42 protein-coding genes and 1 tRNA gene (1 of these 43 only partly in view) are annotated in these 57,671 nt (G+C 71.0%); 32 read left to right on the top strand and 11 right to left on the bottom strand.

The window, feature by feature from the left end; translation table 11 throughout:
• Positions 1 to 16 carry the 5' portion of a GNAT family N-acetyltransferase gene (locus IEY99_RS10185; RefSeq protein WP_229798423.1) on the bottom strand. The gene continues 866 nt to the left of window position 1, outside the view, so only the first 16 of its 882 coding nucleotides appear in the window; the start codon lies at positions 14 to 16; its stop codon lies off the left edge, out of view.
• A 127-nt stretch (positions 17 to 143) separates the two neighbouring features.
• On the opposite strand from IEY99_RS10185, the gene gltB reads away from it, so the two are divergent.
• The 4 genes from gltB (at position 144) to IEY99_RS10165 (ending at position 8,834) form a co-directional block, all read left to right on the top strand.
• On the top strand, positions 144 to 4,715 hold the full coding sequence (gene gltB / locus IEY99_RS10180; RefSeq protein ID WP_189201710.1) for a glutamate synthase large subunit: 4,572 nt from the start codon (positions 144 to 146) through the stop codon (positions 4,713 to 4,715).
• Entirely contained in the window at positions 4,708 to 6,186 is a 1,479-nt protein-coding gene (locus IEY99_RS10175; protein WP_189201708.1) for a glutamate synthase subunit beta, read from the top strand. The genes gltB and IEY99_RS10175 overlap by 8 nt, the downstream gene beginning before the upstream one ends.
• Positions 6,187 to 6,525: 339 nt before the next feature.
• Positions 6,526 to 7,962, top strand: coding sequence for a pyruvate kinase (gene pyk, locus IEY99_RS10170; RefSeq protein ID WP_189201706.1), 1,437 nt, complete (start codon positions 6,526 to 6,528; stop codon positions 7,960 to 7,962).
• On the top strand, positions 7,959 to 8,834 hold the full coding sequence (locus IEY99_RS10165) for an acyl-CoA thioesterase (protein WP_189201703.1): 876 nt from the start codon (positions 7,959 to 7,961) through the stop codon (positions 8,832 to 8,834). Before pyk ends, IEY99_RS10165 begins: the two co-directional genes overlap by 4 nt.
• A gap of 189 nt (positions 8,835 to 9,023) precedes the next feature.
• Here IEY99_RS10165 and IEY99_RS10160 read toward each other — a convergent pair whose 3' ends face one another.
• Both IEY99_RS10160 and IEY99_RS10155 read right to left on the bottom strand, forming a co-directional pair.
• Complete coding sequence (locus tag IEY99_RS10160; protein ID WP_189201701.1) at positions 9,024 to 10,409, bottom strand: HdeD family acid-resistance protein; 1,386 nt, start codon at positions 10,407 to 10,409, stop codon at positions 9,024 to 9,026.
• Positions 10,410 to 10,528: 119 nt separating this feature from the next.
• Positions 10,529 to 10,605: transfer RNA gene (locus tag IEY99_RS10155), tRNA-Leu, on the bottom strand.
• Between the two features lie 217 nt (positions 10,606 to 10,822).
• Between IEY99_RS10155 and IEY99_RS10150 the strand changes: the two genes are divergently transcribed.
• The 11 genes from IEY99_RS10150 to IEY99_RS10100 all read left to right on the top strand — a co-directional run bounded on the left by IEY99_RS10150 (position 10,823) and on the right by IEY99_RS10100 (position 23,671).
• Complete coding sequence (locus IEY99_RS10150) at positions 10,823 to 11,440, top strand: ANTAR domain-containing response regulator (protein ID WP_189201699.1); 618 nt, start codon at positions 10,823 to 10,825, stop codon at positions 11,438 to 11,440.
• A 218-nt stretch (positions 11,441 to 11,658) separates the two neighbouring features.
• On the top strand, positions 11,659 to 12,822 hold the full coding sequence (locus IEY99_RS10145; RefSeq protein WP_189201697.1) for a branched-chain amino acid ABC transporter substrate-binding protein: 1,164 nt from the start codon (positions 11,659 to 11,661) through the stop codon (positions 12,820 to 12,822).
• A 79-nt stretch (positions 12,823 to 12,901) separates the two neighbouring features.
• Positions 12,902 to 13,852 carry a branched-chain amino acid ABC transporter permease gene (locus IEY99_RS10140; protein ID WP_189201695.1) on the top strand — a complete coding sequence of 317 codons (951 nt, stop codon included), beginning with the start codon at positions 12,902 to 12,904 and terminating at the stop codon, positions 13,850 to 13,852.
• 11 nt (positions 13,853 to 13,863) lie between these two features.
• Positions 13,864 to 14,988 (top strand): branched-chain amino acid ABC transporter permease, encoded by a 1,125-nt coding sequence (locus tag IEY99_RS10135; RefSeq protein ID WP_373293328.1) that lies wholly within the window; start codon positions 13,864 to 13,866, stop codon positions 14,986 to 14,988.
• 65 nt (positions 14,989 to 15,053) lie between these two features.
• Positions 15,054 to 15,878: an ABC transporter ATP-binding protein gene (locus tag IEY99_RS10130; RefSeq protein WP_373293327.1), complete on the top strand. Its 825-nt coding sequence runs from the start codon at positions 15,054 to 15,056 to the stop codon at positions 15,876 to 15,878.
• Positions 15,868 to 16,578, top strand: coding sequence for an ABC transporter ATP-binding protein (locus tag IEY99_RS10125; RefSeq protein ID WP_189201691.1), 711 nt, complete (start codon positions 15,868 to 15,870; stop codon positions 16,576 to 16,578). The genes IEY99_RS10130 and IEY99_RS10125 overlap by 11 nt, the downstream gene beginning before the upstream one ends.
• A 27-nt stretch (positions 16,579 to 16,605) precedes the next feature.
• Positions 16,606 to 17,514: an ABC transporter substrate-binding protein gene (locus tag IEY99_RS10120; protein WP_189201689.1), complete on the top strand. Its 909-nt coding sequence runs from the start codon at positions 16,606 to 16,608 to the stop codon at positions 17,512 to 17,514.
• 7 nt (positions 17,515 to 17,521) lie between these two features.
• Entirely contained in the window at positions 17,522 to 18,550 is a 1,029-nt protein-coding gene (locus IEY99_RS10115; protein ID WP_189201687.1) for an amino acid ABC transporter permease, read from the top strand.
• Positions 18,547 to 19,311 carry an amino acid ABC transporter ATP-binding protein gene (locus IEY99_RS10110; protein WP_308427026.1) on the top strand — a complete coding sequence of 255 codons (765 nt, stop codon included), beginning with the start codon at positions 18,547 to 18,549 and terminating at the stop codon, positions 19,309 to 19,311. The genes IEY99_RS10115 and IEY99_RS10110 overlap by 4 nt, the downstream gene beginning before the upstream one ends.
• Before the next feature lie 94 nt (positions 19,312 to 19,405).
• A complete protein-coding gene (gene polA, locus IEY99_RS10105; protein ID WP_189201685.1) occupies positions 19,406 to 22,096 on the top strand; it encodes a DNA polymerase I in 2,691 nt (896 codons plus the stop codon).
• A 1,227-nt stretch (positions 22,097 to 23,323) separates the two neighbouring features.
• Positions 23,324 to 23,671, top strand: coding sequence for an ArsR/SmtB family transcription factor (locus IEY99_RS10100; RefSeq protein WP_189202188.1), 348 nt, complete (start codon positions 23,324 to 23,326; stop codon positions 23,669 to 23,671).
• Between the two features lie 623 nt (positions 23,672 to 24,294).
• Here IEY99_RS10100 and IEY99_RS10095 read toward each other — a convergent pair.
• Genes IEY99_RS10095 through IEY99_RS10085 form a run of 3 tightly spaced genes read right to left on the bottom strand, consistent with a single transcriptional unit; the run spans position 24,295 to position 25,654 of the window.
• A complete protein-coding gene (locus tag IEY99_RS10095) occupies positions 24,295 to 24,621 on the bottom strand; it encodes a DUF3140 domain-containing protein (protein ID WP_189201683.1) in 327 nt (108 codons plus the stop codon).
• Positions 24,611 to 24,817, bottom strand: a complete 207-nt coding sequence (locus IEY99_RS10090; protein ID WP_189201681.1) for a hypervirulence associated TUDOR domain-containing protein — start codon at positions 24,815 to 24,817, stop codon at positions 24,611 to 24,613. Before IEY99_RS10090 ends, IEY99_RS10095 begins: the two co-directional genes overlap by 11 nt.
• 21 nt (positions 24,818 to 24,838) lie before the next feature.
• On the bottom strand, positions 24,839 to 25,654 hold the full coding sequence (locus tag IEY99_RS10085; protein ID WP_189201679.1) for a class I SAM-dependent methyltransferase: 816 nt from the start codon (positions 25,652 to 25,654) through the stop codon (positions 24,839 to 24,841).
• Positions 25,655 to 26,223: 569 nt separating this feature from the next.
• On the opposite strand from IEY99_RS10085, the gene rpsA reads away from it, so the two are divergent.
• From rpsA to IEY99_RS10060, 5 genes are all read left to right on the top strand, one after another.
• Entirely contained in the window at positions 26,224 to 27,729 is a 1,506-nt protein-coding gene (gene rpsA, locus IEY99_RS10080) for a 30S ribosomal protein S1 (protein ID WP_189201677.1), read from the top strand.
• A gap of 231 nt (positions 27,730 to 27,960) precedes the next feature.
• The gene (gene coaE, locus IEY99_RS10075; protein ID WP_189201676.1) at positions 27,961 to 29,163 is read left to right on the top strand and encodes a dephospho-CoA kinase; all 1,203 of its coding nucleotides are present in this window, start codon (positions 27,961 to 27,963) and stop codon (positions 29,161 to 29,163) included.
• 765 nt (positions 29,164 to 29,928) lie between these two features.
• A complete protein-coding gene (gene uvrB, locus IEY99_RS10070; RefSeq protein ID WP_189201674.1) occupies positions 29,929 to 32,061 on the top strand; it encodes an excinuclease ABC subunit UvrB in 2,133 nt (710 codons plus the stop codon).
• Positions 32,062 to 32,769: 708 nt separating this feature from the next.
• A complete protein-coding gene (locus IEY99_RS10065) occupies positions 32,770 to 33,342 on the top strand; it encodes a GNAT family N-acetyltransferase (RefSeq protein WP_189201672.1) in 573 nt (190 codons plus the stop codon).
• Between the two features lie 610 nt (positions 33,343 to 33,952).
• A complete protein-coding gene (locus IEY99_RS10060) occupies positions 33,953 to 34,951 on the top strand; it encodes a TerC family protein (RefSeq protein WP_189201670.1) in 999 nt (332 codons plus the stop codon).
• Between the two features lie 300 nt (positions 34,952 to 35,251).
• On the opposite strand, the gene typA is transcribed toward IEY99_RS10060, so the two are convergent.
• Positions 35,252 to 37,117 (bottom strand): translational GTPase TypA, encoded by a 1,866-nt coding sequence (gene typA / locus IEY99_RS10055; protein WP_189201668.1) that lies wholly within the window; start codon positions 37,115 to 37,117, stop codon positions 35,252 to 35,254.
• Positions 37,118 to 37,453: 336 nt separating this feature from the next.
• Between typA and IEY99_RS10050 the strand changes: the two genes are divergently transcribed.
• A complete protein-coding gene (locus IEY99_RS10050) occupies positions 37,454 to 37,852 on the top strand; it encodes an uL11 family ribosomal protein (RefSeq protein WP_229798420.1) in 399 nt (132 codons plus the stop codon).
• A gap of 67 nt (positions 37,853 to 37,919) precedes the next feature.
• On the opposite strand, the gene IEY99_RS10045 is transcribed toward IEY99_RS10050, so the two are convergent.
• The 3 genes from IEY99_RS10045 to IEY99_RS10035 form a co-directional block, all read right to left on the bottom strand.
• The gene (locus IEY99_RS10045; protein ID WP_189201664.1) at positions 37,920 to 38,549 is read right to left on the bottom strand and encodes an ATP-dependent Clp protease proteolytic subunit; all 630 of its coding nucleotides are present in this window, start codon (positions 38,547 to 38,549) and stop codon (positions 37,920 to 37,922) included.
• 91 nt (positions 38,550 to 38,640) lie between these two features.
• Complete coding sequence (locus tag IEY99_RS10040) at positions 38,641 to 39,291, bottom strand: MBL fold metallo-hydrolase (protein ID WP_189201662.1); 651 nt, start codon at positions 39,289 to 39,291, stop codon at positions 38,641 to 38,643.
• 2 nt (positions 39,292 to 39,293) lie between these two features.
• The gene (locus IEY99_RS10035; protein WP_189201660.1) at positions 39,294 to 40,001 is read right to left on the bottom strand and encodes a maleylpyruvate isomerase family mycothiol-dependent enzyme; all 708 of its coding nucleotides are present in this window, start codon (positions 39,999 to 40,001) and stop codon (positions 39,294 to 39,296) included.
• Between the two features lie 207 nt (positions 40,002 to 40,208).
• On the opposite strand from IEY99_RS10035, the gene rsgA reads away from it, so the two are divergent.
• The 7 genes from rsgA (at position 40,209) to whiA (ending at position 51,568) form a co-directional block, all read left to right on the top strand.
• The gene (rsgA, locus tag IEY99_RS10030; protein ID WP_189201658.1) at positions 40,209 to 41,249 is read left to right on the top strand and encodes a ribosome small subunit-dependent GTPase A; all 1,041 of its coding nucleotides are present in this window, start codon (positions 40,209 to 40,211) and stop codon (positions 41,247 to 41,249) included.
• A gap of 157 nt (positions 41,250 to 41,406) precedes the next feature.
• Complete coding sequence (gene uvrA / locus IEY99_RS10025) at positions 41,407 to 44,388, top strand: excinuclease ABC subunit UvrA (protein ID WP_189201656.1); 2,982 nt, start codon at positions 41,407 to 41,409, stop codon at positions 44,386 to 44,388.
• A 240-nt stretch (positions 44,389 to 44,628) separates the two neighbouring features.
• The gene (locus tag IEY99_RS10020; protein ID WP_189201654.1) at positions 44,629 to 45,174 is read left to right on the top strand and encodes a Rieske (2Fe-2S) protein; all 546 of its coding nucleotides are present in this window, start codon (positions 44,629 to 44,631) and stop codon (positions 45,172 to 45,174) included.
• A gap of 183 nt (positions 45,175 to 45,357) precedes the next feature.
• Positions 45,358 to 47,805 (top strand): excinuclease ABC subunit UvrC, encoded by a 2,448-nt coding sequence (uvrC, locus tag IEY99_RS10015; RefSeq protein ID WP_189201652.1) that lies wholly within the window; start codon positions 45,358 to 45,360, stop codon positions 47,803 to 47,805.
• Positions 47,806 to 48,096: 291 nt separating this feature from the next.
• Positions 48,097 to 48,993, top strand: a complete 897-nt coding sequence (gene rapZ, locus IEY99_RS10010) for an RNase adapter RapZ (RefSeq protein WP_189202186.1) — start codon at positions 48,097 to 48,099, stop codon at positions 48,991 to 48,993.
• A 230-nt stretch (positions 48,994 to 49,223) separates the two neighbouring features.
• Positions 49,224 to 50,471 carry a gluconeogenesis factor YvcK family protein gene (locus IEY99_RS10005; protein WP_373293313.1) on the top strand — a complete coding sequence of 416 codons (1,248 nt, stop codon included), beginning with the start codon at positions 49,224 to 49,226 and terminating at the stop codon, positions 50,469 to 50,471.
• A 116-nt stretch (positions 50,472 to 50,587) separates the two neighbouring features.
• Positions 50,588 to 51,568: a DNA-binding protein WhiA gene (gene whiA, locus IEY99_RS10000; protein WP_130511592.1), complete on the top strand. Its 981-nt coding sequence runs from the start codon at positions 50,588 to 50,590 to the stop codon at positions 51,566 to 51,568.
• A gap of 12 nt (positions 51,569 to 51,580) precedes the next feature.
• Here whiA and IEY99_RS09995 read toward each other — a convergent pair whose 3' ends face one another.
• Positions 51,581 to 53,833 carry a glycoside hydrolase family 3 C-terminal domain-containing protein gene (locus tag IEY99_RS09995; protein ID WP_189201650.1) on the bottom strand — a complete coding sequence of 751 codons (2,253 nt, stop codon included), beginning with the start codon at positions 53,831 to 53,833 and terminating at the stop codon, positions 51,581 to 51,583.
• 359 nt (positions 53,834 to 54,192) lie between these two features.
• Here IEY99_RS09995 and gap point away from each other — a divergent pair, with 359 nt between their 5' ends.
• The 4 genes from gap (at position 54,193) to secG (ending at position 57,602) form a co-directional block, all read left to right on the top strand.
• Positions 54,193 to 55,188: a type I glyceraldehyde-3-phosphate dehydrogenase gene (gene gap, locus IEY99_RS09990; protein ID WP_189201648.1), complete on the top strand. Its 996-nt coding sequence runs from the start codon at positions 54,193 to 54,195 to the stop codon at positions 55,186 to 55,188.
• A gap of 5 nt (positions 55,189 to 55,193) precedes the next feature.
• A complete protein-coding gene (locus IEY99_RS09985) occupies positions 55,194 to 56,390 on the top strand; it encodes a phosphoglycerate kinase (protein ID WP_189201646.1) in 1,197 nt (398 codons plus the stop codon).
• 2 nt (positions 56,391 to 56,392) lie between these two features.
• Positions 56,393 to 57,184, top strand: a complete 792-nt coding sequence (tpiA, locus tag IEY99_RS09980) for a triose-phosphate isomerase (protein ID WP_189201644.1) — start codon at positions 56,393 to 56,395, stop codon at positions 57,182 to 57,184.
• Positions 57,185 to 57,347: 163 nt separating this feature from the next.
• Positions 57,348 to 57,602 carry a preprotein translocase subunit SecG gene (gene secG, locus IEY99_RS09975; protein WP_189201642.1) on the top strand — a complete coding sequence of 85 codons (255 nt, stop codon included), beginning with the start codon at positions 57,348 to 57,350 and terminating at the stop codon, positions 57,600 to 57,602.
• The last annotated feature ends 69 nt before the right edge of the window (positions 57,603 to 57,671 follow it).

The raw sequence follows: 57,671 nt of genomic DNA, 5'->3' as shown, positions 1-57,671 counted from the left end.
TATCCTCTAGCGCCACCGCGCGAGACTACCGAACCCGGCACCACAAAGTGTGATCCATCCGTACCTGGCGGAGATCGGTGACTACTAACGTAGTATCGAGAGACTCTGCTGGGCCGACGTCGTCCCGACCTGAAGCAAAACCCGTGACGATCGGAGGCCCGGTGGCTGTTCCGCACCCCCAGGGTTTGTACGACCCGCAGCACGAGCGCGACGCGTGCGGTGTCGCCTTCGTCGCCGATCTGCACGGCCGGCGATCCCACGATGTGGTAGCCAAGGGTCTGTCCGCGCTCATCCGCCTGGACCACCGGGGTGCGCGCGGCGCCGAGTACAACACCGGCGACGGCGCCGGCATCATGATCCAGGTCCCGGACGCGTTCCTGCGCGAGGTGGTGGACTTCGCGCTGCCCGCTCCGGGCGCGTACGCGACCGGCCTGGTCTTCCTGCCCACCGACGCCTCCGAGGCGGCCCGCGCGATCGCGGTCTTCGAGAAGTACGCCCTGGTCGAGGGCGGCGACATCCTCGGCTGGCGCGACGTGCCCGTGGACCCGTCCGGGCTGGGCGAGACCGCCGAGGCCGCCCGGCCCGCGATCAAGCAGGTCTTCCTGGCCGCGCGCCGGCTCACCGGCACCGGGAACGGCAAGGCGGGCGAGCAGCTGTCCGGCATCGAGCTGGACATCGTCGCCTACTGCATCCGTAAGCAGGCGGAGCGGGAGACCCAGCAGCGCGGCATCGGCGCCTACTTCCCGTCGCTGTCCGCCCGCACCATCACCTACAAGGGCATGCTCACGCCGGACCAGCTCCCGGAGTTCTTCCCGGACCTGACCGACGAGCGGGTGGCCAGCGCCATCGCCCTGGTCCACTCGCGGTTCTCGACGAACACGTTCCCCTCGTGGCCGCTGGCGCACCCGTACCGGTTCATCGCCCACAACGGCGAGATCAACACGATCCGCGGGAACCGGAACTGGATGGCCGCCCGCGAGGCGCTGCTCGCCTCTCCCGCCCTGCCGGGCAGCATCAAGCGGCTGTTCCCGGTGTGCACCCCGGAGGCCTCCGACTCGGCCAACTTCGACGCCGTGCTGGAGCTGCTGCACCTGGCCGGGCGCAGCCTGCCGCACGCCGTCCTGATGATGATCCCCGAGGCGTGGGAGAACGACCCGGGCATGGACCCGGCGCGGCGGGCGTTCTACCGCTTCCACGCCAGCCTGATGGAGCCGTGGGACGGCCCGGCCAGCGTGGCGTTCACCGACGGCACGGTCATCGGCGCGGTCCTCGACCGCAACGGCCTGCGCCCGGGCCGCTGGTGGCACACGAGCGACGGGCTGGTCGTGCTCGGCTCCGAGGCGGGCGTACTGGACCTCGACCCGGCCACCGTCGTCGCCAAGGGGCGGCTGCAGCCCGGCCGGATGTTCCTGGTCGACACCGCGTCCGGCCGCATCGTGCACGACGACGAGATCAAGGCCGAGCTCGCCGCCGAGAAGCCGTACGACGAGTGGCTGCACGCCGGGCTGATCGACCTGCGTGACCTGCCGCCGCGCGAGCACGTCATCTACACGCACGACTCGGTCATGCGCCGCCAGCAGGTCTTCGGCTACACCGAGGAGGAGCTGAAGATCCTGGTGGCGCCGATGGCCCGGGCCGGCGCCGAGCCGCTCGGCTCGATGGGCACCGACACCCCGATCTCCCCGCTGTCCACCCGGCCGCGGCTGCTGTTCGACTACTTCCACCAGCTCTTCGCGCAGGTCACCAACCCGCCGCTGGACGCGATCCGCGAGGAGCTGGTGACCAGCCTGTCGTCCACCCTCGGGCCGGAGGGCAACCTGCTCGACCCGGGACCGGCGAGCTGCCGCCAGGTGGTGGTGCCGTGGCCGATCCTCGACAACGACGAGCTGGCCAAGCTGCTCTCCATCGACGAGGACGGCGACCTGCCCGGCTTCAAGGCGGTCCGGGTCTCCGGTCTCTACCCGCTGCGCGACGGCGCCGAGGGGATCAAGGCGCGCCTCACCGAGATCTGCCGGCACGTCTCGGAGGCCATCGAGGACGGCGTGCGCATCCTCGTGCTGTCCGACCGCGACTCCAACGCCGACCTGGCGCCGATCCCGTCGCTGCTGCTCACCGCCGCCGTGCACCAGCACCTGGTGCGGGAGCAGACCCGCACGCAGGTCGCGCTCGTGGTGGAGAGCGGCGACTGCCGGGAGGTGCACCACGCGGCCGTGCTGATCGGGTACGGCGCCGCCGCGGTGAACCCGTACCTGGCCTTCGAGAGCGTCGAGGACCTCATCGCCACCGGCCCGCTCGCCGGCATGGAGGCGGGCAAGGCGATCGGCAACTACGTCAAGGCGCTCGGCAAGGGCGTCCTCAAGATCATGTCCAAGATGGGCATCTCCACCGTGTCGTCGTACTGCGGCGCCCAGGTGTTCGAGGCGGTCGGCCTCTCCGACGAGCTGCTGCAGCGCTACTTCGCGGGCACCTCGGGACGCATCGGCGGGTCCGGGCTCGCCGAGATCCACGCCGAGGTCGCGGCGCGGCACGCGAAGGCGTACCCCAGCAACCCGGCCGAGCGCAGCCACCGCCGCCTCGAGGTCGGCGGCGAGTACCAGTGGCGCCGCGAGGGCGAGATCCACCTGTTCAACCCGGAGACCGTGTTCCTGCTGCAGCACGCCACCCGCTCCCGGCAGTACGACGTCTTCCGCCAGTACACGGCGAAGGTCGACAGCCTGGCGGCCGAGGCGGGGTCGCTGCGCGGGCTGTTCCGGTTCCGCTCGGACCGCCCGGCGATCGACATCAGCGAGGTCGAACCGGCGAGCGAGATCGTCAAGCGGTTCGCCACCGGCGCGATGTCGTACGGCTCCATCTCCGCCGAGTCGCACGAGACGCTGGCGATCGCGATGAACCGCCTCGGCGGCAAGTCCAACACCGGCGAGGGCGGCGAGGACGTCGAGCGCCTCTACGACCCGGTCCGGCGCTCGAGTGTCAAGCAGATCGCCTCCGGCCGCTTCGGCGTGACCACGGAATACCTGGTCAACGCCGACGACCTGCAGATCAAGATGGCGCAGGGCGCGAAGCCCGGCGAGGGCGGCCAGCTGCCCGGCAACAAGGTGTGGCCGTGGATCGCCAAGACCCGGCACGCCACCCCGGGCGTCGGGCTGATCTCCCCGCCGCCGCACCACGACATCTACTCCATCGAGGACCTGGCCCAGCTCGTCCACGACCTGAAGAACGTGAACCCGGCTGCGCGCGTACACGTGAAACTGGTCTCCGAGATCGGGGTCGGCACCGTCGCGGCGGGCGTGGCCAAGCTCAAGGCCGACGTGATCCTGATCTCCGGCCACGACGGCGGGACCGGCGCGTCACCGCTGAACTCGCTCAAGCACGCCGGCTCGCCGTGGGAGCTGGGCCTCGCCGAGGCCCAGCAGACGCTGCTGCTCAACAAGCTGCGCGACCGGGTCACCGTGCAGGTCGACGGCCAGCTCAAGACCGGCCGGGACGTGGTCGTCGCGGCGCTGCTGGGCGCCGAGGAGTTCGGCTTCGCGACCGCGCCGCTGATCGTCTCCGGCTGCATCATGATGCGCGTCTGTCACCTGGACACCTGCCCGGTCGGCATCGCCACGCAGAACCCGGTGCTGCGCGAGCGGTTCACCGGCAAGCCCGAGTTCGTGGAGAACTTCTTCCTGTTCCTCGCCGAGGAGGTCCGCGGCTACCTGGCGGAGCTCGGCTTCCGCAGCATCGACGAGGCCATCGGGCACGCCGAGGTGCTCGACGTGGCCCCGGCCGTGCAGCACTGGAAGGCCCAGGGCCTCGACCTGTCCCCGCTGCTGTACGTCCCGGAGCTGCCGGAGGGCGCCGCCCGGCGCGGCGTCGTCGCGCAGGATCACGGCCTGGAGAAGGCGCTGGACAACGAGCTGGTCGCGCTCGCGCAGCCGGCGCTCACCGACGGCCGCGAGGTCCGCGCCGAGCTCACCGTGCGCAACGACCACCGCAGCGTGGGTGCGATGCTCGGCGGCGAGGTCGCCCGGCGCTACGGCGGCAACGGCCTGCCCGACGACACCATCGCCTTCACCCTGCGAGGCACCGGCGGCCAGTCCTTCGGCGCGTTCCTGCCGCGCGGCGTGACACTGCGGCTCATCGGCGACACCAACGACTACGTCGCCAAGGGCCTCTCCGGCGGCCGGGTCGTGGTGCGGCCTGCCGAGGAGGCGCCGTTCGCCGCCGAGGAGAACATCATCGCCGGCAACACCATCCTGTACGGCGCCACCGCCGGCGAGGTGTTCCTGCGCGGCCGCGCGGGGGAGCGGTTCGCGGTGCGCAACTCCGGCGCGTCGGCGGTCGTCGAGGGCGTCGGCGACCACGGCTGCGAGTACATGACCGGCGGTGTCGTGGTGGTGCTCGGCGAGATCGGGCGCAACTTCGCCGCCGGCATGAGCGGCGGCAAGGCGTTCGTGCTCGGCCTGGACCAGAGCCGGGTCAACCCCGAGCTGGTCGACCTGGCGCCGCTCACCGGCGACGAGCGGGAGCTGCTGCACGAGCTGGTGCGCAAGCACCATGCCGAGACGGGATCGGCGGTCGCGCAGCGGCTGCTGGCCGACTGGTCCACCGCGGTGGCGGAGTTCACCGCCGTGGTGCCGCGGGACTACAAGCGAGTGATGGAACTGATCAAGACCGCCGAGGCTGCCGGTCGCGACGTCGACGAGGCGGTCATGGGGGTCTCTCGTGCCTGATCCGAACGGTTTCCTGCGCTACGAGCGCCAGCTGCCGGCCCGGCGCCCGGTGCCGGTGCGCATCCGCGACTGGCGGGAGGTCTACCCGCCGGCCGGCGAGGAGCTCATCCGCGACCAGGCGACGCGGTGCATGGACTGCGGCATCCCCTTCTGCCACGAGGGCTGCCCGCTCGGCAACCGCATCCCGGACTGGAACGACCTGGTGCGCACCGGGGCCTGGGCGTCGGCGGCGGAGAGCCTGCACGCCACCAACAACTTCCCGGAGTTCACCGGCCGGCTCTGCCCCGCGCCGTGCGAGGCGGCCTGCGTGCTCGGCATCGCCGACGACCCGGTCACCATCAAGCAGGTCGAGGTCGAGATCGCCAACCACGCCTTCGACCACGGGTACGTCCGGCCGCAGCCGAGCCCGACCCGCTCCGGCAGGTCGGTCGCGGTGGTCGGCTCCGGACCCGCCGGGCTGGCCGCCGCGCAGCAGCTGGCCCGGGCCGGGCACGCGGTGACGGTCTTCGAGCGCGACGACCGCATCGGTGGCCTGCTGCGCTACGGCATCCCGGACTTCAAGCTCGAGAAGGACCGCATCGACGCCCGGCTCGCGCAGATGGCGGCCGAGGGCGTGCTGTTCCAGACCGGCGTGAACGTGGGCGTCGACGTGACCGCCGAGGATCTGCGCGAGCGCTTCGACGCGGTGCTGCTGACCTGCGGTGCCCTCGCCGGGCGGGACACCCCCGAGACGCCCGGGCGGCAGCTCGCCGGCGTACACCTGGCCATGGACCATCTCGTCCCGGCCAACCGGGTGGTCGCCGGTCTGCAGGAGTCGACCCCGATCGACGCGCGCGACAAGCACGTCGTGATCATCGGCGGCGGCGACACCGGCGCCGACTGCCTCGGCGTCGCCCACCGCCAGGGCGCGGCGAACGTCATCCAGCTCGACCAGTACCCGCTGCCGCCGCAGGTCCGCGCCGCCGACCTGCACCCGTGGCCCACCTGGCCGGTCATCCTGCGCAACTACCCGGCGCACGAGGAGGGCGGCGAGCGCGTCTTCGGCGTGGCGGTGCAGGAGTTCGTCGACGACGGGCGCGGCAACGTCTGCGCGGTCCGTGTCGCCGACGTCGTCGTGGAGCGGGTCGACGGGCGCCGTACGGTCACCGTCACCCCCGGCTCGGAGCGCGACCTGCGCGCCGACCTGGTCCTGCTCGCGATCGGCTTCGAGGGTACGGAGCAGCAGCCGCTGCTGGAGCAGTTCGGCGTGACCCGCAACGCCCGCGGCGCGGTGGACGCCGACGCGAACTGGCAGACCTCGGCGGACGGCGTGTTCGTCGCCGGCGACATGCACCGCGGCGCCTCGCTGATCGTGTGGGCGATCGCCGAGGGCCGGTCGGCGGCCGCGGCGATCCACCGCTACCTCGGCGCGCCCGGCGAGCTGCCCGCACCGGTACGCCCGTCCTCGCAGCCCCTGGCCGCCGCCCGCTGACAGCCGCGGGCGGGGAACGGCCTCGCGGCCCGGCCCGCCCGCGCCCGTCCCGGCGCCCGATCGCCCCGACCGTCCACGGTGACCCGGCGCCGGGCCGCCCCGGCCCCGCTCCAGGCGATACGGACGGGGTCTCGAGTGGGTGCGGGGACGATCCGGTGAGGATGGGAAGTGGGATGCGCGCGATCCGGCCGGCGGACGCCCGATAAGCTGGCCCTGCGGTCGATGACGCCCGCTGTGCCGGCGCAGCGTCCCCCGAGGGAGAGACCTCGCCGTCACCCGCAGTTCAGCATCCCGACCGGGTGTCGGCCTGGGGGCCGATGCGAAAGAGAGACTAGCCTGATGGCTGTGACACGCCGCGCAAAGATCGTCTGCACCATGGGCCCCGCCACCGCCTCGCCCGAGCGCATGCTCGGCCTGGTCGAGGCGGGCATGGACGTGGCCCGGATGAACTTCAGCCACGGCAGCCACGAGGACCACCAGAAGATCTACGAGCTGGTGCGGACGGCCGCGCGGCAGACCGGGCGGGCCGTGGCGGTCCTCGCCGACCTGCAGGGGCCGAAGATCCGGCTGGGCAAGTTCGCCGACGGCCCGCACGTGTGGAACACCGGCGACGTGGTGACGATCACCAGCGACGACATCCTGGGCATCCGGGAGCGGGTCTCCTGCACCTACCAGCGGCTCCCGCAAGAGGTCAAGATCGGCGACCGGCTGCTGATCGACGACGGCAAGGTGGCCGTCGAGGTCTCCGCGGTGCAGGGCCCCGACATCCGGTGCCTGGTCACCGAGGGCGGCCCGGTCTCCAACAACAAGGGTGTGTCGCTGCCCAACGTCGCCGTCAGCGTGCCGGCGCTCAGCGACAAGGACGCCGAGGACCTGCGCTTCGCGCTGCGGCTCGGCGTCGACCTGGTGGCCCTGTCGTTCGTGCGCTCGCCCGACGACATCAAGCTGGTGCACCAGATCATGGCCGAGGAGGACCGGTTCGTCCCGGTCATCGCGAAGGTCGAGAAGCCCGAGGCGGTCACCCACCTCGAGGCGATCGTGCTGGCCTTCGACGGCGTCATGGTCGCGCGCGGCGACCTCGGCGTCGAGCTGCCGCTGGACGAGGTGCCGCTCGTGCAGAAGCGTGCGGTGCAGCTCTGCCGGGAGAACGCGAAGCCGGTCATCGTGGCGACCCAGATGCTCGACTCGATGATCGAGAACTCCCGGCCGACCCGGGCCGAGGCCTCCGACGTGGCCAACGCCGTCCTGGACGGCGCCGACGCGGTCATGCTCTCCGGCGAGACCTCGGTCGGCAAGTATCCGGTGCTCACCGTCAGCACCATGGCGAAGATCGTCACCACCACCGAGAACGGCGCCCTCGGCGTGCCGGTCCTGCAGCACGACCCGCGTACCCACGGCGGCGCCCTGACCGTGGCGGCCTCGCGCATCGCCCGCAACATCGGGGCCAAGGCCCTGGTCGCGTTCTCCCAGACCGGCGACACCGTGCGCCGCCTCTCCCGGCTGCACTGCGAACTGCCACTGCTCGCGTTCACGCCGGTCGCGGCGGTCCGCGACCAGCTCGCCCTCTCGTGGGGGGTCGAGACCTTCCTGACCGACTTCGTCGAGCACACCGACGACATGTTCCGCCAGGTCGACCAGAGCATGCTGGGCCTCGGCCTGGCGAAGCCCGGCGACTACGTGGTGGTCGTCGCCGGCAGCCCGCCGAACGCGCCCGGCTCCACCAACACCCTGCGCGTGCACCAGCTGGGCTCGCTCGTCGACCCGAGGACCGTGTGAGCGCCGACCGGGGCCAGGCCGCGGTCGACCAGCTGCTCGAGGTGCTCGACCTCAAGCAGCTGGACGCGGACCGGTTCCAGGGGGAGAGCCCGCAGACCGGCGCCCAGCGCGTCTTCGGCGGCCAGGTCGCCGGCCAGGCCCTCGTCGCCGCGGGCCGGACGGTCGATCCGGAGCGTCCGGTGCACTCACTGCACGGCTACTTCGTGCGTCCGGGCGACCCCACGGTCCCGATCGACTTCTCGGTCGAGACGATCCGCGACGGCCGTTCCTTCTCGGTGCGCCGGTGCACGGCGCGGCAGCACGGCAAGGCCATCTTCCTCATGTCGGCGTCGTTCCAGGTGGTCGAGGAAGGCCTGGACCACCACGCGGCGGCGCCCGAGGGAGTGCCCGGCCCGGAGGAGGTCCCGACGACCCGCGACTGGCTCGCCAAGTACCCGGAACGCCGGGCGGCGCTGAGCTTCGGCCCCCAGGCGATCGACGTGCGCTACGTGAACACCCCCGGCTGGGTGCCGCCGGGCGACCGTGACGCTTCCAAGGAGCAGCGCGTCTGGATGCGCATCAACGGCAGGCTGCCCGACGACCCGCTGATCCACGCGTGCGCGCTGACCTACGCGTCGGACCTGTCGCTGCTGGACTCGGTGCTGTCGGTCCACGGCGAGGTGTGGGGCCCGGGCGGCGTCATCGGGGCGAGCCTGGACCACGCCTTGTGGTTCCACCGGCCGTTCCGGGCCGACGAGTGGTTCCTCTACGACTGCCGCAGCCCCTCGGCCAGCGGCAGCAGGGGACTGGCCAGCGGCCGGATGCTCACCCGCGACGGGGTCCACATCGCCAGCGCGGTCCAGGAAGGGTTGCTGCGCCGCATCGGTGCCTGACCGGCTCCCCGGCCAGCGGATCCGCAAGGGACCCGGCTTCCGCGAGGGGCCCGGCTTCTCCGAGGGACCCGGCTTCCGCGAGCGGCCCGGCTTCCCCGAGCGGCCCGGCTTCCGGGAGGGGCCCGGCCGGAGCGGGACCCGGCCCGGCGACTGGCCGTCATGCGGTCCCACCCCGGCGGGCAGGGGAGATCAGTCCACCAGCCGCCCTCGCGTGATGATCGACGTGTCGTCCATGCCGGGCATCGCGGCGCGCGTGGCCTGTGCCGTCGGGTCCAGCAGGGGCAGTGCCCCCTCCGCGCCCGGCGGCTGCTGCCGTCCGGTCGCGGTCGTCCCCAGGTTGCTCGCGGCGTTCGCCGGCGGGGCGAAGTTGCTCCCGGCGTTGCGGGGCGCGCCGGCGTTGCCGCCGGCGTTACCGGGCATGGCGAAGTTGTTCCCGGCATTGCCGGGCGGCGTCCCGGCGCCGGTCGGTGCGTGGGCCGTCGCGTCCCCGGGCCGGCCCGCGCTCTCCGGGGCGGCGGCCCGCGCCGCTCCTTCTCCATGGCCGGTCCACTCCTGGCCGTGGGCGGTCCCGGGCCGCGACCCGATCTCCGGCGGCCCCGGCCGCTCCGCGCCCGGCGAGCGGGGCGGCAGCTCCGCGCCCTCGGCCGTGTCCGGCACCTCGACCCGCTCCGCCTCGGCGGCGTGCGCCGCCGCGCCGGGGATGGCCGCGCCGGTCACGCCGGCCAGCGCCAGCATCGCGTCCAGATCCGCGGTGGTCCGCAGCACCTCGTCGTGGAAGCTGCCCGTGCGCCCGCCGGCCGGCGCCGGGCCCGCGCCGGCCTGACCCGGCCGGGAGCCGGACAGATCGTTCATCCCCGCGGCGGAGGCGCGCGGCATGGCCCGGTGCCGCGGTCGCGACCCGTGCGCGGGCGCCTCCTCGAAGTCCGTCATGCCCGCCGAGTAGCCGGCCACCCCGACCGCGCGCTCGGCGGGAAGCTCCTCCAGCAGCCGCCCGGCCCGCGCCAGCGCCGAGGCCTCGCGCAGCCGCAGCGACGCCACCAGGTCCGCGACCCCGCGGATCAGCGCCGCCCCGCCGAGGATGACGGCGACCATCTCCGCCGTGCGCGCGAACGAGCCGGCGGCGAAGAAGCCGAGCCCCAGCTCGGCGAGGCCGACGACGGTGAGCAGGCCCCAGATCCGGTCGGTCTCCCGGGTCATCATCGAGATCGCGAGGTCGGCCGCGCCCCGGACCATGAGGTACCAGCCGATGAGCGCCGCCGGCGTCGTCCAGGTGTCGCTCCCGTCGCTCATCAGGACCGCCCCGGTGGCGGCGAACAGCAGGGCCATGCCCGCGTTCAGCCACCACGTGCGCGTCCCGGCGAGGGCGCGTACCGCCTCGGTCAGCGCGGCGAACAGCACGACCGGCCCGGCCACGTCCGCGATGTCGGCGGGCTCGAGGCGCAGTACGCTCCAGGCGATCGCCAGCCACGCCACCCCGGCGAGCAGAAGGAACCCCCACATCCCGTCTCGCACGACGGTCAGGGGCGACGAGCCGGACCACAACATGAAGCCTCCTGGCAGTGCTGGTACTGCCATGACAACATCGTGGACCCCGGCGAACCGGCCTTTCCCGGAAACCCGGGACGTCCGCCGGTCGCTGGGGTAACCCTCGCCGCAGGAACACCACCGTTCCCGCGGCCCGCAGGGCCGGTGCCTGGTGTCCCCGGTGGGATTCGAACCCACACTGAATGGATTTTGAGTCCATCGACTCTGCCGATTGGTCTACGGGGACGAGTCGTGCCCGGCCGCGCCGGGCCGGAGTACACCCTACCCACTCCAGCCCCAGGGCGGACATCCGGATACCGGAGTGTCGGAACGGGACCGGATCAGGGAATTGGGGGCCCGGTCACTGCGTGGCGGGCCGCTGCCCGGCACCCTCTACGCTGTCAGGGACGATGTCCGGATACCCGGATGTCGCGAGTTCGCAGAGCGGTGGGGATAGGAGTTCCGTGGCCGACACGCAGGCGGGTGCCGAGCGCAGGCGGGTGTTGATCGCCGAGGACGAGGCTCTCATTCGGCTGGATCTGGCCGAGATGCTCGTGGAGGAGGGTTACGAGGTCGTCGGGGAGGCGGGCGACGGCGAGACCGCCGTGCGGCTGGCCGAGGAGCTGACCCCGGATCTCGTCATCCTCGACATCAAGATGCCGATCATGGACGGCCTGGCGGCCGCCGAGCGCATCGCCGGCGCCCGGATCGCGCCGGTGGTCATCCTCACCGCCTTCAGCCAGCGCGACCTGGTGGAGCGGGCGCGGGCAGCCGGCGCGATGGCGTACCTGGTGAAGCCGTTCCAGAAGTCGGACCTGGTGCCGGCGATCGAGATCGCGCTTTCCCGCTACGCGGAGATCGCCGCGCTGGAGTCCGAGGTGGCGGGGCTCACCGACCGGCTGGAGACGCGCAAGTCCGTCGAACGCGCCAAGGGCGAGCTCATGACCAAGTATTCGATGACCGAGCCGCAGGCGTTCAAGTGGATCCAGCGCACCGCGATGGATCACCGGATGACGATGCGTGAGGTCGCCGACCGCATCATCGCCGAGGGCCAGGAGCCCGCCAGCCCTACCGCTGAGTAACCGCACCTGCCCCAGGGACTGCCTGTTTGTTACACCTTTCTCGTCCCTGCATCACCGGACGTAACGGTTCGGTGAATGCCCGTGTGAACCCTTACGAGTTCACTGGAAGGTGGGATAGCGTCCGGCCCCATGACGGGCGGCGTTGTGTCGTGGAGCACTGCAAGTGCCAATCGACCTGCGGTGGCTCGGTGGGTTCGGTATGGAGGAGGGTTCCAACCTTGAGGCAGGTTCTCGCACGAGCCATCGGCGGACTGGCCGTGATCGGCCTCGTCGCCGGTGCCGCTGCCTGCAACAGCAGCAGCAGCTCCAACGGCACGGCCAGTGGTAACTGCGGCTACAAGCTCGCGTTCTTCGGCGCCCTGACGGGATCCGCTGCGAACCTCGGTGTGAACATCGAGCAGGGCTTCGAGCTCGCGATCCAGCAGTACAACACCAAGAAGGGCTCCGAGTGCATCACGGTGGCGAAGTTCGACTCGCAGGGCGAGCCGGCCGTCGCACCCGGTGTCGCTCGTAACCTGGTCGCCGACAAGAAGATCCTGGGCATCGTGGGCCCGCCGTTCTCGGGTGAGTCCGAGGCCGCGGACCCCATCTTCGAAGAGGCCGGCATCCCGACGATCACCCCGTCCGCGACGCGTACCTCGCTGTCGTCGAAGGGCTGGAAGACGTTCCACCGCGCGGTCGCCAACGACGACGCGCAGGGCCCGGCGGCCGCGAACTACATCAGCGACGTGCTGAAGGCCGAGAAGGTCTTCGTCGCCGACGACCAGTCCGCGTACGGCGCGGGTCTGGCCGAGGTCGTCAAGACCAAGCTGGGCGCCAAGGTCGTCGACACCGACAAGACCGAGGCGGACGGCAAGCAGACCGACTTCTCGGCGGTCGTGCAGAAGGTCGTGGCCTCCAAGGCGACGGCGATGTTCTACGGCGGCTACTACCAGAACGGTGGCCTCATCCGCAAGCAGCTCAGCGCTGCGGGCTGGAAGGGCACGCTGGTCGGTGGCGACGGCATGAAGGACCCGGGCCTGGCCAAGGCCGCGGGCACCCAGGCCGCCGTCGGCACGGTCGTCACCTGCCCCTGCTCCCCGCCGGAGAAGGCGGGCGGCACGTTCGTCGCCGACTACAAGGCCAAGTGGAACGTCGACGCGGGTACGTACAGTGACGTGGCCTACGACGCCGCGAACATCTTCCTGGCGGGTATCGACGCCGGCAACACCACCGTCGAGAAGATGAACACCTACCTCTCGTCGATCAACTACACCGGCATCGCGAACACGTACAAGTTCACCTCGACCGGTGAGCTGGACCCGGCGTCCATCAAGGTGTGGGCGTTCAAGTTCGACGCAGCGGGCAACACGGTCGCCGACCAAGAGGTCAAGACCGCCTGATTCTGTAGTAACTCTCTGTAGGGCCGGTGTGGCCGGATGATCTCCGGCCGCACCGACCTTCTCGTTTCAGGAGCCCCTTGTGAACTTCTCCGGTCTGATTGAAAACTTCGGGCCGTACACGATCACGGGCTTGGCCCAGGGCGCGATCATCGCTTTGTTCGCGCTCGGCTACACCCTGGTGTACGGCGTGCTTCGCCTTATCAACTTCGCGCACTCCGAGGTCTTCCTGCTCGGTTCCTACGCGTGCCTCGTCGTCTGGGGCATGTTCGGGCTGGACCAGAACTCGGCTACTCCCAACCTCATCTCGGTCATCGGCCTGCTCCTGCTGGGCCTGGTCGCCGCGATCGTCATATCCGGCCTCACCGCGCTCGGTGTCGAGCTGGTCGCGTACCGGCCGCTGCGCCGGCGCAACGCGCCGCCGCTGGCGTTCCTGATCACCGCGATCGGTGCGTCGCTCTTCATCTCCGAGACGGTCGGCGTGGTCACCCAGCGCAACATCACCGGTGTCCCGCCGCTGATCCGGCCGACCGACGTCTTCGTGATCGGCAACATGCACGTGACGAATCTGCAGATTCTGATCATCGTGCTGGCGCTCGTGATGATGTTCGTGCTCGACCGCTTCATCAACCGTTCCCGGCTCGGCCGGGGCATCCGCGCGGTGGCGCAGAACCCCGACAGCGCGGCGCTCATGGGCGTCAACAAGAGCCGGGTGATCGCGCTCGTCTTCCTCCTCGGCGGCCTGATGGCCGGCGTGGCGGCGGTGATGTACGACCTCAAGATCGGTGTCACCCGTTTCGACGCCGGCTTCCTGCTGGGCATCGAGGCGTTCACCGCCGCGGTCCTCGGCGGCATCGGCAACCTGCGCGGCGCCCTGCTGGGCGGGCTGCTGCTGGGTGTGCTGCAGAACTACGCGGCCGGTCTGTTCGGCACGGAGTGGCTGCACGCCGCGTCGTTCGTGCTGCTGGTCCTGATCCTGCTGGTCCGTCCGACGGGCCTGCTGGGCGAGTCTCTCGGGAGGGCTCGAGCATGAGCGAAGCGACCATGACTCCGGCCTCCGCGCCGGAGAAGAAGAGCTGGCGTGAGTCCGGCGGCACCCGCGGCTGGTTCGGCCGGCAGCACTGGGCGGTCCGTGCGGTCCTGTGCATCGCCTTCGCGGTGCTCGCCTACCTGCTGCCGTACGTGGGTCAGGTACCGGGCATCGGCCCGCAGATCATCACCCAGGGCATCGACTGGCCGAGCGCCCTGTTCAACATGTCGTACTACGTCCTGCTGGCTCTCGGCCTCAACGTCGTGGTCGGCTTCGCCGGCCTGCTGGACCTGGGCTACGTCGGCTTCTTCGCGGTGGGTGCCTACACCGTCGCGATGCTGACCTCGCCGGACAGCGTCCTGAAGACCGAGTGGGGCTGGCTGATGTCCATCCCGATCGCGCTGGCGGTCACGATGGTCTCCGGCCTGCTGCTGGGCTGGCCGACGCTGCGGCTGCGCGGCGACTACCTGGCGATCGTGACGCTGGGCTTCGCCGAGATCATCCGCATCTTCGCGACGAGCTCGGAGACGCTGCGCGGTGACCGGGGCTTCTCCGGCATCCCGCACCCGCCGGGCGAGTACGCCGACGGCAAGCCGTGGTTCGGCGTGGCGGACGCGACCCCGTACTACTGGCTCGGTCTCACGGTGATCATCCTGGTCATCTTCGGCGTGCGGAACCTGGACCGCAGCCGGGTCGGCCGCTCGTGGCTCGCGATCCGCGAGGACGAGGAGGCCGCCGAGATCATGGGTGTGCGGACGATCAAGTACAAGCTGTGGGCGTTCGCGATCGGCGCCTTCATCGGCGGCCTGGGCGGCGTCATGTTCGCCGGTCAGCAGGGCTTCATGAACTCGCAGACCTTCATCCTGCAGTTCTCGATCCTGGTGCTGGCGGGCGTCGTCATGGGTGGCTCCGGAAACATCTTCGGTGCGATCCTCGGCGGCGCGCTGATCTCGTACATCCCGGACCGGCTGCGCGGCATCGAGGACCCGATCTGGGGCACCGACCTGTTCGGCTTCCGGTTTGCGATCTTCGGCCTCGTGATCATCGCGATCATGGTCTTCCGGCCGCAGGGTCTGATCCCGAGCCGCCGTCGCGCGATGGAGCTCAAGGACCGTGAGAAGGAGGTGGCTCCCCAGTGAGCGAGCCACACATCGAGTCTCCGCAGGAGCTCGACGAGAGGAACGCGCGCCCGGTCGACCGGGCCATCCCGACCGGCAAGGGGTCGGGCGGCGCCCCGGCGCCGCGCGGCGGCGCCGGCGACGCGCTGCTCGAGGTCCAGAACGTCACGCTGCGCTTCGGCGGCGTCGTGGCGCTCAACGACGTCAGCTTCAGCCTGCGCAAGGGTGAGATCTTCGGTCTGATCGGCCCGAACGGTGCCGGCAAGACGACCTGCTTCAACGCGATGACCGGCGTCTACCGGCCCACCAGCGGCGCGATCCGCTTCAACGGCCAGTCGATCGTCGGCAAGAAGAAGCACGAGATCACCCGGGGCGGCATCGCCCGTACGTTCCAGAACGTACGGCTGTTCCCCGAGATGACGGCGCTGGAGAACGTGATGGTGGGCGCGGACGCCCACCACAAGACCAGCGTCATCGGCGCCCTCTTCCGCCTGCCGCGGCACTGGAAGGAAGAGCGGCTGGGCCGGGAGAAGTCCCTGGAGCTGCTGCGCTTCGTGGGCATCGCCCACCGCGCGGGCGACGTCTCGCGCAACCTGTCCTACGGCGAGCAGCGCCGCCTGGAGATCGCCCGCGCACTGGCGACCAACCCGACGCTGCTGTGCCTCGACGAGCCGGCGGCGGGCTTCAACCCGGCGGAGAAGGAAGAGCTGCTCGTCCTGATCCGCAAGATTCGTGACAGCGGTGTCACCGTGCTGCTCATCGAGCACGACATGCGCCTGGTCATGGGCGTCACGGACCGGATCGTGGTGCTGGAGTTCGGCAAGAAGATCGCCGAGGGGACCCCCGCCGAGGTGCGGGACAACCCGAAGGTGATCGCGGCGTACCTGGGGGTCCCGACCGATGCTGCTTGAGTTGCAGGACCTGACGCTGCTGTACGGCCGCATCCAGGCGCTCCACGGGATCAGCCTGACCGTCGGTCAGGGTGAGATCGTGGCCCTGATCGGCGCCAACGGCGCCGGAAAGTCGACGACGATGCGGGCGATCTCGGGATTGCGCCCGGTCGCCGAGGGACGCATCATCTTCGACGGCGAGGACATCACCAGAATGCGCGCCGACCTGCGGGTCGTCCGGGGCGTGTCGCAGTCGCCCGAGGGCCGGGGGATCTTCCCGGGCATGACGGTGCGCGAGAACCTGGAGATGGGCGCCTACACCCGCCGGAACCGGTCCGAGATCAACGAGGACATGGATCGCGCCTTCACCCTCTTCCCGCGGCTCAAGGAGCGCGAGAAGCAGGTCGGCGGCACGATGTCCGGCGGCGAGCAGCAGATGCTGGCGGTCGGCCGCGCGCTGATGAGCCGGCCCAAGCTGCTGCTGCTCGACGAGCCCTCGATGGGGCTGGCGCCGATGCTGATCCAGCAGATCTTCGACATCATCGTCGAGATCAACCAGCAGGGCACCACCATCCTGCTGGTGGAGCAGAACGCTCAGCAGGCGCTGTCGCGGGCGCACCGCGCGTACGTGCTGGAGACCGGCCGCATCGTGAAGTCGGGCACCGGCGCCGAACTGCTGCACGACCCCTCCGTTAAGGACGCGTATCTCGGCGTTGCTTAGCCACACCCCCCGAAGGAGTATTCGACGATGTTCCGCATCTCATCTGGCCGCAGGGCGGTTCTCGGTCTGGCCGTCGCGACGGCGATGACCGTGTCGCTCTCCGCCTGTGGCGAGGAGTCCACCTCCGGCACCGGCACGGGAGCCCCCGTCCCGTCGGCCGCCGCCGACGCCGCGCTGGCCGACAAGGTCCCGGCCGCCATCAAGTCCGCCGGAAAGATCATCATCGGTACGGACTCGACGTACGCGCCGAACGAGTTCCTCGACGCGGACGGCAAGACGGTCAAGGGCGTCGACGTCGACCTGTTCAACGCGGTGGCGCAGAAGCTTGGCCTCACCACGGAGTGGCAGTCCGCGACGTTCGACAGCATCATCCCGGGCGTCACCAGCAAGAAGTACAACATCGGCGTCTCCTCGTTCACCGTCAACGCCGAGCGGATGAAGGAGACCACGATGGTCTCCTACTTCTCGGCCGGCACGCAGTGGGCGGCCAAGGCCGGCACGACGATCAACATCGACGACGTGTGCGGCAAGAAGATCGCGGTCCAGACCGCCACGGTGCAGGTCGACGACATCACGGCCCGCTCCAAGAAGTGCACCGACGCCGGCAAGCCGAAGATCACCATCGACCAGTACCAGGCCCAGAGCGACGCCACCAACGCCGTCGTGACCGGCAAGGACGACGCCATGCTGGCCGACTCGCCGGTGTGCGCGTGGGCGGTGAAGCAGACCAACGGCCAGCTGGCCCTGGTCGGCGAGATCTACGACTCGGCGCCGTACGGCTACGTCCTGCCCAAGGACCAGGCCGACTTCGGCGGGGCGATCGAGAAGGCGCTCGAGGCGCTGATCGCCGACGGCACGTACAAGACGATCCTCACCAAGTGGGGCGTGGAGGCCGGCGGCATCACCGACCCGGCCGTCAACCCCGCGGTCTCCTGAGGCGCGGATGAGCGACCAGGCAACTACCGAACGGGCACGGCCGGAGGCCATCAAGGCCGTGCCCGTACGGCACCCGGGACGCTGGCTGGCAGTGGCGGTGCTCGCGGTGCTCGCCGCGATGTTCATCCACATGCTGGTTACGAACGATCAGTTCCGCTGGTCGTTCATCTTCTCCTCGTACGAGCCCGGCAAGCACGGTGTCATGTTCACCGGGCCGGTGCTCGAGGGTCTGCGCGGCACGATCCTGCTCACCATCACGGCGATGGTCATCGGCGTGGGGCTGGGCGTGGTCGTCGCCGTGATGCGGTTGTCGGAGAACCCGGTCCTGCGCGGCGTGGGCTTCGTGTACACGTGGTTCTTCCGGGCGGTGCCTCGGCTCGTCCTCGCGATTCTCTTCGGCAACCTGGGCATCTTGTGGGAGCGGATCGGCTTCGGCCTGCCGTTCGACAAGCAGATCGGCGCTCTGTTCGGCCTCGACAACTTCAACGGGCAGTTCTACAGCATCAAGGCGAGTGAGCTGCTGACCGGGTTCGTCGCCGGCATGCTGGCGCTGGGGCTGTCCGAGGCGGCGTACATGGCCGAGATCGTGCGGGCCGGCATTCAGTCGGTCGACCCCGGTCAGAGCGAGGCGGCGGTGGCCCTGGGTCTGTCCCGGGGACAGGTACTGCGCCGGATCGTGCTGCCGCAGGCTATGCGGGTGATCGTGCCGCCCACCGGCAACGAGATCATCGCCATGGTCAAGGACACCTCGCTGGTGGCGTTCGTACCCGTGAGCGCCGAGTTGTTCTTCCAGCTCAACGCCATCAAGTCCCGGACGTTCGTGGTGCTGCCGGTGCTCATCGCCGCGGTGATCTGGTATCTGATCATCTGCAGCGTGCTCATGGTGGCGCAGTACTTCGTCGAGCGGCACTTCGGCAAGGGCTACGGCGCCGCCGGCAAGGCCCAGCAGAAGCTGGCGGGCGTCGCCGCCGAGACGGGCGGAACCCCGCCGCCCTACGCCGGACCCCGAAACATCGGAGGAGGAGGAGGGATATGACGGACGAGATGGTGCGCGCCGACAACGTGCACAAGTCCTTCGGCTCCCTGGAAGTCCTCAAGGGCGTCGACCTGGTGGTCAAGAAGGGCGAGGTGTCGTGCGTGCTCGGCCCCTCGGGCTCGGGCAAGTCGACCTTCCTGCGCTGCATCAACCACCTGGAGAAGATCAACGCCGGCCGCATCTTCGTGGACGGCGACCTGATCGGCTACCGGGAGCGCGGCGGCAAGCTGCACGAGCTGAAGGAGAAGGAGGTCGCCGCGCAGCGCCGGTCCATCGGCATGGTCTTCCAGCGGTTCAACCTCTTCCCGCACATGACGGTCCTCGACAACGTCATGGAGGCGCCCTGCCGGGTCAAGAAGGAGAGCAAGGCGGAGGTACGCGACCGCGCGGTCGCCCTGCTCGAACGCGTCGGCCTCGGCGCCAAGACGGGCAACTACCCCGGCCAGCTCTCCGGCGGCCAGCAGCAGCGGGTGGCGATCGCCCGGGCCCTGGCGATGCGGCCCAAGCTGATGCTCTTCGACGAGCCGACCAGCGCGCTCGACCCGGAACTCGTCGGCGAGGTGCTGGACGTCATGAAGGACCTCGCCCGCGACGGCATGACCATGGTCGTGGTGACCCACGAGATCGGCTTCGCCCGCGAGGTGGGCGACTCGCTGATCTTCATGGACGGCGGGGTCGTCGTCGAACAGGGCCCACCGCGGGAGGTCATCGCCAATCCGCGGCAGGAACGCACCAAGGCGTTCCTCAGCAAGGTGCTGTAAGGGGCCTTTCCGCCGGTCATGATCGGCGGAAAGGCCTTCCGGCGGGCGGGGCGGTCGGCGGAGTTGTCGTACCCCGGGACTAGAGTTCTCGGACGTGAGCGACGACGCCAAGACCCCCCGCTTGCTGCTGCTCGACGGCCATTCGCTGGCCTACCGAGCCTTCTTCGCGCTGCCGGTGGAGAACTTCTCCACGCAGACGGGGCAGCCGACCAACGCCGTGTTCGGCTTCACCTCGATGCTGATCAACATGCTGCGCGACGAGAAGCCGACCCACATCGTGGTGGCGTTCGACGTCTCACGGCAGTCGTTCCGCACCGAGAAGTACGCCGACTACAAGGCCGGCCGCTCGGAGACCCCGCAGCCGTTCCAGGGTCAGGTCAGCCTGGTCAAGGAGGTGCTCGAGGCGCTGCGCATCCCGGTGGTGGAGAAGCCCGGCTACGAGGCCGACGACGTCATCGGCACCCTCGCCTGCCAGGCCCGCGACCTCGGCTTCGAGGTGGTCATCTCCACCGGCGACCGGGACGCCTTCCAGCTCGCCGGCGAGCACGTCACCATCCTCTACCCGGTGCGCGGCGTCTCCGAGGTCTGGCGGATGACCCCCGAGGCCATCGAGGCCAAATACGGCGTGCGCCCCGAGCGCTACCGCGACAAGGCCGCCCTGGTCGGCGAGACCAGCGACAACCTGCCCGGCGTCCCCGGCGTCGGCGACAAGACCGCGGCCAAGTGGATCAATCAGTACGGCGGCCTCGACGGCATCATCGCCCACGTCGACGAGATCAAGGGCAAGGCCGGCGAGAACCTGCGCGCCCACCTGGCCGACGTCATGCGCAACTACGAGATCAACGCGCTGGTCTGCGACCTCGATCTGCCGCTGGGGCCGCAGGACGTCAAGTGGCAGGGCTGGGACCGCGAGGCGGTGCACCAGGTCTTCGACGCGCTGGAGTTCCGGGTGCTGCGCGAGCGGCTCTACTCCTACCTCGAGGCCGTCGAGCCCGAGGCCGAGTCCGGCTTCGACCTCTCCGGCGCGGTGCTGCGCACGGGCGAGGTGGCGGCCTGGCTGGCCGAGCACGCCCAGGAGGCCCCGGTCGGCGTCGCCGTCACCGGCCGCTTCGGCCGCGGCACCGGCGCCCTGACCGGCATCGCGGTCGCCACCGGCGCCGGCCCGGCGGCCTGGTTCGACCCCACCACCCTCGACGAGGCCGACGAGCGCGCCGTCGCCGGATGGCTCGCCGACCCCTCCCGCCCCAAGATCATCCACGACGCGAAGCCGGCCATGCTGGCGTTCCGCGCGCACGGCTGGGCGCTGCAGGGCGTGCGCGTCGACACCGCGCTGGCCGCCTACCTCGCCAAGCCCGACCAGCGGGCCTACGACCTGACCGACCTCGCGCTGCGCTACCTCAAGCGCGAGCTGCGCGTCGACGCACCCGACGACGGCCAGCTCACCCTGGACGGCCTCGGCGACGAGGGCGCCGCGGAGCAGAACGTCATGCTGCGCGCCCGCGCCACCCTCGACCTCGCCGACACCCTCACCGAGGAGCTCTCCCGCGACGACGGCGCCTCGCAGCGCCTGCTCGCGGAGGTGGAGCAGCCGCTCGAGATCGTGCTCGGCGAGATGGAGCACGTCGGCATCGCCGCCGACACCGGCTACCTCTCCGAGCTCGAGGCCCACTTCGCCGCCGAGGTCAAGGCGGCCCAGCAGGCGGCGCACGAGGTGGTCGGGCGCGAGTTCAACCTCGGCTCGCCCAAGCAGCTTCAGGAGATCCTCTTCGTCGAGCGCAACCTGCCCAAGACCAAGCGGATCAAGTCGGGCTACACCACCGACGCCGACGCGTTGCAGAGCCTGTTCGCCCAGACCGGCGACCCGCTGCTGGAGCACCTGCTGCGGCACCGTGACGTGGCCAAGCTCAAGTCCACGGTGGACGGCCTGCTCAAGTCGGTCTCCGACGACGGCCGCATCCACACCACGTTCAACCAGACCGTGGCGGCCACCGGCCGGCTCTCGTCGACCGACCCCAACCTGCAGAACATCCCCATCCGCACCGAGGAGGGCCGCCGCATCCGGCGCGCGTTCGTGGTGGGGGAGGGCTTCGAGTCGCTGATGACCGCCGACTACAGCCAGATCGAGATGCGCATCATGGCGCACCTCTCCGGCGACGAGGCGCTCATCGCGGCCTTCAACTCGGGCGCCGACTTCCACGCGGCCACCGCCTCGTCGGTCTTCCACGTGCCGCTGGAGGAGGTCGTCCCCGACCAGCGCCGCAAGATCAAAGCCATGAACTACGGCCTGGCGTACGGTCTGAGCGCCTTCGGCCTGAGCAACCAGCTCAACATCTCCACCGAGGAAGCCCGCGGCCTCATGGCGGAGTATTTCGAACGCTTCGGCGGCGTCCGCGACTACCTCCAGGCCGTGGTCCGCCGCGCGGTCCAGGACGGCTACACGGCCACCATCCTCGGCCGCCGCCGCTACCTGCCCGACCTCAGCAGCGACAACCGCCAGCGCCGCGAGATGGCCGAACGCATGGCGCTGAACGCACCCATCCAGGGCTCGGCGGCCGACATCATCAAGGTGGCCATGCTCCACGTCGACGCGGCCATCCGCGAGGCGGGCCTGGCCTCCCGCATGCTCCTGCAGGTCCACGACGAGCTCGTCTTCGACGTGGCCCCGGGCGAACGAGAAGCCCTCGAAACCCTGGTCCGCCGCGAAATGGGCGCCGCCTACCCACTGTCCGTGCCTTTGGAAGTCTCCGTGGGCATCGGCCGGGATTGGAACGGCGCCGACCACTGACCCGACCCGGCGCTGACCGCGGCCCCGCCGAGGGGTGACCATCGATCCCGCCTTGATCCCGCCGGGGGAGCGGTGACCATCGATCCCGCCGGGGGAGGGTTGACCGTTGATGCCGCCGGGTGGTGATCGTTGATGCCGGCGGGCGGTGATCGTTGATCCCGCCGGGCGCCGACCACGAGGCACCTGGCGTGCGGCGCTTCCGACCGGGCGCCCGCTGCCAAGCGCCTCGTGCGCGACGTTTGGCACGGGGCGCGCGCTAGCTGATGCCGGCGCCCGCGCGGGACCACCCGGCACCCGGTAGCGCGCGGCATCCCACGACACCGGCCCGCGCTGCCGACCACCGGGCCACGGATGCGGTTGTCGCCTGTTATCCCATCGCCGCTCGGCACCCGGCGCCCTCCTCGACGTCTCGCTCAGATGCGGAGCCCTCCTTCACCGCCCGGCATGCGGCGCCACGTCCGGTCCTACCGATCACACCGGGCGCTACCCAGCTACCCCGACGGCGTTGTTCTCTCCCCGGGGCCACTGCCACCCGGCGCCTGCGCCACCCGCTGGCCGGGCGGCACCGGTCGGTCGGCGGGACGGTCAGCCGACCGCCACCGTCGGCCGTCGCCACTGCTGCCGTCGCCGATGTCGCCGGTCGCCACCGTCGGCCGTCGCCACCGTCGGCCGTCGCCACCGTCGGCCGTCGCCACTGCTGCCGTCGCCGATGTCGCCGGTCGCCACCGTCGGCCGTCGCCACCGTTGGCGGCCATTGCTGCCGTCGCCACCGCCGGCGCGGCACCCGCTGCGGTGGCCAAATGCCCACATCAGAAGGTTTTCTGAACGCTCGCTGAAAGAATTGCCTCCGCCTGGGCTCCAATCGCGTGCCCGACACTCTCAGCGTGACACCGAACTTCACGAGTACTCGATCGTGTAGCGGCCGTAAAATGTGATTCATGACCCAATCGGTCGCCGGCCGGAGCCATTTCGGCTACAGATCGTTGTGGCCATTCCCTCCGCCACCATCGGCTTCGCAGCGGCCGTACACCCTGCTCACCAGCGAATTTGTCATCGCGACAGTCCTACGAGGACGGCTCGCGGCACTCGGGGAGCGTTCGTCTGCGTAATGCATTCTGGCGCTGCGCGACCCCGATCTCACCAGGAAACGCAAGCTGTCGGAATTCCGGCGTCGCGAACTTGCCCGGCTCTGCAAGGGTAGTTTCCATGCCGAGCAGTTCCATCGAGATGACATCGCTGTCGGGAGCATGGGCCCCCGTGGTGCGCCGGCCCCTCGCGGCCGACCAGGCCCGCGCGTTCGCGCCGATGTTCAAGGCCCTGGGCGACCCCGTACGACTGCGGTTGCTATCCATGATCGCCTCCGCCGGCGGCGGCGAAGTGTGCGTCTGCGACCTCACCGGCGCCTTCGACCTGACCGGCCCGACGATCTCCCACCACCTCAAGGTCCTCCGCGAGGCCGGCCTCGTCGACAGCGACCGCCGGGGAACGTGGGTCTACTACCGCATGGTCCCGGAGGCCCTCACCCTCCTGGCCGGCCTCCTCGACGTCAGCGCCGCAACCACCCCGGCCGCCTAACCCCACCCGCCCGCAGCCCGGCCGCCTAACCCCACCCGCCCGCAGCCCGGCCCCGAGCCCGCACCTCTGCCGGCTCGGGGGCCGCATCTCTGCCGGCTCGGGGGTCGCATCTCTGCCGGCTTGGGGGCCGCATCTCTGCCGGCTTGGGGGCCGCATCTCTGCCGGCTTGGGGGCCGCATCTCTGCCGGCTTGGGGGCCGCATCTCTGCCGGTTCGGAGCTGCGCTCGCTCCGCAGCGGTCCAGCGTCGGCCCACGTCGGCTCGCAAGGTCGTGGCCGTGCGGCGGGCGTCCGCGGCCCGCCTGTCAGCTCGCAAAGTCTGTGGCCGTGGAGCGGGTGCTCGCGGTGTCAGCTCGCAGGGTCGGGCCCACGTGGCGGCCGTCCGCGCCGGCCTGTGTCGGCTTCCGGAGTCACGCCCCGGCGGGTGTTGACTGCGAGCGTGCAGCCGCTCGCAAGGTCGCGCCTGCGCCGCAGGTCCTCAGGTGTCGGCTGGCAGAGTCACGCTCCGGCGGGTGTTGACTGCAAGCGTGCAGCCGCTCGCAAGGTCGCGCCTGCGCCGCAGGTCCTCAGGATCCAGCCCGCGCCCGCCGGTCAGTCATGCCGATCGCCCCTGGCGACCGCCGCCTCACTTCTTCAGCGGATCATGGCCCCAGTTCATCAGCGAATACCGCCACTTCGTGTCCGCCACGTCGCCCGACGGGCGCTGGGCCAGGTGGCGGTGCACGTACCCGACCACCTTCCGCATGTGCGCCTCGTCCGCGTCGCTCAGGTCGCCCTTCTTCGTGTGCAGGAGCTGGATGATCTTCCGGCCGCTGTCGTGACCGACCGACTCGCCACCGCCCGGCGGCTTCTGGCCGACGTCCTTCGCCTCGGCCGTCGCCAGCCACTTCTCGAGCTCCGAGGCGGTCATGTTCACCGCGTCCCGGAACCCCGTGTACGTGTCACTTGCCATGCTTCAGCGCTTCCGGCTTGTGCACCGCCGTACGCCCCGTCTTGTCGCTCCTGACCTTGTACTGCGGTGCCTCCGGGGAGGCGTTCACCGTCCGTCCGGATTCCGACATCCGCGCCGTGATCTTCTTCTCCACGACACCGTGCACCAGCTGGCCGTGGCTCTTCCAGGTCACCCTGTCGCCGTTTCTCACGCTCATGACCAGGGGATACCCGGTGTCTCAGGGCAAGTAACTGACGAATATCGCCGTGCCGGGGAAGAGCCGGCCGCGCAGCGGGCTCCACTGCCCCCAGATCTGGTCGTGCCCCTCCGGCCATTCCGGCTCGATCAGGTCGGTCAGCACGAAGCCCGCCGCCACGAGCTCGCGGATGCGGTCGCCCAGGGTCCGGTGCTGTTCCACGTACGTCGGCACGCCGTCGGCGTCCTGCTCCACATATGGCCGGCGGTCGAAATAGGGGTGTATCGCCCGCAAGCCCTCCTCTCCCGGTTCGTCGAGAAAGATCCACCGCATCGGATGGGTGATGGAAAATACCCATTTGCCGCCCGGTCGCAGCACCCGGGCCACCTCGCGCATCACCGCGGCGGAGTCGGCGACGAAGGGCACCGCCCCGAACGCCGTGCAGACCACGTCGAACGCGGACGTCGCGAAGGGCAGCGCGAGGGCGTCGGCTTGCACGAGCGGCACCCGTACCCCCGCGCGGTCTGCCGCTTGTTGCGCATGGCGCAGCATCCCCCCGCTCAGGTCCATCGCGACCACGTCGGCGCCCTGGCCGTCGAGCCAGCGCGCGGCCGCGGCCGCGCCGCACCCGAGCTCGAGCACCCGCCGGCCGCGCACGTCGCCGAGCAGGCGCGCGTCGGCCTCCCGCAGACCCTCCGGGCACCAGACGAAATCCACGTCGCCGAGGAACGCGCCATGCTCCTCCTGGTAGTCGTCGGCGTCCAGGTCCCACCAGTGCCGGCTCGCGGCGCGGCTCTCGTCGTCGGTCACCGCCCGGCGCAGCGTGGCGGCCTGGTCGGTGGGTTGCGCTTCGATCACCAAGCCACCGTACGGGGGCAGTACGACACTTTCTCCCCGGCGGCTGAACGGGCCGCCGCCGTCCGGCCCGGCGATCGCCGACGGCGGCGGGGCAGCTTTGGCCGCCCCGAGCGGGGCGGAGGTCCACCGGGGGCCCTGCATGTGCCGCGCCCTCCATGGAAACCGGGCCGGTTCTGTGGTGCGGAGATCTGTGGCACACCCGACCACTGAGCTGGTGCATCGACGCCGATCTCCGGATCGCCCGGCCCAGCCGGTGTCCTAGCGTGCATAAACGCCACAAAACGGGCGTGAAGACCGGCCTCGCGAGAACAATATGCCTCGGTCATCAGGAGGGCTTGCAACCTGTGGTAATGCGCACGGTAAGCTAGTCGATGCGCTCGCGGATCGTGTGCCTCGGCAGGGAGCAGGTTCCGCAGTCGTCGGTCCCAGCATGATCCTGCTCGCATGATCGTCTTCGCTTGATCGTCACGTTCCAGCGTTGTGATCACCGGTTGTTCGTGCTGTGCCCGTCGGCAGTTCCGCGGCGCGCAGAGACACCACGAAACCATCCGTTCGGAGCAACAGTCCACATGACGAGCAGCATCGAGGCCACCTCGAGCGCCACCAAGGTCACCGTCGACGATCTCGGCTCGGAGGAAGCTTTCCTCGCAGCCATCGACGAGACCATCAAGTACTTCAACGACGGCGACATTGTCGAAGGCACCGTCGTCAAGGTCGATCGGGACGAGGTCCTGCTCGACATCGGCTACAAGACCGAGGGTGTCATCCCCTCGCGCGAGTTGTCGATCAAGCATGACGTGGACCCCGCGGAAGTGGTGTCGGTCGGTGACCACATCGAAGCCCTCGTCCTCACCAAGGAGGACAAGGAAGGCCGCCTGATCCTCTCGAAGAAGCGCGCGCAGTACGAGCGCGCCTGGGGCACCATCGAGAAGATCAAGGAGGACGACGGCGTCGTGCGCGGCTCCGTCATCGAGGTCGTCAAGGGCGGCCTCATCCTCGACATCGGCCTTCGCGGCTTCCTGCCGGCCTCGCTGGTGGAGATGCGCCGCGTGCGCGACCTCCAGCCGTACGTCGGCCGTGAGCTCGAGGCGAAGATCATCGAGCTGGACAAGAACCGCAACAACGTGGTCCTGTCCCGCCGCGCGTGGCTCGAGCAGACCCAGTCCGAGGTCCGCACCGAGTTCCTCAACAAGCTCCAGAAGGGCCAGGTCCGCAAGGGCGTCGTGTCCTCCATCGTCAACTTCGGTGCCTTCGTGGACCTGGGTGGCGTGGACGGCCTGGTGCACGTCTCCGAACTCTCCTGGAAGCACATCGACCACCCGTCCGAGGTCGTCGAGGTCGGCCAGGAGGTCGAGGTCGAGGTGCTCGACGTCGACCTGGACCGCGAGCGCGTCTCGCTGTCGCTGAAGGCGACCCAGGAAGACCCGTGGCGCCAGTTCGCCCGGACCCACGCGATCAACCAGATCGTGCCGGGCAAGGTCACCAAGCTGGTTCCGTTCGGTGCGTTCGTCCGCGTGGACGACGGCATCGAGGGCCTGGTGCACATCTCCGAGCTGGCCGAGCGTCACGTCGAGCTGCCCGAGCAGGTCGTCCAGGTGGGTTCGGACGTCATGGTCAAGGTCATCGACATCGACCTGGAGCGTCGCCGGATCTCGCTCTCGCTCAAGCAGGCGAACGAGAACTTCGTGGAGGGCGAGGAGCACTTCGACCCCACCCTCTACGGCATGGCGGCCACCTACGACGCCGAGGGCAACTACATCTACCCGGAGGGCTTCGACCCGGAGACGGGCGAGTGGCTCGAGGGCTTCGACAAGCAGCGCGAGGCGTGGGAGAAGCAGTACGCGGACGCCCGCGAGCGCTGGGAGGCCCACACCAAGCAGGTGCAGGCGTCCCGCGAGGCCGACGCCGAGGCCGCGCTCAACCCGGCTCCGGCCGGCGGCGTGACCACCTCGTCCTCCTCCACCTCCACGAGCACGTCGGCCCCGGCGCGCACCGCGGAGGAGCCGGCCGGCACCCTGGCCACCGACGAGGCCCTCGCCGCTCTGCGCGAGAAGCTCGCCGGCGGCAAGAGCTGATCACGGCACCACGGTGACCCGGCCCGCTCGCCGGCGAACCTCACACCGGCCTCCGGGCCAGTGAAACTGAGACCGGCCCTCGGGCCGGACTGACGAGGGAAACCCCGTCCATCTGGGCCTGCGGGCCGGGGTGGGCGGGGTTTCTTCGTCGCCGCCCTGCCCTTTCCTGTGTTGTCCACAGGCCGTCGAGGCGGCAATGACACCAACCGATCCACCGGCGATACTTGACGCGTGCTCAAAGTGGGATTGACCGGAGGGATCGGCGCGGGCAAGAGCGCCGTCGCGCAGCGGCTGCAGGAGCTCGGCGCCGTGATCCTCGACGCCGACAAGATCGCGCGCGACGTCGTCGCCGCCGGCACCGACGGCCACGCCGCGGTCGTCGCGGCCTTCGGGTCCGAGGTCGTGGGCGCCGACGGCGAGCTCGACCGTCCCGCCCTGGGCGCGCGCGTCTTCGGCGACGAGTCGGCCAGGCGCCGGCTGGAGAGCATCATCCATCCCCGGGTGCGCGCCCGCACCGCGGAGCTCGCGGCCGCCGCCCCGGCCGACGCGATCGTGGTCAACGACGTTCCCCTGCTGGTGGAGACCGGGCTCGCGCCCACCTTCCACCTCGTGATCGTCGTCGATGCGGCCGCGGAGGTGCGCATCGCCCGGCTGGTCGGCGCGCGGGGCATGACCGCGGAGCACGCGGCCGCCCGCATCGCCGCCCAGGCCGACGACGCCGACCGGCGCGCCGCCGCCGACGTGGTGATCGACAACAACGGCGGGCTCGACGAGCTCACCGCCCAGGTCGACGAGCTGTGGCGCGCGCGGCTCCGGCCGTACGGGAAGAACCTCCGGCTCCGCAGGCACGCGCCCGTCGACGCAACCGCGCCCGTCGTGGCGTCGGATCCGGCCTGGCCCGGGCAGGCTGCCCGGCTGATCGCCCGGATCAACCACGCCCTGCGCCCACAGCTCGGCCGCGACGCCGACATCTCGCACATCGGATCGACATCCGTGCCAGGGCTGCCCGCCAAGGACCTGATCGACCTCATGCTCGCGGTCCCGACGCTCGAGCTGGCCGACAAGCTCGCCGACGCGCTGGCCGGCGCGGGCCTGCCGCCGAGGAACGGCGAGTGGTTCGACAACGCCCGGGGCATACCGGGCAAAACCTGGCCCAAGCGGTTGCACGGCAGCGCGGATCCCGGCCGGTCCGTCAACCTCCACGTACGGGTCGCCGGCTCCCCGGGCTGGCGCTTCGCCCTGCTGATGCGCGACCACCTCCGCGCGGTCCCGCAGGCCCGCGACGAATACGCGGCGGCGAAGGCCCACTGGGCCGAGATCCACGGCGACCCGGAAGGGTACGCGGCGGCCAAGGAACCCTGGTTCGACGCCGAGGCCACGGCGGCGCACGAGTGGGCGGAGGCCACGGGCTGGCAGCCACCGCTCCGGTCCTAGCCGTCCGCTCCGCGAACCCCGCTCCCGCGCCCGCCACTCAGGGTCCGCGGTGGTCCGCGGTGGTCCGCCCCAACCGGTTCCCCCGCCCCAACGGGTTCCCGCCGTCCGCGCCGGTTGCCGCTGCCTGGGCCAGCCCGCGCCGGTTGCCGCTGCCTGGGCCAGCCCGCGCCGGTTGCCGCTGCCTGGGCCAGCCCGCGCCGGTTGCTGCCGCCTGGGCCAGCCCGCGCCGGTTGCTGCCGCCTGGGCCAGCCTGCGCCGGTTGCTGCCGCCTGGGCCAGCCCGCGCCGGTTGCTGCCGCCTGGGCCAGCCCGCGCCGGTTGCCGCCGCTCGCGCTGGCCCACGTCTCGTCCTGCCCCGACCGCTTCCTCACGTCCGGGCGCGCCTTCCACTTCCCGTGGCCGGGGTTTGGAGCGGGACGTCGTATGGACGGATTCCGGCTCGACTCGTCCGAGCAAGGGTGGATTCCGGGCCGACTCGTCCCGGCCCGGACAGGCAGGGGCGCTCGCGGCGGCCGGTCGACGCCTGTCGCGTCACCCTTCGAGATGCGCTCTCCGGCATGACCGGGGCTGCAGTCCCGTCCCGTCCGTGGCGCCGTGTGGTGGCGCCGGATCGGCCGGGCGGCCGCCGCGAGCGGCCTACCCGCCCAGGGTAGATGCGCACGGCAAGCCGGACAATGCCCGGTGACCGAGCCGAATGTGCACCCTCCGAACAGCGGCCGTCCGAGCCGGCCCAAACTTGTCACACCCCCGACGTACCGTGGTCAGCATGGCGCTCGACATCCCACGACTCGACGGCACCTTCAAGGTCGTCAGCGACTACCAGCCGGCCGGTGACCAGCCCACGGCCATCGCCGAGCTCGAGCGCCGGGTGCGCCGCGGTGATCGCCACACGGTCCTGCTCGGCGCCACCGGCACCGGCAAGAGCGCGACCACCGCCTGGCTGATCGAGAAGCTGCAGCGGCCGGCGCTGGTGCTCGCGCCCAACAAGACGCTCTGTGCCCAGCTCGCCAAGGAGTTCCGCGAGCTCATGCCGCACAACGCCGTCGAATACTTCGTCAGCTACTACGACTACTACCAGCCTGAGGCCTACATCGCGCAGACCGACACCTACATCGAGAAGGACTCGTCGGTCAACGAGGAGGTCGAGCGCCTGCGCCACTCCGCGACGATGTCCCTGCTCACCCGCCGCGACGTCATCGTCGTCGCGACGGTTTCCGCGATCTACGGTCTCGGCACGCCGCAGGAATACCTCGACCGGGCCGTCCGGGTGAAGGTCGGCGAGGAGCTCGACCGCGACAAGCTGCTGCGCCGCCTCGTCGACATCCAGTATTCCCGCAACGACATGGCGTTCCAGCGCGGCACCTTCCGGGTCCGGGGCGACACCCTCGAGATCATCCCGGCGTACGAGGAGCTTGCCGTCCGCATCGAGCTCTTCGGTGACGAGATCGAGAAGCTCTACTACCTGCACCCGCTCACCGGCGAGATCGTCCGCGAGGTGGACCAGCTGGTGATCTTCCCGGCGACGCACTACGCCGCCGGTCCGGAGCGCATGGAGCGTGCCATCCGCGACATCGAGGCGGAGCTCGCCGAGCGCCTCGCCGAGCTGGAGCGGCAGGGCAAGCTGCTCGAGGCGCAGCGGCTGCGGATGCGCACGACCTACGACATCGAGATGATGCGCCAGGTCGGCTTCTGCAACGGCATCGAGAACTACTCGATGCACATGGACGGCCGGTCGTACGGCGATCCCGCGTACACCCTGCTCGACTACTTTCCGGACGACTTCGTGACCGTCATCGACGAGTCGCACGTGACCATCCCCCAGATCGGCGGCATGTACGAGGGCGACGCCTCCCGCAAGCGCATCCTCATCGAGCACGGCTTCCGCCTGCCCAGCGCGGCCGACAACCGCCCGCTGCGCTTCGACGAGTTCCTCGAACGCGTCGGGCAGATGGTCTTCCTGTCGGCGACCCCCGGCCCGTGGGAGCTGCAGCAGTCCGGCGGCGAATACGTCGAGCAGGTCATCCGCCCCACCGGCCTGGTCGATCCCGAGGTGGTGGTCAAGCCCACCAAGGGCCAGATCGACGACCTCATGCACGAGATCAAGGAGCGTACGGAGCGGGACGAACGGGTTCTGGTCACCACCCTCACCAAGAAGATGGCCGAGGACCTCACCGACTACCTGCTCGAGAACGGCATCCGCGTCCGCTACCTGCACTCCGAGGTCGACACGCTGCGCCGGGTCGAGCTGCTCAAGGAGCTGCGCAAGGGCGACTACGACGTCCTCGTCGGCATCAACCTGCTCCGGGAAGGCCTCGACCTGCCGGAGGTGTCCCTGGTCGCGATCCTCGATGCGGACAAGGAAGGCTTCCTCCGCAGCGGCCGCTCGCTCATCCAGACGATCGGCCGCGCGGCGCGAAACGTCTCGGGCCAGGTCCACATGTACGCCGACAAGATGACCCCCTCCATGCGCGACGCCATCGAGGAGACCGACCGCCGGCGTGCCAAGCAGATAGCCCACAACAAGGCCCACGGCATCAACCCCGAGCCGTTGCGCAAGAAGATCCACGACATCCTCGACGACATCTACCGCGAGGCCGAGGACACCGACACGGCCATCGGCGGTCACGGCCCCGGCGGCCACGTCGTCGGCGGCGCCGGCCGCCAGATGTCGCGCGGCAAGGGCCCGGTGCCGGAGACCCGCTCCAAGGCCAGGACGTCGTCGGGCCCCGCCAGAGAAGGCATGGCCCGCGCGGAGCTCGCCCAGCTCATCCAGGATCTGAACGACCAGATGCTGGCGGCGGCCCGCGAACTCCAGTTCGAGCTGGCTGCCCGCATCCGAGACGAGGTGTCGGAACTGAAGAAGGAGCTCCGGGGAATGGACGTCGCCGGAGTGAAGTAGACAAGCGGAACTCGGTGGGGACGGGACCGGAATCTCACTAGGCTCGCGCCCGTGGTCTCGATTGACGAGGTGGAATGGATCGTCGGCCCCGTCGCCGTCGAGGCGGAACTCGTTCCGCTGGCTGAGCGTTGCCTCGAAGCCGACGGCGGGTTGCCCCTGTCCGTCGACCCGGGCTTCCTCCGGCGCCGGTGGGCGGGAGACTCCGTGACCACCGTGCAGGTCCGTTCGAGTGGTGCGGCCGGCGCCCCGCCGAGCCGATCCGATCATGCAGCGGAGCCGCCCCACCGAACCCTCGAGGCGGCGCCGCCCGGGCCGTCTGCGGTGGCGTCGTCTCCAGCGGCGTCGTTCCAGCCCGGGTCGACTTCGGCATCGTCGTCTTCGGCGGCGTCGTTCGAGCCGGGGTTGTCTTCGGCGGCGTCCTCTCCGGCGGGGTCGTTTCACCTCGCGCCGTCTCCGGCATCGTCGTCTTCGGCGGCGTCGTCGCCAGCCGCGTCGTCTCCGGCCGCGCCCGGTCCGCCCGCACCGGATCGGCCTGGGGGCCGCCTTCTCGCCGTGGGGGCTGTCCGGCCGACGTCCGGTGACGGTCCGGATCCTTGGGCGGGTGGTGCGACGTTCGTCGGGTTGGTCGATCCCGCGGCTCGGGCGTGCGGTCTGGGGCGCCGGCTCATCGACTGGGGGCTGGCCGAATGCCGGCGCAGTGGGGGACCGGTGACGGTCGAGACCGAGTCCCTGACCGCTGATTCCCTCCGGCTGTTCCACCAGCGGGGTCTGCGACAGGTGTTCGCCGAGGACGTCATGCGGTTCGATCTGGGTGCTCGGCGCGTACCCGATGCGGTGTGGCCGGCTGGCACCACCCTCGCCGTGTGGTCGGATGCGGAGGCCGAGCGGTTCTTCCGGGTTTATGAGGCCGCTTTCCGGGAGCGGCCGGGCTTCCCCGGGTGGAGCGCGGGGCGGTGGATCGCCGGGGTGACCGGGGACGACGAGTTCCGGCCCGGGTGGTCCGTGCTGGCGACCGTTCCCGGAGTGGGCGACGCCGGCTTCGTGACCGCTGCCGTCGGATGGATCGTGCAGGTGGGTGTCGTTCCCGCGGCTCGGGGGCGTGGGCTCGGTGCGGCTCTCGTGTCGGAGGCCCTGCGGCGGATGCGGGCAGGGGGAGCGGATGAGGCGTGGCTCGATGTCAACGTCGACAACCCCGCGAGCGGGCTGTACCGGCGGCTCGGCTTCGAGGACCGGGGGCGACGGGCTCGGTTCAGAGAACCGCGGGCGGTGGGTTCGGCTTAGGAAAGTGCGGCGCGGTGGGCTTGGGCGCGCACAACCGCGGGCGGTGGGTTCGGCTTAGGAAAGCGCGGCGCGGTGGGCTTGGGCGCGCACAACCGCGGGCGGTGCGTTCGGCTTAGGGACCGCGGCGCGGTGGGCTCGGCTCGGAGAACCGCGGGCGGTGGGCTCGGCTCAGCGAACCGCCGGAGGTGCGCTCCGCTCGGAGAACCGCAGGCAAGGGGCTCGGCTCAGCGAACCGGGGAAGGTGCGCTCGGCTCGGAGAATGGCAGGCGGCGGACTCGGTTTCGCGCCAACTGAAGACAAACTAGCCTCCTAGGATGCCTTAGGCGGTGTGGGGTCGAAATCGCTGACCTGGGGAACCGTCTGCGAGAGCCCTGACACGATTGGCCGGGGTGACGTGTCATGGGAGCCCGGGATGCGACACAATGGCTCCCGTAGGAGGGGAGTATTCCTCTGCGCCGGTCTCGTCAGCACGGTCAGCGTCCTAGCGGCGCGCCCGGGGCCGGTGGTCTTCGCTCGCCGGGCGAAGGCGGAAGAGACCTCCGACAGTCACTTCGCCGCTTCGGATCCTCTTTCCGGTGCGGCGATGAGCCGTGTCTGCCGGAGGTCCTCGTTGAACGTCTCCACCTGGGTGTGGCTGGTCACCCTCGCCGCTCTCGTCCTCATGCTCGCCGTCGATCTGCTGATCGTCGGGCGGCGTCCGCACGAGCCGTCGATGCGGGAGGCCGGTGGCTGGGTCGCCTTCTACGTCGGCCTCGCCCTGGCGTTCGGGGTCGGGTTGTGGGTCACGGCCGGCGGGGGGCCCGCGGGGGAGTTCTACACCGGGTGGCTCACCGAATACTCGCTGAGCGTCGACAACCTCTTCGTCTTCATGATCATCATGGCGCGGTTCAACGTGCCGCGGCAGTACCAGCAGAAGGTGCTGCTCATCGGGATCGTACTGGCGCTGCTCATGCGGGGTGCGTTCATCGCCGCCGGAGCCGCGTTGATCCAGCAGTTCTCATGGGTGTTCTACATCTTCGGCGTCTTCCTCGTCTACACCGCGATCACGCTGCTCAAGGGCGGTGAGAACGACGAGGAGGACTTCAAGGAGAACATCCTGATCCGCTGGGCCAAGCGGGCGCTCCCGATCTCCAGCTCCTTCGACTCCGGCAAGATGACGGCGATCACCGAGACCGGCAAGCGGGTGTTCACGCCGCTGCTCATCGTCATGATCGCCATCGGGACCACCGACCTGATCTTCGCGCTCGACTCGATTCCGGCGATCTTCGGCATCACCAAGGAGCCGTACCTCGTCTTCACCGCCAACGTCTTCGCCCTGATGGGGTTGCGCCAGCTCTACTTCCTGCTCGGCGGCTTGCTGGAGCGCCTGGTCTACCTCAACATCGGGCTGGCGTTCGTGCTCGCCTTCATCGGCGTCAAGCTGTTCCTCGAGGCGCTGCACACCAACTCGGTCGGGTTCATCAACCAGGGTCACGGGGTGTCGTGGGCGCCGGAGATCCCGATCTGGCTCTCGTTGCTGGTCATCATCGGCACCCTCGGCATCGCCACCGTCGCCAGCCTGGTCAAATCGTCGCGCGACCAGAAGCAGCCGCTCAAGACCTCGGCCTGAGCCGGCAGCGCCGCCCGACGGGAAGCGGCGGCTCAAGACCTCGGCCTGAGCCGGCAGCGCCGCCCGACGGGAAGCGGCGGCTCAAGACCTCCGCCTGACCGGAAGGCGACGCGCGGCCAGAAGCAGCCGGCTCAAGACGTCGGTCCCACCAGAAGCAGCCGCCCAAGACCTCCGGCCGACGAGAAGCAGCCGCTCAAGACCTCCGTCCCACCCGACGACAAAGGCCCCGCTGTCACGGCAGCGGGGCCTTTCGAAAACCATGCGCGGGTACGGTGCCGAGCACCGTACCCGCGACGTGTCCTACTGCTGGTGCTTGCGCCGGGCCGCAGCCCGGCCGCGGGTCTGCTGGTCGAGCACGACCTTGCGGATGCGCACCGCGGCCGGCGTCACCTCGACGCACTCGTCCTCGCGGCAGAATTCGAGGGCCTGTTCCAGCGACAGCTTGCGCGGCGGGATCAGCTTCTCGGTCTCGTCGGCGGTCGACGAGCGCATGTTGGTGAGCTTCTTCTCCTTGGTGATGTTGACGTCCATGTCGTCCTGGCGGCTGTTCTCGCCGACGATCATGCCCTCGTACACCTCGGTGGTCGGCTCGACGAAGAGCTGGCCGCGCTCCTGCAGGTTGGTCATGGCGAACGCCGTCACCACGCCGGCCCGGTCGGCGACGAGCGAGCCGTTCTGGCGGGTGCGCAGCTCGCCGAACCACGGCTCGTAGTCCTCGAAGAGGTGGTGCATGATGCCGGTGCCGCGGGTCTCGGTGAGGAACTCCGTACGGAATCCGATGAGGCCACGGGCGGGCACCAGCCACTCCATGCGCAGCCAGCCGGTGCCGTGGTTGATCAGCTCTTCCATCCGGCCCTTGCGGGTGGAGAGGAGCTGCGTGATCGCGCCCATGTACTCGTCGGGGGCGTCGATGGTGAGCCGCTCGACCGGCTCGTGCAGCTTGCCGTCGATCATCTTGGTGACCACCTGCGGCTTGCCGACGGTCAGCTCGTACGACTCGCGCCGCATCTGCTCGACCAGGATGGCGAGGGCCAGCTCGCCGCGGCCCTGCACCTCCCAGGCGTCCGGGCGCTCGGTGGGCAGGACCCGCAGCGACACGTTGCCGATGAGCTCCTTGTCGAGCCGGTCCTTGACCATGCGGGCCGTGACCTTGCCGCCCTTGACCTTGCCGACCAGCGGCGAGGTGTTGGTGCCGATGACCATGGAGATGGCCGGCTCGTCGACCTGGATCAGCGGCAGCGGCTTGGGGTTCTCGGCGTCGGCGAGCGTCTCACCGATCATGATGTCGGCGATGCCGGCGACCGCCATGATGTCGCCCGGGCCGGCGCTCTCGGCGGGCTTGCGCTCCAGGCCCTCGGTGATCAGCAGCTCGGAGATGCGTACGTTGCTGATCGTGCCGTCGGTCTTGCACCAGGCGACGGTCTGGCCCTTGCGGATGGTGCCCTCGTGCACCCGGCAGAGCGCGAGGCGCCCGAGGAACGGCGAGGCGTCGAGGTTGACGACGTGCGCCTGCAGCGGCGCGCCCTCGGTGTAGGTCGGGGCCGGGATGGTGTCGAGGATCGTGCTGAACAGCACCTCGAGGTCGGTGCTGTCCTCCGGGACGGTGCCGTCCTTGGGCTGGGTCAGCGAGGCGATGCCGTCGCGCGCGCAGGCGTAGACGATCGGGAACTCGATCTGGTGCTCGTCGGCGTCGAGGTCGAGGAAGAGCTCGTACGTCTCGTCGACGACCTCCTTGATCCGCGCGTCGGGGCGGTCCACCTTGTTGATCACCAGGATGATCGGCAGCTTGGCGTGCAGCGCCTTGCGGAGCACGAAGCGGGTCTGCGGCAGCGGGCCCTCGGAGGCGTCCACGAGCAGGACGACGCCGTCGACCATGGTGAGGCCGCGCTCGACCTCGCCGCCGAAGTCGGCGTGGCCGGGGGTGTCGATGATGTTGATGGTGACGGGCTCGCCGTCGGCGGGCTGGTAGCTGATCGCCGTGTTCTTGGCGAGGATGGTGATGCCCTTCTCCCGCTCCAGGTCCATGGAGTCCATGACGCGGTCGGCCATCTCGCCCCGCGCGTGGGACTGGCTCCCCTGGCGCAGCATGGCGTCGACCAGGGTGGTTTTGCCATGGTCGACGTGGGCGATGATGGCGACGTTGCGAAGGTCGGTGCGGGTCTGCATGACCTCATTCTCGCCGGTCTGGGTTGCCGTCGGCGCCCCGGGGTTCATCTGCGTGATCGGTGTCAACCGCCGTCCCGTACGTCCCTTTTGTCGATGAACCGCGGCAACCCCCGAGGGGGCCGCCGGGCCCGGCGGAGGTCGCGATACACTGGCAGGTGGAACCCGAGACGGTGCACCCGCTTGCTCTCCCGGTGGCGTTTTGACCCGGGACCGAGCGCGGTAGTAAAGTCTCGGGGTTGTCGTGCGTTGATGATGCTGGCGAGCTCCTGACTTTGGCCCGTGCAGCACACACTAAGGAGCTTTTGCGCAATGCCGCCCAAGAAGAAGACCCATGAGGTGACCCTCGCGCTTGAGGCGGGTAACGCCGCGATGGTGGACCTCGGCAAGATGCTCGGCCCCACCGGCGCCAACATGCGTGCCGTCAAGGTCGAGTACGACGAGGCGACCGCGAAGAACCGTGGCGAGATCATCCCCGTCATCGTCACCGTCTTCGAGGACCGCTCCCACCAGCTCACCTACAAGACGCCGCCGACGAGCTTCCTGATCCGCAAGGCTCTGGGCATCCAGTCGGGCGCGTCCAACCCGCTGACCCAGACGGTGGGAACGCTGAGCGCGGACCAGATCAGGTCGATCGCCGAGCGCAAGCTCCCCGACCTGAACGCCAACGACGTCGACGCCGCCATCAAGGTCGTCGCCGGCACGGCCCGGTCGATGGGCGTCAAGGTCGCCGAGTAATCCCGGTCACCGGTTCTCTCCACGGCGCGGTTCCCTCCGGGGGACCGCGCCGCGGTATTTTGCGGGGCTACCGGGTCTTGCCCGCGATCACCACCTCGATGAGGCCGTAGTCCTTCGCCTCCTCGGCCGACAGGATCCGGCCCGCCGACAGGTCGTCCTCCACCCGGCTGCGGGTCTGCCCGGTCACCTCCACGAGGCGCAGGATCACCTCCTCCAGCTCCCGCAGGTGCTGCCCGGCCGCCGCGGCGACCTCGTCCGCCGTACCCGTGACTCCGGCGGCGCGGGGCTCCGCGAGCTTGAACCGGGCGTGCCGGTAGGCCGACCGTCGCTGCGCGGCCGCGAGCACCGCGACGACCGCGCCGCCCGCCTCCGAGGTGACCACCGCGTGCACCGGCGCGGTCATCGCGTCGATCACGTCGACGACCGCGTGGGCCGCGTTGAGCTCGCCGCCGCCGCTCGCCATGTGCAGGTGCACCGGCTCCGGGCCGGCCGCGTCCAGGGTGAGCAGCGCCGCGGCGATGCCGGTGGCGGCCTGACCGGTGAGCGGACCGCGGATCATGACGATGCGCTGGTCGAAGAGGCGCTCCTCGAGCCAGCCGGGGATGGTGGGGCCGCCGGCGCCCGGCGTGCCCGGCGGCCAGGATTCGGGGGAGGGTGGGAACGGCTGCCAGCGCATCGGGTCGTGGCGCAGATCCATCGGGACCTCCGAAGGCTCGAGGGGTGTTCCGACCCTACGTCCGCGCCGGAGCCCGTCCGGCATGTTTCCGCCCAGGGCTGACCGTCCGGCCTCACCAGCCGCGGGCGTGCCATTCGGGCAGGTGGGGACGCTCCGCGCCGAGCGTCGAGTCCTTGCCGTGGCCGGGGTAGAACCAGGTGTCGTCGGGAAGCCGGTCGAACAGCTTGGCCTGCACGTCGCCGATGAGCGACCTGAAGTTCTCGTCACCGTTGGTGGCGCCGACGCCGCCCGGGAACAAGCTGTCGCCCGTGAAGAGGTGGGCGATGCCGTCCGGCTCCCGGTAGAGCAGCACGATGGAGCCCGGGGTGTGACCGACCACGTGGATGACCTCGAGCGTGCAGTCGCCGACCGCGATGGTGTCGCCGTCGCGCACCGTGTCCGTCACCACCGGGATCGCCTCGGCGTCGTCCGCGCCGGCGATCGAGCGTGCGCCGGTCGCCTGGACGACCTCGGCGAGCGCGCCGTGATGGTCGTGGTGCCGGTGGGTCGTCACCACCGCCGCCAGGCCGCCGTCGCCGATCAGCTCCAGCAGGGTCGGCGCGTCGTTCGCGGCGTCGACGAGCACCTGCGTGCCGTCGGAGGCACAGCGCAGCAGGTAGGCGTTGTTGTCCATCGGACCGACGGACACCTTGGTGACGGTCAGGCCGTGGAGCTCGCGGACCGCCGGGGCCGAGCCGCGGCTGACGTCTCCGGTGTATCCCATGGTCACTTCCATTTCGGTACGGCCGGCAGCTCGCCGTCCGGGGACACGGTCAGGTCGGCACCGTCGGCGCGGCCGGCGAGCCAGGCGGCGAGGGAGCGGGTGGGACCGGCGACCACCGGGGTGGTCTCCTGCACATCGCCGATGGTCAGCGGGTGCTCCAGGCCGTGCGGGCGCAGCACCAGCGCCGGCGAGCCGTCGGTCACGCCGCCGACGATCTCGCGCAGCAGCCGCAGGGCGAACGCGTCCGACCAGTCCTCCGGGGTGTATCCGCGGCCCAGGTCGACGTGGTGCACCTCGACCTCGCGCAGCCGGGCCCACGGCACGTACGCGGCGGAGCGGTCCCAGGACGGCAGGTGGAACGTCCAGGCCTCGGCCGGCATGGCCGCCGCGGCGTCCGCGAACCGCTCGTGGGACTCGCGCAGGTCGGCGATCTGCTCGGCGAGCGGGCGGCCCCGGCCGGCCTCGATGCCCTCCGCCCGGGCCGTCGGCGTCGGATACTGCGGCGTCTCCACGCCGGTGCGGGCCCAGGTGAGCAGGTTGGTGAGGGAGTCGGCGTTGCGGGCCACGTGGGTCAGCACGTGCCCGATGGTCCAGCCGGGCAGCGGCGACGGGGCGGCCTCGGCGCCGGGCTCCAGCTCCTCGGCCGTCCGGACGAGGCGGGCGGTCGCCTGATCGACATCGGTCATCAGCACAAGTGGATCGATGGTCACCCCCTCAACCTAGTGGGTGGCCCGCGCGGGCAGCGACGAAGAAACTCGCTTTCGGCGCGGTCACGGCGACCGTACCGTTCGCTCAGACGCGTCGCAGACCCCCGGAGGAGGTGGGAACCGTGCCTTCCGTTCGTGCGTCCCGACTTCGCCCGGGAGCCCGCGCCTGACACCCGTCGGCGCCGCTCCCCACACCACAGAGGGTTTCCCATGTCTGACCTGCCCGCTCTGGGCTGGGACGCGACGCTCGCGTCCGCCTACCGTCCCTTCGACCGCGCCGACACCGTCCCGGCGCGGGTGCTGCGCGCCGATCGCGGCGTCTGCACCGTGCTCGCCGCCGACGGCGTGCACCGCGCGAGCCTCGCCGGCAGCCTGCTGATCGGTGCCGCGGCCGACCCCGCCGACCTGCCCTGTGCCGGTGACTGGGCGGTGCTGCGGCGCTGGCCGGACCGCCGGCTCACGCTCGAGATCGTGCTGCCGCGGCGCAGTGCGCTGATCCGGCGTACCGCGGACAAGGACTCCACCGGCCAGGTCCTGGCCGCCAACATGGACACCGTCGCGGTGGTCGAGCCGATGCATCCGGCGCCCGACGACGCCCGCGTGGAGCGGCTGCTGGCCCTGGCCTGGGAGTCCGGCGCGCAGCCGCTGATCGTGCTCTCCAAGAGCGACACCGCGCGCCATCCGGAGGCGATCGCGCGCCAGCTCGGCGAGCTGGCTCCGGGGGTACGGGTGCTGCCGGTCAGCGTCCGCACCGGTGCGGGCCTGTCCGAGCTGCGTGACCTCGTGGCGCCCGGGCGCACCCTGGCGCTGCTCGGCCGTTCCGGAGCGGGCAAGTCGACGCTCGTCAACGCGCTTGCGGGCGCCGAGGTGATGGGCGTACAGGAGATCCGGCGGGCGGACGGCAAGGGGCGGCACACGACCGCGTACCGGAATCTGGTGCCGGTCCCCGGCGGCGGCGCCGTGATCGACACGCCCGGCATCCGCGGGGTGGGCCTGCTGGAGACGGCCGCGGGGCTGGACCGGGCGTTCGCGGACGTCGCCGCGGTGGCCGGGCGCTGTCGCTTCGGTGATTGTCGTCACGACGGCGAGCCCGGCTGCGCGGTGCAGGCCGCGCTGGCCGACGGGACCCTGGTGCCGCGGCGGCTGGAAAGCTGGCGCAAACTGCACCGTGAGGTCGCCGTGGAGAGCGGGCGCCGGGCCGAGCGGCTCGCCGGGACGGCCGGCCCGGGTCGGCGCCGACCGCGACGCTGACCGGGAGCGCGGGGGATGTTCGAGGGAGGTTCACCCGCCGGGGTGACGGGAATTCGAGGTCCCGGCGGAGTGCTGTACCTCGGCGGTCCGCAAAATGTCGTACCCCGCGGTTAGGGTGGCGGCGCCTATCGAACTGACGTAAACGGAGTGGCTGGCTGTGGCCGACCGACTGATCATCCGCGGCGCGCGGGAGCACAACCTGCGCGACGTCAACCTCGACCTGCCCCGCGACGCGATGATCGTGTTCACCGGGCTGAGCGGCTCGGGCAAGTCCAGCCTCGCCTTCGACACGATCTTCGCCGAGGGGCAGCGGCGTTACGTGGAGTCGCTGTCGTCGTACGCCCGGCAGTTCCTCGGCCAGATGGACAAGCCCGACGTCGACTTCATCGAGGGCCTGTCCCCGGCGGTCTCGATCGACCAGAAGTCGACCTCGCGCAACCCGCGCTCGACCGTCGGCACCATCACCGAGGTCTACGACTACCTGCGGCTGCTCTTCGCGCGCACGGGCATCCCGCACTGCCCGGCCTGCGGCGAGCGGATCAGCAGGCAGACCCCGCAGCAGATCGTCGACCGGGTCCTGGCGATGCCCGAGGGCACCCGCTTCATGGTGCTCGCGCCGGTCGTGCGCGGCCGCAAGGGCGAATACGTCGACCTCTTCGCCGAGCTGCAGGCCAAGGGCTATGCCCGGGCCCGGGTCGACGGCGTGGTCCACCCGCTCGCCGAGCCGCCGAAGCTGAAGAAGCAGGAGAAGCACACCATCGAGGTGGTGGTCGACCGGCTCAGCGTCAAGGCGAGCAGCAAGCAGCGGCTGACCGACTCGGTGGAGGCCACGCTCGCGCTCTCCGGCGGCATCGTCCTGCTCGACTTCGTCGACCTGCCGGAGGACGATCCGGGCCGCGAGCGCCGCTTCTCCGAGCACCTGGCCTGCCCCAACGACCATCCGCTCGCGATCGAGGACCTCGAGCCGCGGGTCTTCTCCTTCAACGCGCCCTACGGCGCCTGCCCGGAGTGCACCGGCCTGGGCACCAAGAAGGAGGTGGACCCGGAGCTGATCGTCCCGGACGAGGAGCGCAGCATCCGCGAGGGCGCCATCCAGCCCTGGTCCGGCGGCTCGACCCTGGAGTATTTCCTGCGCCTGCTGGAGGCGCTGGCCAAGGCCGAGGGCTTCAGCGTCGACACCCCGTGGCGCGCGCTGCCCAGCCGGGCGCAGAAGACCATCCTCTACGGCTCCGAGGACCAGGTCCACGTCCGCTACCGCAACAAGTACGGTCGCGAGCGCTCCTACTACACCGGCTTCGAGGGCGTGGTGCAGTGGATCGAGCGCCGGCACAACGACACCGAGAGCGACTGGTCGCGCGACAAGTACGAGGGCTACATGCGCGACATCCCCTGCCCGACCTGTGGCGGGGCGCGGCTCAAGCCCGAGGTCCTGGCGGTCACCATCGCCGGCAAGAGCATCGCCGAGGTCTGCAACCTCTCGGTGGGCGAGTGCGCCGAGCTGCTGGCCACCATCGAGCTCGACGACCGGCAGAAGATGATCGCCGAGCGGGTGCTCAAGGAGATCAACGCCCGGCTGCGCTTCCTGGTCGACGTCGGCCTGGACTACCTGTCGCTGGACCGCGGCGCCGGCACCCTGTCGGGCGGCGAGGCGCAGCGCATCCGGCTCGCCACCCAGATCGGCTCCGGCCTGGTCGGCGTCCTCTACGTGCTCGACGAGCCCTCGATCGGCCTGCACCAGCGCGACAACCACCGGCTGATCGAGACGCTGGTGCGCCTCAAGAACCTCGGCAACACCCTGATCGTGGTCGAGCACGACGAGGACACCATCCGCACGGCGGACTGGATCGTCGACATCGGCCCGGGCGCGGGGGAGCACGGCGGGCAGATCGTGCACAGCGGGTCGGTGAAGGGACTGCTGGCCAACAAGCAGTCGCCCACCGGGGCATACCTGTCGGGCCGCAAGTCGATCCCCACCCCGGCCACCCGCCGGCCGCAGACCGCCGGCCGCGAGCTGGTCGTGCAGGGCGCCCGCGAGCACAACCTGCGCAACCTGACCGTCGACTTCCCGCTCGGGCAGTTCATCGCGGTGACCGGGGTCAGCGGCTCGGGCAAGTCCACCCTGGTCAACGACATCCTCTACACCGTGCTGGCCAACCAGATCAACGGCGCCCGGATGGTCCCCGGCCGGCACACCCGCGTCACCGGTCTGGAGCACGTCGACAAGGTCGTCGGCGTCGACCAGTCGCCGATCGGGCGCACCCCGCGCTCCAACCCGGCGACCTACACCGGCGTCTTCGACAACGTCCGCAAGCTCTTCGCCGAGACCACCGAGGCCAAGGTCCGCGGGTACGGTCCCGGCCGGTTCTCGTTCAACGTCAAGGGCGGCCGCTGCGAGAACTGCTCCGGCGACGGCACGATCAAGATCGAGATGAACTTCCTCCCGGACGTGTACGTGCCGTGCGAGGTCTGCAAGGGCGCCCGCTACAACCGGGAGACGCTGGAGGTCCACTACAAGGGCAAGACGATCTCCGAGGTGCTGGAGATGCCGATCGAGGAGGCCGCGGAGTTCTTCCAGGCCATCCCGGCGATCCACCGCCACCTGCGGACCCTCGTCGACGTCGGCCTGGGCTACGTGCGCCTGGGCCAGCCGGCTCCCACGCTGTCCGGCGGCGAGGCACAGCGCGTCAAGCTCGCCTCCGAGCTGCAGAAGCGCTCCACCGGCCGGACCGTCTACGTGCTCGACGAGCCGACCACCGGCCTGCACTTCGAGGACATCCGCAAGCTGCTGCTGGTCCTCAACGGGCTGGTCGACAAGGGCAACACGGTGATCACCATCGAGCACAACCTCGACGTGATCAAGACCGCCGACTGGATCATCGACATGGGCCCGGAGGGCGGCAGCAAGGGCGGCCTGGTGCTGGCGACGGGCACGCCCGAGGAGATCGCCGAGGTCGCCGCCAGCCACACCGGCCACTTCCTGCGCCCGATGCTCGGGCTGAGCGGGGAGCCCGCCGGGGCGCAGGCGGCGGAGGCCCGCGCCGCCAAGGCCAACGGCGGCGGCAGGACGGGCGCCAAGGCCGCCGCCAAGACGGCCGCCAAGCCGCGGGCGAGCCGGTCCCGCGCCAAGACCGCCGTCTGATGGTTGAAGGACACAGGTAACTCACAGCTACGACGCCCGTTCCTGTTCCCGCCGCTGCCGAGCGGCGGGAAAGGGGCGGGCGCCGTGCTGTCCTTGGCGGAAGGCCCCGGAAAACAGGGCTTCCGCGCGGATAATTTCTCGGGTGCCCATGAACTACATCGGCCGGGCGCGCGTACATACAGGCAACGCCGCGTGACGTAAGCGCGCGGTCCAGGGGTTCTGGGAAGGGTTTGGCGAAAGATGACTGACGTGCAGCGGCCCGACACGGAGATCACGGGCACCCGCGAGACCGCCGGCATGGTGGCCTCGCGTCGCGTCGTACTCTCGGGCGCCGGCGCGCTCGGTGCCGGGTGCCTGCTCGCCGCCTGCGGCACGGACACCAAGAACGGCGTCGGCGCCGACGGCGGCGACTTCAGCAACGATCCCCTCCCCGCGGGCAGCGCAGGCCCGGACGCCAACGGCGGAGGCTCCGACGACGGCTCCGACGGCGGCGGCTCGTCCGGTGGCAAGACCCTCGTGGCGGCGGTCGACGTGCCCGAGGGCGGCGGCATCATCAAGGGCGACTACGTCATCACCCAGCCGGAGAAGGGCACCTACAAGGCGTTCAGCAAGATCTGCACGCACCAGGGCTGCCCGGTGACCAAGGTGGACGGCGGTCAGATCACCTGCCCCTGCCACAACAGCAGCTTCTCGATCTCCGACGGTTCGCCCACGGGCGGACCGGCCCGCAAGCCCCTGCCGGAGACGAAGGTCAAGAAGGACGGCGACAACATCGTCGCCGCGTGAGGACGTGGGGGCCGGCCAGTGATGGCCGCCGCGGCCACGGGACGCGGCGGACACGCCCTGCCGGCACGGCCGGCCCCCATCTCGCCCTGCCCGCCACCGTACGGCCGGAGGCCCGACGCCGTGGCGGCGGCAGCGGGCCTCCGGTCGGGTAATCATGTCAGGGGTCCGCACTAGTGTGGAGACGTGCCTGACCCGTCCAGCTACCGGCCGGCGCCCGGGACCATTCCGGACGCTCCCGGCGTCTACCGCTTCCGCGACCCCACCGGCCGCGTCATCTACGTCGGCAAGGCCAAGAGCCTGCGCAACCGGCTGAACTCCTACTTCGCCGACACGTGGAGCCTGCACGCGCGCACCCAGCAGATGGTCACCACGGCGGCCTCCGTGGACTGGGTCACCGTCGGCAGCGAGGTCGAGGCGCTGCAGCTCGAATTCTCCTGGATCAAGGAGTTCGACCCGCGCTTCAACGTCAAGTACCGCGACGACAAGTCGTATCCCTTCCTCGCCGTCACCCTCAACGAGGAGTTCCCGCGGCTGCAGGTCATGCGCGGGGCCAAGCGCAAGGGCGTGCGGTATTTCGGGCCGTACAGCCACGCCTGGGCGATCCGGGAGACCCTCGATCTGCTGCTGCGGGTCTTCCCGGCCCGCACCTGCTCCGCCGGGGTCTTCAAGCGGGCCGGTCAGATCGGCCGCCCGTGCCTGCTCGGCTACATCGGCAAGTGCTCCGCACCCTGCGTCGGCTCGGTCACGGCCGAGGAGCACCGCGCGATCGTCGACGACTTCTGCGACTTCATGGCCGGGCGCACCGACACCTTCGTCAAGCGCCTCGAGCGCGACATGCTCGACGCCTCCGAGCAGCTCGAGTTCGAGAAGGCCGCCCGCCTGCGCGACGACATCGCCGCGCTGCGCAAGGCGATGGAGAAGCAGACCGTCGTGCTCGGCGACGGCACCGACGCCGACGTCGTCGCGTTCGCCGAGGACCCGCTCGAGGCCGCGGTCCAGGTCTTCCACGTCCGCGACGGCCGCGTGCGCGGCCAGCGTGGCTGGGTGGTGGAGAAGGTCGAGGACCTGACGACCGGAGACCTCGTGCACCACTTCTGCAGCCAGGTGTACGGCGACGAGCACGGCGAGAACGACGTCCCCCGGGAGCTGCTCGTGCCGGAGCTCCCGCCGGACGCCGCCGCGCTCGAACACTGGCTCACCGAGCACCGCGGCAGCCGTGTGACCCTGCGGGTGCCACAGCGAGGCGACAAGCGCACCCTGCTGGAGACCGTGGCCCGCAACGCCGGCGAGTCCCTCGCCCGCCACAAGCTGCGCCGCGCCGGAGACCTGACCACCCGCAGCAAGGCACTCGACGAGATCGCCGAGGCGCTCGGGATGGACACGGCGCCGCTGCGCATCGAATGCTTCGACGTCTCCCAGATCCAGGGCACGGACGTGGTGGCCAGCATGGTCGTCTTCGAGGACGGCCTGCCGAGGAAGAGCGAGTATCGCCGCTTCGCGGTCCGGGGCAACCCGGACGGCAGCGGCACCGACGACCTGGCGGCCATGAGCGAGGTGATGCGGCGCCGGTTCGCCCGCTACCGCGCCCGGTCCACGGACGACCCGGCCGTGCCGGCCACCGACGCTTCCCCGGCCGAGCCCTCCGGGGCTTCCCTGGCCTCCCTGGGCGAGGTCTCCGAGGCTTCCCTGGGCGAGGTCTCCGAGGGTTCCTTGGCCGACCTTCCCGAGGTCGTTGCTTCCGCGGACGGTTCTTCGGCCGGGGGTTCCTCCGCGGCCGGTTCTTCCCTGGCCCGGCTTTCGGAGGGTTCCTCCCCGGCTTCTTCCCCGGTCGGCTCCACTGTGGCCGGGGCCTTCGCGTCCGGTTCCGGGTCTCCGGCCGGGGTCGGTGAGCCGGCCACCCACGACCTGCCGGGCATCGACCCGCTCACCGGGCGGCCACGCCGGTTCGCCTATCCGCCCCAGCTCGTCGTCGTCGACGGCGGCCAGCCCCAGGTCAACGCCGTCGCGGCGGTGCTCTCCGACCTCGGGATCACCGACGTGGCGCTCTGCGGCCTGGCCAAGCGGCTCGAGGAGGTGTGGCTGCCGGGCGAGGACTTCCCGGTCATCCTGCCGCGCACGTCCGAGGCCCTCTACCTCCTGCAGCGCGTCCGCGACGAGGCGCACCGCTTCGCCATCACCTTCCACCGGCAGCGGCGCTCGAAGCGGATGACGGCGTCCGCGCTGGACAACATCCCCGGCCTGGGGGAGACCCGCCGCAAGGCGCTGCTGCGGCACTTCGGCTCGCTGAAGCGGCTGGCGCAGGCGAGCCCGGAGGAGATCACCGAGGTTCCGGGCATCGGCCGCCGCACGGCCGAGGCGGTCCTGGCGGCGCTCGCCTCACCGAAGGACAGCTCGGCCGCGACCACCGCAGGCTCCGGTGCCGGGGGCACGGGTGTCCCCGGCCAGGGGGATGGTGTCGCCGGCCAGGGGGATGGTGTCGCCGGCCAGGGGGATGGCGAGGACGGCGACGGGGTGACGGGCGGCGGGCCGGCGGCGATGCCGGCGGGCGGTGCGGGGCGGACCAGGGCGGGGGCGAACCGGTCCCGGGTGGCGCGCCCGTTGCCCCGGCCCGCGGCCGACGGCGAAGGCTAGGGAACGGCTGAACCCTCCGGCGGTCGGCTGCTCATCTCCGGCGTGCGCGAGGACATCGGCCGGCTTCCGCTGGAGTGGCTCGTGAGCTGGGAAAAGGTGGAATAGCGACAGGCGGGTGCCGCGTTGGGTCAGACGGTGAGTCGCGGCGGTCGGGGGTCCCCCGGGGCACCTGGATCGGGTACCGGACATGATGTCCGGCGGGCTCCCGCGGGTCCGTCGGCCTAGGATGCAGTGTCCACCCGGCCGGGTGGGGCAAACGGTGCGGTGCAGGAGGAGTGCGTGACCGAGTCGATGCCGGAGTTCGCTCCGGAGCCGTCTCCCGACGAGGCCGCCACCGATCTCGTGGTGGTGACCGGGGTGTCCGGTGGCGGTCGCAGCACGGTCGCCCGCGCCCTGGAGAACGTCGGCTTCTATGTCGTCGACAACCTTCCTCAGGCGTTGATGCTGGACATGGCCCAGCTCGCCTTCGAGGCCGGTGGCGCCGCGCGGCGTACGGCGATGGTGCTGGACGTGCGCAGCCGGGCCTTCTCCACGGACCTGGCCGGCGCCGTCCGGGCGCTCAAGGAGCGCGGCTTCTCGCCGCGGGTGGTCTTCGTCGACGCCGACGACGAGGTGCTGATCCGGCGCTTCGAGTCGGTGCGCCGCTCGCACCCGCTGCAGGGCGACGGCCGCCTCGCCGACGGGATCGCCGCCGAGCGCAAGCTGCTCGAGGAGGCCCGCGAGCAGGCCGACGTGATCATCGACACCAGCCACCTCAACGTCAACCAGCTGCGCCGCCGCGTCGAGGAGCTGTTCGGCGGGGAGGACGCGCGCAAGCTGCGGATCACCGTGCTGTCCTTCGGCTTCAAGTACGGCCTGCCGCCCGATGCCGACTATGTGATGGATGCCCGGTTCCTCCCTAATCCGTTCTGGGTGCCCGAGCTGCGCGACCACACCGGCATGGAACAGGGCGTCAGCAGCTACGTGCTGGGCCAGGAGGGCGCGAGCGACTTCGTCGCCACCTACGCCGACCTGATCGCGTCGACCGCGCCCGGCTTCGAGCGGGAGGGCAAGCGCTACCTCACGGTGGCGGTCGGCTGCACCGGCGGCAAGCACCGCAGCGTGGCCATCGCGGAGGAGCTGACCACCCGTCTGTGCGACATCCGCCTGTCCGCCCACTCGTCGCACCGCGACCTGGGCCGGGAGTGACGGCGCAGCACGCCGGCCCGTCCGACGACGCGCGCCGGCCGACCGAGGTGGGCCACGCGGGGCCGCCGGGCGACGCGCGCCGGCCGACCGAGGCGGGCCACGCGGGGCCGCCGGGCGACGCGCGCCGGCCGACCGAGGCGGGCCACGCGGGGCCGCCGGGCGAGGTGCGCCGGCCGACCGCGGCGGGGGATGCGGGACCGTCGGGTCAGGAGCGCCGGCCGGTCAAGGTGGTGGCGTTCGGCGGCGGGCACGGGCTGGCCGCCTCGCTGCGGGCGCTGCGGCTCTGTTCGCCGCGGCTGCAGGTCGACATCACCGCGGTCGTCACCGTCGGCGACAACGGGGGGTCGAGCGGACGGCTGCGGGCCGAGCGGGATGCCCAGCTTCCTCCGGGTGACCTGCGGATGGCGCTGGCCGCCCTCGCCGATGACGATCCCGCCCACCAGACGACCGTGCGGCTCATGCAGCACCGGTTCGCGCCGGTCGGCAACCCGGACCGCCGCCAAGGAGCGACGGCGGCGACGCCAGCCGGTGACGAAGCGGGCGAGCGCGGCGAACCAGGTCAGCAGGACGAACCGGGCCAGCGGGGTCAACCAGGTCAGCAGGACGAAGCGGGCGCGCAGGACGAACCGGGCCAGCAGGACGAAGCTGGCGCGCGGGACGAACCGGGCCAGCGGGACGAAGCGGGCGATGGGGCGGCAGCGGCCGGGGGAGCGAGCGCCGGCGAGGTCGGTGGGAAGGACGGCTGGGGGAACGTCGATCGCCGGATCGCCTCGCTCGGGGGCAAGCACGACCCCCTTGCCGGGCATGCCGTCGGCAACCTGCTGCTGCTCGGGCTCCTTGAGCTCATGGACGATCCCGTCGAGGCGCTCGCGCATGCCGGGAAGATGGTCGGCGCGCAGGGGCGGGTGCTGCCCATGGCGTCGCACGCGGTCGGGATCGAGGCCGATGTGCGGGGCGCCGATCCGGCGCGGCCCGGGGACGTCGTGACCGTGCGGGGGCAGCATGCCGTCGCGATCGCTTCCGGGCATGTCGAGGCGGTGCGGATCGTGCCCCCGTCGCCGCCCGCCTGCCAGGCGGCGCTGGACGCGATCCGGGACGCCGACTGGCTGATCTTCGGGCCGGGGAGCTGGTACACCAGCGTGCTTCCGCACCTGCTGGTGCCCGAGCTGGCCGCCGCGATCGTGGCCAGTCCGGCACGGCGGCTCGTGACGATGAACCTCGCCGCCGACAACGAGACGCTCGGGCTCTCCGTGGCCGAGCATCTCGACGCCCTCCACTGGTACCTGCCGGAGCTGCGGATCGACGTCGTGCTCGCCGACGCCAAGTGGGTCGGCGAGCCGGATCCGGTGCACCATGCCGCCGAGGCGCTCGGGGCGCGGCTGGTACTCGCGCCGCTCGCCGTTGCGGACGGCAGTCCCAAGCATGATCCTGAGTCGTTGGGCAGTGCGTTGGTGCCGCTCCTGGGCCCCGATCGTTAAGCAACTGGCTATGGGATCGGCGAGCACCGGGCGAGGGGTCCAGCAGTCGGCGACGGGCCGGCACGACACACAGACCGCGTAAGAAGACCGCAAGAACAGCATGAGGTGACTTCGAGATGGCGATGACGGCAGCGGTCAAGGACGAGCTGAGCCGGGTCGACGTACCCAAGCCGTGCTGCCGCCGTGCGGAGATGGCCGCCCTCCTGCGCTTCGCCGGCGGCCTGCACATCGTCTCCGGCCGGGTGGTCGTCGAGGCCGAGCTGGACACCGGCGCCGTCGCCCGGCGGCTGCGGCGCGAGATCGCCGACGTGTACGGCTACCCGAGCGAAGTGCACGTCCTCGCCTCGGGCGGCCTGCGCAAGGGCAGCCACTACATCGTCCGGATCGTCAAGGACGGCGAGGCGCTCGCGCGGCAGACCGGCCTGCTCGACGTCCGGGGCCGTCCGGTGCGCGGCCTGCCCCCGCACGTCGTCTCCGCCAACGTCTGCTGCGCCGTCGCGGCCTGGCGCGGAGCCTTCATGGCCCACGGCTCGCTGACCGAGCCCGGCCGTTCCAGCGCGCTGGAGATCACCTGCCCGGGCCCGGAGGCGGCCCTGGCGCTGCGCGGCGCCGCCCGCCGGATCGGCATCACCGCCAAGGAGCGCGAGGTGCGCGGCGTCGACCGGGTCGTGATCAAGGACGGGGACGCGATCGCCGCGCTGCTCACCCGGATCGGCGCGCACGCGAGCGTGCTCGCCTGGGAGGAGCGCCGGGTACGCCGGGAGGTGCGCGCGACGGCGAACCGCCTTGCCAACTTCGACGACGCCAACCTGCGCCGCTCGGCCCGCGCGGCGGTGGCGGCGGCGGCCCGGGTGACCCGCGCCCTGGAGATCCTCGCCGACGAGGCGCCGAACCACCTGACCTCGGCCGGCCGGCTGCGGCTGGAGCACCGCCAGGCGAGCCTGGAGGAGCTGGGCGCGCTCGCCGACCCGCCGCTGACCAAGGACGCCATCGCCGGCCGGATCCGGCGCCTGCTCGCCCTGGCCGACAAGCGCGCCCGCGACCTGGGCATCCCCGACACCGAGGCGGCGGTCACCCCGGAGATGATGGCCTGCTAGTACCGGGCGGCGTCAGGCGAAGCGGGCTGCTGCCTCTTCCACCTGAGGTTCGGTGACCGGGAAGCCGGGGAAGCGGGAGAGCCGCTGCAGCGGGATCGCCCGCATCATCCGGCCGTTCGCCGGGTCGAGGAACATGGCCTCGACGAGGTCGTCGCCCAGCCGTTCGCGGAGCCAGGCACCGGCGGCCGGGTGGGCGAGCCAGGCGTCCACCGTCGCCCCCGGGGTGAGCGGGGTGGTCAGGTCGTCGCCGGGGAGCTCGATCGTGGTCTCCAGGCGGATGTCGCGCGACGACGCCCCGACACGGATGCCGAAGGCGCCTCCCTCGACCGTCCAGCGCCGTAGCACCGGGTGCCAGTAGGCGAACGCCCGGTCGCCGAGGGACACCGTCACCGCGCGGCTCTCGCCGGGCGCGAGCGTGACGCGGGCGAAGCCGCGCAGCTCCTGCTCGGGCCGGTAGACCCCGGCCACGGGGTCGGTCACGTACACCTGGACGACCTCCGTGCCGGGGCGCGCGCCGGTGTTGGTCACCGTCACCGTCACCCGCACGCTGCGGCCGTCCACGGTGACCGCCAGGTCGCCGTACGCGAACGACGTGTACGACAGCCCGTGCCCGAACGGGTACGCCACCGGCAGCCGGTGCGCGTCGTACCAGCGGTAGCCGATCAGCAGGCCCTCGCCGTACCGGACGTGGCCGTGCTCGCCGGGGAAGGCGCCGATCGCGGGGTTGTGCTCGTAGCGCACCGGGATGGTCTCGGCGAGCCGGCCGGCCGGTGCGGCGGTGCCGAGCAGCAGGTCCGCGGTGGCGGCGCCGCCGGCCTGGCCGAGGAGCCAGCCCTCCAGCACGGCGCCGGCGCGGTCCTGCCACGGTGCCACGGTGACGACCGAGCCGTTGGAGAGCACCACCACGACCCGGGGGTTCGCGTCGGCGACGGCGTGCAGCAGCGCGACCTGGCCGGCGGGCAGATCCAGGTGGGTGCGGTCGTAGCCCTCGGACTCGGCCGCCGGCGGCAGCCCCAGGAAGACCACGGCCACCTCGGCGCCGGCGGCGGCGCGGACCGCCTCCTCGATCAGGGCGGCATCGGCCGCGCCGGACTCGCCCGTGAAGCCGGGGGCGAAGACGACCTCGCGGGCGCCGTCGAGGGCGTCGCGCAGCGCGTCCAGGGCGGTGTCGACGCGGGTCGGGTTGACCTGCGAGGAGCCGGCGCCCTGGAACCGGGGCGTACGGGCGAACTCGCCGATCACCGCGATCGGGCCGCCGGTGCGGGGCAGCGGCAGGATGCCGTCGTTCTTGAGCAGTACGGCGCTGGCCGTCGCCGCCTCGCGGGCCAGGGCGTGGTGCGCGGCGGCGTCGAAGCCCTGTCCCGGGCCGAGCGCCCGCAGTGCCCGGCCGACCAGCTCGAGGACCCGGGTGGCGGCGCGGTCGACGTCCTTCTCGCTCAGGGTGCCGGCGCGCACGGCGTCCAGGATGATCCGGGTGCCGGCGCCGCCGGAGGAGGGCATCTCCAGGTCCAGGCCCGCGGCCAGGCCCGCGTCGCGGCGGTGGACCGCGCCCCAGTCGGAGACGACCAGGCCGCGGAAGCCCCATTCGTCGCGCAGGACCGTGGTGAGCAGCCAGGGATCCTCGCTCGCGTACGTGCCGTTGATCCGGTTGTACGCGCACATGACCGTCCACGGCTGCGACCCCGTGACGATCCGCTCGAAGGCCGGCAGGTAGATCTCGCGCAGCGTCCGCTCGTCCACGTCGGCGGAGACCGTCATCCGGTCGGTCTCCTGGTTGTTCGCCGCGAAATGCTTCAGCGACGTGCCGACGCCCTGGCTCTGCACGCCGTCCACCAGCGCCGCGCCGAGCTCGCCGGCGAGCAGCGGGTCCTCGGAGAAGTACTCGAAGTTGCGCCCGCACAGCGGCGAGCGCTTCATGTTGACGCCCGGGCCGAGCAGGACGGCGACCTCCGCCGCCCGGCACTCCCGGCCGAGGGCGGCGCCGACGCGGGTCAGCAGCTCGGGATCCCAGCTGGACGCGAGGCCGGCGGCGGGCGGGAAGCAGGTCGCCGGGACGCTGTCGTTCAGGCCCAGGTGGTCCGCCTCGCCGGCCTGCTTGCGCAGGCCGTGCGGGCCGTCGGTGAGGGTCAGCGCGGGGATGCCCAGGCGCTCCACCGCGGGTGTACGCCAGAAGTCGGCGCCGTCGAGCAGCGCGGCCTTCTCCTCCAGCGTGAGGGCGCCGATCAGGGCGGGGACGTCCAGGGATGTGCCGGGGTGAAGGCCCATACGCCTCAGCGTAGGGCCGATATGGGTGCTGCGCCCGGTTCGGTGGCCGGCGCCCGGGCCGGCAGCGCGCCGCGGCCCGGACCACGACGGCGCCTTCGCCCTGATCAGGTGCGGTCGGTGTGGCTTTTGTGCACTCGTGTGCCCGTATCCCGGAAGGGGCCTGAAGTAACGATAAGGTTGCGCCCCGACGCGAGGGCGACCGACCTCCTCGGCTAGGGTCTTGGTGGACGGCGACGGTGCCGGCAGCACGGCAGGGACGCGCCGGGACGCCGCCACCGACGCGGTTTTCAACGGCAAGCGCGGCACGCACACCTCCGCCGGTCGCAGAGCCCGGCGGACCGAAACGAGGAGATCGACCTGTGACCATCCGGGTTGGCATCAACGGCTTCGGCCGTATCGGCCGTAACTTCTTCCGGGCCGTGCTCGCCTCCGGCGCGGACATCGAGATCGTGGGCGTCAACGACCTCACCGACAACGCCACGCTGGCTCACCTGCTGAAGTACGACAGCATCCTGGGCCGCCTGCCGCACGAGGTGAAGGCCACCGCCGACGAGATCACCGTGGCCGGCAAGACCTTCAAGGCGTTCGCCGAGCGGGACCCGCAGAACCTGCCGTGGGGCGACCTGGGCGCGGACGTGGTCATCGAGTCGACCGGCTTCTTCACCGACGCCACCAAGGCCAAGACGCACGTCGACAAGGGCGCGAAGAAGGTCATCATCTCGGCGCCGGCCAAGAACGAGGACATCACGATCGTGATGGGCGTCAACGACAACCTGTACGACGCCGCGCAGCACACGGTCATCTCGAACGCTTCCTGCACCACCAACTGCCTCGCGCCGATGGCGAAGGTCCTCAACGACACGATCGGCATCGAGCGTGGCCTGATGACCACGATCCACGCCTACACGCAGGACCAGAACCTGCAGGACGGCCCGCACAAGGACCTGCGCCGCGCCCGCGCCGCCGCGCTCAACGTGGTGCCCACCTCGACCGGTGCCGCCAAGGCTGTCAGCCTGGTGCTGCCGGAGCTCAAGGGCCGGCTGGACGGCTTCGCGATGCGCGTGCCGATCCCGACCGGCTCGGCCACCGACCTGACCTTCCAGGCCGGCAAGGAGACCTCGGTGGACGAGGTCAACGCCGCGATCAAGGCCGCCGCGGAGGGCCCGCTCAAGGGCATCCTGACCTACACCGAGGACCCGATCGTGTCGGCGGACATCGTCACCGACCCGGCGTCGTGCATCTTCGACGCCGGCCTCACCAAGGTCATCGGCAACCAGGTCAAGGTCGTCGGCTGGTACGACAACGAGTGGGGCTACTCGAACCGCCTCGTCGACCTGGTCAAGCTGGTCGGCTGAGTCTCGTGAAGGCTCTCGACGACCTGCTCGGCGAGGGTGTGTCGGGTCGGCGCGTGCTGGTGCGCGCCGACCTGAACGTCCCGTTCGACAAGAGCGACCCCACGGTCATCAGCGACGACGGCCGCATCCGCGCGGTCCTGCCGACGCTGGTGGCGCTGCGCGACGCGGGTGCCCGCGTGATCGTGTGCTCGCACCTGGGACGCCCCAAGGGCGCCCCGGACCCCAAGTTCACCCTGGCGCCGGTCGCCACCCGCCTCGGTGAGCTGCTCGGCAACCCGGTGGTCTTCGCCTCCGACACCGTGGGTGCCTCGGCCTCGGAGTCGGTCGCGGCCCTGGCCGACGGCCAGGTGCTGCTGCTGGAGAACCTGCGCTTCAACGCGGGGGAGACCGCGAAGGACGACGCCGAGCGGGGCGCGTTCGCCGACCAGCTGGCCGCGTTCGCCGACGCGTACGTCGACGACGCGTTCGGCGCGGTGCACCGCAAGCACGCCTCGGTGTACGACGTGCCGGCCCGGCTCCCGCACTTCGCCGGCGGCCTGGTGCGGCGCGAGGTCGAGGTGCTGCGGCGGGTGACCGAGAGCCCGGAGCAGCCCTACGTGGTGGTGCTCGGCGGCTCGAAGGTCTCCGACAAGCTTGCCGTGATCAAGGCGCTGCTGCCCAAGGTGGACAAGCTGCTCGTGGGTGGCGGCATGTGCTTCACCTTCCTCAAGGCCCAGGGCCACGAGGTCGGCAAGTCGCTGCTCGAAGAGGAGATGATCTCCACCTGCGCGGAGCTGCTGGCGTCGGCCGAAGGCCGGATCGTGCTGCCGGTGGACGTCGTCGCGGCGACCGCGTTCGCCGCGGACGCGGAGCACGACATCTCCGACATTTCGGAAATTCCGGCTGATCGGCTGGGGCTGGACATCGGTCCGCGGTCGGTGGCGCTGTTCGCCGAGGCCATCGGGTCGGCGAAGACCGTGTTCTGGAACGGGCCGATGGGCGTGTTCGAGCTGGCGCCGTTCGCGGCCGGCACCCGGGGCGTGGCCGAGGCGATCACGAAGATCGACGGCTTCTCCGTGGTGGGCGGCGGCGACTCGGCCGCGGCCGTGCGCACGCTGGGCATCGACGAGTCCGCGTTCGGACACATCTCGACCGGCGGCGGCGCGTCGCTGGAGTACCTCGAGGGCAAGACCCTGCCGGGTCTCGCCGCGCTGGAGAGCTGAGCATGACGGACGTCACCCGCCGGCCGATCATGGCCGGCAACTGGAAGATGAACCTCAACCACCTCGAGGCGATCCTCCTGGTGCAGAAGCTGGCCGCCAGCCTCACCGAGCAGCAGCTCACCGACGTCGAGGCGGTCGTGCTGCCGCCGTACACCGACCTGCGCAGCGTGCAGACGGCGATCGACGGCGACAAGGTGAAGATCGGGTACGGCGCCCAGGACCTGTCGCAGCACAAGGGCGGCGCGTACACCGGTGAGATCTCCGGCGCGATGCTCGCCAAGCTGGGCTGCTCCTACGTGGTGGTCGGGCACTCCGAGCGCCGCGAGTACCACGGCGAGGACGACGCCCTGGTCAACGCGAAGGTGAAGGCGGCGCTCGCCAACGAGCTCACGCCCATCCTCTGCGTGGGCGAGGGGCTGGAGATCCGCGAGGCCGGCGGGCAGGTCGCGCACTGCTGCACCCAGCTCGACGGCGCCCTCGACGGGCTCAAGGCCGAGCAGGTCAAGAGCATCGTCATCGCGTACGAGCCGGTGTGGGCGATCGGCACCGGCAAGACCGCCACGCCCGAGGACGCGCAGGAGGTGTGCGGCGCCATCCGGGCGCGGCTCGCCGAGAAGTACGGCGCCGAGACGGCCGACGCGGTGCGGATCCAGTACGGCGGCTCCGTGAAGGCGGCGAACATCGCCGCGATCATGGCGCAGCCGGACGTCGACGGGGCGCTGATCGGCGGCGCGAGCCTGGACGCCGAGGAGTTCGCCTCGATCGTCCGGTTCCGCGAGCACGTCCAGCGCTGAGCTCTAAGATGAGGAACCGGCCGCCCCATCCTCATGGCCTGGTTCCGCGCGCACGGCCCGCGATGGTCCGTCGTGCGAAACCGGCCGCCCCAGGGCGGCTGGTTCCTCCTGCGCCCGCTATTGTGGTGGCGCTGCAGTGCCCTTCGAGAGGAATGACCGGACCATGCCGATCGCGTTCGCGTACACGTTGATCGTGTTGCTGATCATCACCAGCATCCTGCTGACCCTGCTGATCCTGCTGCACCGCGGCAAGGGCGGCGGCATGTCCAGCATGTTCGGCGGCGGCGTCACCTCCAGCCTGGCCGGCTCCTCGGTCGCGGAGAAGAACCTCGACCGTTACACCGTGCTGGTGGGCATCGTGTGGTTCGCCTGCATCGTCGGCCTCGGCCTCTGGCTGAAGCTCGCCCAGGCCGCCTGAGAACGACCAGCTTCTTACGGTTCGTCAACAACCCTTCCTGAGGCGCCTGAGGGAGTCGTAGACTCTGCC

It is taken from the genome of Couchioplanes azureus (genome assembly GCF_014648355.1).
GTDB lineage: Bacteria > Actinomycetota > Actinomycetes > Mycobacteriales > Micromonosporaceae > Actinoplanes > Actinoplanes azureus.
The sequence above is the reverse complement of the archived record's forward strand: the minus strand, read 5'-3'. Positions and strand labels throughout refer to the sequence as shown.

Coding starts and splice junctions, on each gene's coding strand:
- typA (WP_189201668.1), bottom strand. CDS start 37,117: ATGCAGACCCGCACCGACCTTCGCAACGTCGCCATCATCGCCCACGTC.
- IEY99_RS09995 (WP_189201650.1), bottom strand. CDS start 53,833: ATGGGCCTTCACCCCGGCACATCCCTGGACGTCCCCGCCCTGATCGGC.
- IEY99_RS10135 (WP_373293328.1), top strand. CDS start 13,864: ATGACTCCGGCCTCCGCGCCGGAGAAGAAGAGCTGGCGTGAGTCCGGC.
- uvrB (WP_189201674.1), top strand. CDS start 29,929: ATGGCGCTCGACATCCCACGACTCGACGGCACCTTCAAGGTCGTCAGC.
- IEY99_RS10095 (WP_189201683.1), bottom strand. CDS start 24,621: ATGGCAAGTGACACGTACACGGGGTTCCGGGACGCGGTGAACATGACC.
- IEY99_RS10115 (WP_189201687.1), top strand. CDS start 17,522: ATGAGCGACCAGGCAACTACCGAACGGGCACGGCCGGAGGCCATCAAG.
- IEY99_RS10120 (WP_189201689.1), top strand. CDS start 16,606: ATGTTCCGCATCTCATCTGGCCGCAGGGCGGTTCTCGGTCTGGCCGTC.
- IEY99_RS10110 (WP_308427026.1), top strand. CDS start 18,547: ATGACGGACGAGATGGTGCGCGCCGACAACGTGCACAAGTCCTTCGGC.
- IEY99_RS10125 (WP_189201691.1), top strand. CDS start 15,868: ATGCTGCTTGAGTTGCAGGACCTGACGCTGCTGTACGGCCGCATCCAG.
- tpiA (WP_189201644.1), top strand. CDS start 56,393: ATGACGGACGTCACCCGCCGGCCGATCATGGCCGGCAACTGGAAGATG.
- rapZ (WP_189202186.1), top strand. CDS start 48,097: ATGCCGGAGTTCGCTCCGGAGCCGTCTCCCGACGAGGCCGCCACCGAT.
- IEY99_RS10160 (WP_189201701.1), bottom strand. CDS start 10,409: ATGGCAGTACCAGCACTGCCAGGAGGCTTCATGTTGTGGTCCGGCTCG.
- secG (WP_189201642.1), top strand. CDS start 57,348: ATGCCGATCGCGTTCGCGTACACGTTGATCGTGTTGCTGATCATCACC.
- rpsA (WP_189201677.1), top strand. CDS start 26,224: ATGACGAGCAGCATCGAGGCCACCTCGAGCGCCACCAAGGTCACCGTC.
- rsgA (WP_189201658.1), top strand. CDS start 40,209: ATGTCTGACCTGCCCGCTCTGGGCTGGGACGCGACGCTCGCGTCCGCC.
- pyk (WP_189201706.1), top strand. CDS start 6,526: ATGGCTGTGACACGCCGCGCAAAGATCGTCTGCACCATGGGCCCCGCC.
- IEY99_RS10040 (WP_189201662.1), bottom strand. CDS start 39,291: ATGGGATACACCGGAGACGTCAGCCGCGGCTCGGCCCCGGCGGTCCGC.
- IEY99_RS10100 (WP_189202188.1), top strand. CDS start 23,324: ATGACATCGCTGTCGGGAGCATGGGCCCCCGTGGTGCGCCGGCCCCTC.
- IEY99_RS10020 (WP_189201654.1), top strand. CDS start 44,629: ATGACTGACGTGCAGCGGCCCGACACGGAGATCACGGGCACCCGCGAG.
- whiA (WP_130511592.1), top strand. CDS start 50,588: ATGGCGATGACGGCAGCGGTCAAGGACGAGCTGAGCCGGGTCGACGTA.
- IEY99_RS10045 (WP_189201664.1), bottom strand. CDS start 38,549: ATGGATCTGCGCCACGACCCGATGCGCTGGCAGCCGTTCCCACCCTCC.
- IEY99_RS10090 (WP_189201681.1), bottom strand. CDS start 24,817: ATGAGCGTGAGAAACGGCGACAGGGTGACCTGGAAGAGCCACGGCCAG.